This window comes from Streptomyces sp. C36 (genome assembly GCF_040932295.1).
In the GTDB taxonomy this organism is placed as follows: Bacteria; Actinomycetota; Actinomycetes; order Streptomycetales; family Streptomycetaceae; genus Streptomyces; species Streptomyces triculaminicus.
The window spans coordinates 1-55215 of sequence record NZ_JBFQGI010000005.1; the positions used below are offsets into that span (position 1 = coordinate 1).

56 protein-coding genes (1 of these 56 only partly in view) are annotated in these 55215 nt (G+C 72.8%); 29 read left to right on the top strand and 27 right to left on the bottom strand.

All coding sequences use genetic code 11. The annotated features are described in order from the left end of the window. The 11 genes from AB4K12_RS16360 to AB4K12_RS16410 form a co-directional block, all read right to left on the bottom strand. The coding region (locus tag AB4K12_RS16360; protein ID WP_368434898.1) for an ATP-binding cassette domain-containing protein at window positions 1-250 on the bottom strand (250 nt) is incomplete at its 3' end. Then, a complete protein-coding gene (locus AB4K12_RS16365; protein WP_368434900.1) occupies window positions 240-1232 on the bottom strand; it encodes an ABC transporter ATP-binding protein in 993 nt (330 codons plus the stop codon). The genes AB4K12_RS16360 and AB4K12_RS16365, both read right to left, overlap by 11 nt. 12 nt (window positions 1233-1244) lie before the next feature. Next, a complete protein-coding gene (locus AB4K12_RS16370; protein WP_368434901.1) occupies window positions 1245-2216 on the bottom strand; it encodes an ABC transporter permease in 972 nt (323 codons plus the stop codon). After that, window positions 2209-3132, bottom strand: coding sequence for an ABC transporter permease (locus tag AB4K12_RS16375; protein ID WP_086572048.1), 924 nt, complete (start codon window positions 3130-3132; stop codon window positions 2209-2211). The genes AB4K12_RS16370 and AB4K12_RS16375 overlap by 8 nt, the downstream gene beginning before the upstream one ends. Window positions 3133-3177: 45 nt before the next feature. Then, the gene (locus tag AB4K12_RS16380; protein ID WP_368434902.1) at window positions 3178-4821 is read right to left on the bottom strand and encodes an ABC transporter substrate-binding protein; all 1644 of its coding nucleotides are present in this window, start codon (window positions 4819-4821) and stop codon (window positions 3178-3180) included. A 206-nt stretch (window positions 4822-5027) separates the two neighbouring features. Beyond that, window positions 5028-6020: an ABC transporter ATP-binding protein gene (locus AB4K12_RS16385; RefSeq protein ID WP_368434903.1), complete on the bottom strand. Its 993-nt coding sequence runs from the start codon at window positions 6018-6020 to the stop codon at window positions 5028-5030. After that, window positions 6017-7009 carry an ABC transporter ATP-binding protein gene (locus tag AB4K12_RS16390; RefSeq protein ID WP_368434904.1) on the bottom strand — a complete coding sequence of 331 codons (993 nt, stop codon included), beginning with the start codon at window positions 7007-7009 and terminating at the stop codon, window positions 6017-6019. The genes AB4K12_RS16385 and AB4K12_RS16390 overlap by 4 nt, the downstream gene beginning before the upstream one ends. Window positions 7010-7028: 19 nt before the next feature. Next, window positions 7029-8006, bottom strand: coding sequence for an ABC transporter permease (locus AB4K12_RS16395; RefSeq protein WP_368434905.1), 978 nt, complete (start codon window positions 8004-8006; stop codon window positions 7029-7031). 20 nt (window positions 8007-8026) lie between these two features. Continuing rightward, on the bottom strand, window positions 8027-9832 hold the full coding sequence (locus AB4K12_RS16400) for an ABC transporter substrate-binding protein (protein WP_368434906.1): 1806 nt from the start codon (window positions 9830-9832) through the stop codon (window positions 8027-8029). Between the two features lie 75 nt (window positions 9833-9907). Continuing rightward, a complete protein-coding gene (locus tag AB4K12_RS16405) occupies window positions 9908-10879 on the bottom strand; it encodes an ABC transporter permease (RefSeq protein WP_368434907.1) in 972 nt (323 codons plus the stop codon). Between the two features lie 220 nt (window positions 10880-11099). Continuing rightward, window positions 11100-13220: an alpha/beta fold hydrolase gene (locus AB4K12_RS16410; protein ID WP_368434908.1), complete on the bottom strand. Its 2121-nt coding sequence runs from the start codon at window positions 13218-13220 to the stop codon at window positions 11100-11102. Between the two features lie 211 nt (window positions 13221-13431). Here AB4K12_RS16410 and AB4K12_RS16415 point away from each other — a divergent pair, with 211 nt between their 5' ends. The 8 genes from AB4K12_RS16415 to AB4K12_RS16450 all read left to right on the top strand — a co-directional run bounded on the left by AB4K12_RS16415 (window position 13432) and on the right by AB4K12_RS16450 (window position 21541). After that, window positions 13432-13626, top strand: coding sequence for a hypothetical protein (locus AB4K12_RS16415; protein WP_086573151.1), 195 nt, complete (start codon window positions 13432-13434; stop codon window positions 13624-13626). A 98-nt stretch (window positions 13627-13724) separates the two neighbouring features. After that, a complete protein-coding gene (gene mshB, locus AB4K12_RS16420; RefSeq protein ID WP_368434909.1) occupies window positions 13725-14615 on the top strand; it encodes an N-acetyl-1-D-myo-inositol-2-amino-2-deoxy-alpha-D-glucopyranoside deacetylase in 891 nt (296 codons plus the stop codon). A gap of 11 nt (window positions 14616-14626) precedes the next feature. Next, window positions 14627-15004: a DUF6113 family protein gene (locus AB4K12_RS16425; protein ID WP_368435262.1), complete on the top strand. Its 378-nt coding sequence runs from the start codon at window positions 14627-14629 to the stop codon at window positions 15002-15004. Between the two features lie 181 nt (window positions 15005-15185). Then, a complete protein-coding gene (locus AB4K12_RS16430) occupies window positions 15186-17798 on the top strand; it encodes a hypothetical protein (RefSeq protein WP_368434910.1) in 2613 nt (870 codons plus the stop codon). Window positions 17799-17961: 163 nt separating this feature from the next. Further along, window positions 17962-18921, top strand: coding sequence for an ABC transporter ATP-binding protein (locus tag AB4K12_RS16435; RefSeq protein ID WP_368434911.1), 960 nt, complete (start codon window positions 17962-17964; stop codon window positions 18919-18921). Beyond that, window positions 18918-19661 (top strand): ABC transporter permease, encoded by a 744-nt coding sequence (locus tag AB4K12_RS16440; protein ID WP_368434912.1) that lies wholly within the window; start codon window positions 18918-18920, stop codon window positions 19659-19661. Before AB4K12_RS16435 ends, AB4K12_RS16440 begins: the two co-directional genes overlap by 4 nt. Window positions 19662-19704: 43 nt before the next feature. Next, window positions 19705-20889: a sensor histidine kinase gene (locus AB4K12_RS16445; protein ID WP_368434913.1), complete on the top strand. Its 1185-nt coding sequence runs from the start codon at window positions 19705-19707 to the stop codon at window positions 20887-20889. Between the two features lie 79 nt (window positions 20890-20968). Further along, window positions 20969-21541, top strand: coding sequence for a DNA-binding response regulator (locus AB4K12_RS16450; protein ID WP_368435263.1), 573 nt, complete (start codon window positions 20969-20971; stop codon window positions 21539-21541). A 22-nt stretch (window positions 21542-21563) separates the two neighbouring features. On the opposite strand, the gene AB4K12_RS16455 is transcribed toward AB4K12_RS16450, so the two are convergent. Both AB4K12_RS16455 and AB4K12_RS16460 read right to left on the bottom strand, forming a co-directional pair. After that, window positions 21564-22403, bottom strand: a complete 840-nt coding sequence (locus AB4K12_RS16455; protein WP_368435264.1) for a tetratricopeptide repeat protein — start codon at window positions 22401-22403, stop codon at window positions 21564-21566. Between the two features lie 64 nt (window positions 22404-22467). Then, window positions 22468-23481, bottom strand: a complete 1014-nt coding sequence (locus AB4K12_RS16460) for a GNAT family N-acetyltransferase (RefSeq protein ID WP_368434914.1) — start codon at window positions 23479-23481, stop codon at window positions 22468-22470. A 114-nt stretch (window positions 23482-23595) separates the two neighbouring features. Here AB4K12_RS16460 and fdxA point away from each other — a divergent pair, with 114 nt between their 5' ends. Together fdxA and dapC are read left to right on the top strand one after the other, a co-directional pair. After that, window positions 23596-23919, top strand: coding sequence for a ferredoxin (fdxA, locus tag AB4K12_RS16465; protein WP_086571042.1), 324 nt, complete (start codon window positions 23596-23598; stop codon window positions 23917-23919). 108 nt (window positions 23920-24027) lie between these two features. Then, window positions 24028-25125, top strand: coding sequence for a succinyldiaminopimelate transaminase (gene dapC, locus AB4K12_RS16470; protein WP_368434915.1), 1098 nt, complete (start codon window positions 24028-24030; stop codon window positions 25123-25125). Window positions 25126-25213: 88 nt separating this feature from the next. On the opposite strand, the gene AB4K12_RS16475 is transcribed toward dapC, so the two are convergent. Both AB4K12_RS16475 and AB4K12_RS16480 read right to left on the bottom strand, forming a co-directional pair. After that, entirely contained in the window at window positions 25214-25609 is a 396-nt protein-coding gene (locus AB4K12_RS16475) for a hypothetical protein (RefSeq protein WP_086571046.1), read from the bottom strand. A gap of 299 nt (window positions 25610-25908) precedes the next feature. Next, window positions 25909-26829 (bottom strand): hypothetical protein, encoded by a 921-nt coding sequence (locus AB4K12_RS16480; protein ID WP_368434916.1) that lies wholly within the window; start codon window positions 26827-26829, stop codon window positions 25909-25911. 74 nt (window positions 26830-26903) lie between these two features. On the opposite strand from AB4K12_RS16480, the gene dapE reads away from it, so the two are divergent. Both dapE and AB4K12_RS16490 read left to right on the top strand, forming a co-directional pair. After that, complete coding sequence (gene dapE, locus AB4K12_RS16485; RefSeq protein WP_368434917.1) at window positions 26904-27983, top strand: succinyl-diaminopimelate desuccinylase; 1080 nt, start codon at window positions 26904-26906, stop codon at window positions 27981-27983. A 79-nt stretch (window positions 27984-28062) separates the two neighbouring features. Continuing rightward, window positions 28063-28812: a TIGR00730 family Rossman fold protein gene (locus AB4K12_RS16490; RefSeq protein ID WP_368434918.1), complete on the top strand. Its 750-nt coding sequence runs from the start codon at window positions 28063-28065 to the stop codon at window positions 28810-28812. Window positions 28813-28996: 184 nt separating this feature from the next. Here the strand turns inward: AB4K12_RS16490 and folP are convergent, their stop codons facing one another. Next, on the bottom strand, window positions 28997-29857 hold the full coding sequence (folP, locus tag AB4K12_RS16495; protein WP_368434919.1) for a dihydropteroate synthase: 861 nt from the start codon (window positions 29855-29857) through the stop codon (window positions 28997-28999). A 107-nt stretch (window positions 29858-29964) separates the two neighbouring features. Here folP and AB4K12_RS16500 point away from each other — a divergent pair, with 107 nt between their 5' ends. Together AB4K12_RS16500 and AB4K12_RS16505 are read left to right on the top strand one after the other, a co-directional pair. After that, window positions 29965-30402: a cell division protein DivIVA gene (locus tag AB4K12_RS16500; protein WP_368434920.1), complete on the top strand. Its 438-nt coding sequence runs from the start codon at window positions 29965-29967 to the stop codon at window positions 30400-30402. Then, window positions 30395-30982: a DNA-3-methyladenine glycosylase I gene (locus tag AB4K12_RS16505; RefSeq protein ID WP_086571055.1), complete on the top strand. Its 588-nt coding sequence runs from the start codon at window positions 30395-30397 to the stop codon at window positions 30980-30982. Before AB4K12_RS16500 ends, AB4K12_RS16505 begins: the two co-directional genes overlap by 8 nt. A gap of 99 nt (window positions 30983-31081) precedes the next feature. Here AB4K12_RS16505 and AB4K12_RS16510 read toward each other — a convergent pair whose 3' ends face one another. Beyond that, window positions 31082-31882 carry an enoyl-CoA hydratase/isomerase family protein gene (locus AB4K12_RS16510; RefSeq protein WP_368434921.1) on the bottom strand — a complete coding sequence of 267 codons (801 nt, stop codon included), beginning with the start codon at window positions 31880-31882 and terminating at the stop codon, window positions 31082-31084. Between the two features lie 306 nt (window positions 31883-32188). Here AB4K12_RS16510 and AB4K12_RS16515 point away from each other — a divergent pair, with 306 nt between their 5' ends. After that, on the top strand, window positions 32189-32356 hold the full coding sequence (locus AB4K12_RS16515; protein WP_368434922.1) for a DUF3117 domain-containing protein: 168 nt from the start codon (window positions 32189-32191) through the stop codon (window positions 32354-32356). Between the two features lie 140 nt (window positions 32357-32496). Here the strand turns inward: AB4K12_RS16515 and AB4K12_RS16520 are convergent, their stop codons facing one another. Further along, window positions 32497-33162 (bottom strand): O-methyltransferase, encoded by a 666-nt coding sequence (locus tag AB4K12_RS16520; RefSeq protein ID WP_086571058.1) that lies wholly within the window; start codon window positions 33160-33162, stop codon window positions 32497-32499. A 176-nt stretch (window positions 33163-33338) separates the two neighbouring features. Between AB4K12_RS16520 and sigE the strand changes: the two genes are divergently transcribed. The 5 genes from sigE to AB4K12_RS16545 all read left to right on the top strand — a co-directional run bounded on the left by sigE (window position 33339) and on the right by AB4K12_RS16545 (window position 38237). After that, a complete protein-coding gene (gene sigE, locus AB4K12_RS16525; RefSeq protein ID WP_368434923.1) occupies window positions 33339-34148 on the top strand; it encodes an RNA polymerase sigma factor SigE in 810 nt (269 codons plus the stop codon). Continuing rightward, the gene (locus tag AB4K12_RS16530; protein ID WP_368434924.1) at window positions 34145-34885 is read left to right on the top strand and encodes an anti-sigma factor; all 741 of its coding nucleotides are present in this window, start codon (window positions 34145-34147) and stop codon (window positions 34883-34885) included. The genes sigE and AB4K12_RS16530 overlap by 4 nt, the downstream gene beginning before the upstream one ends. A gap of 107 nt (window positions 34886-34992) precedes the next feature. Continuing rightward, window positions 34993-36888: a trypsin-like peptidase domain-containing protein gene (locus AB4K12_RS16535; protein ID WP_368434925.1), complete on the top strand. Its 1896-nt coding sequence runs from the start codon at window positions 34993-34995 to the stop codon at window positions 36886-36888. A gap of 63 nt (window positions 36889-36951) precedes the next feature. Then, complete coding sequence (locus tag AB4K12_RS16540; RefSeq protein WP_368434926.1) at window positions 36952-37431, top strand: sec-independent translocase; 480 nt, start codon at window positions 36952-36954, stop codon at window positions 37429-37431. 116 nt (window positions 37432-37547) lie between these two features. Further along, entirely contained in the window at window positions 37548-38237 is a 690-nt protein-coding gene (locus tag AB4K12_RS16545) for a hypothetical protein (RefSeq protein WP_368434927.1), read from the top strand. A gap of 86 nt (window positions 38238-38323) precedes the next feature. Here AB4K12_RS16545 and AB4K12_RS16550 read toward each other — a convergent pair whose 3' ends face one another. From AB4K12_RS16550 to AB4K12_RS16560, 3 genes are read right to left on the bottom strand one after another with little or no spacing between them, the layout of a single operon-like run. After that, the gene (locus AB4K12_RS16550; protein WP_368434928.1) at window positions 38324-39484 is read right to left on the bottom strand and encodes an Mrp/NBP35 family ATP-binding protein; all 1161 of its coding nucleotides are present in this window, start codon (window positions 39482-39484) and stop codon (window positions 38324-38326) included. Between the two features lie 42 nt (window positions 39485-39526). Continuing rightward, window positions 39527-40147 (bottom strand): DUF1003 domain-containing protein, encoded by a 621-nt coding sequence (locus tag AB4K12_RS16555; RefSeq protein WP_368434929.1) that lies wholly within the window; start codon window positions 40145-40147, stop codon window positions 39527-39529. Then, a complete protein-coding gene (locus AB4K12_RS16560) occupies window positions 40134-41432 on the bottom strand; it encodes a CBS domain-containing protein (RefSeq protein ID WP_368434930.1) in 1299 nt (432 codons plus the stop codon). Before AB4K12_RS16560 ends, AB4K12_RS16555 begins: the two co-directional genes overlap by 14 nt. Window positions 41433-41671: 239 nt before the next feature. On the opposite strand from AB4K12_RS16560, the gene AB4K12_RS16565 reads away from it, so the two are divergent. Continuing rightward, entirely contained in the window at window positions 41672-42463 is a 792-nt protein-coding gene (locus AB4K12_RS16565; RefSeq protein ID WP_368434931.1) for a hypothetical protein, read from the top strand. 18 nt (window positions 42464-42481) lie between these two features. On the opposite strand, the gene AB4K12_RS16570 is transcribed toward AB4K12_RS16565, so the two are convergent. Then, complete coding sequence (locus AB4K12_RS16570; protein ID WP_368434932.1) at window positions 42482-42988, bottom strand: hypothetical protein; 507 nt, start codon at window positions 42986-42988, stop codon at window positions 42482-42484. A 130-nt stretch (window positions 42989-43118) separates the two neighbouring features. Here AB4K12_RS16570 and AB4K12_RS16575 point away from each other — a divergent pair, with 130 nt between their 5' ends. Next, on the top strand, window positions 43119-44000 hold the full coding sequence (locus AB4K12_RS16575; RefSeq protein ID WP_368435265.1) for a DMT family transporter: 882 nt from the start codon (window positions 43119-43121) through the stop codon (window positions 43998-44000). A gap of 24 nt (window positions 44001-44024) precedes the next feature. On the opposite strand, the gene AB4K12_RS16580 is transcribed toward AB4K12_RS16575, so the two are convergent. Beyond that, window positions 44025-45134: a magnesium and cobalt transport protein CorA gene (locus AB4K12_RS16580; RefSeq protein WP_368434933.1), complete on the bottom strand. Its 1110-nt coding sequence runs from the start codon at window positions 45132-45134 to the stop codon at window positions 44025-44027. A gap of 528 nt (window positions 45135-45662) precedes the next feature. Between AB4K12_RS16580 and AB4K12_RS16585 the strand changes: the two genes are divergently transcribed. The 4 genes from AB4K12_RS16585 to AB4K12_RS16600 all read left to right on the top strand — a co-directional run bounded on the left by AB4K12_RS16585 (window position 45663) and on the right by AB4K12_RS16600 (window position 48759). Beyond that, a complete protein-coding gene (locus AB4K12_RS16585; protein ID WP_086569730.1) occupies window positions 45663-46259 on the top strand; it encodes a suppressor of fused domain protein in 597 nt (198 codons plus the stop codon). 111 nt (window positions 46260-46370) lie between these two features. Beyond that, window positions 46371-47012, top strand: a complete 642-nt coding sequence (locus AB4K12_RS16590) for a DUF6758 family protein (RefSeq protein WP_086569728.1) — start codon at window positions 46371-46373, stop codon at window positions 47010-47012. Window positions 47013-47099: 87 nt separating this feature from the next. After that, window positions 47100-47963 (top strand): PHP domain-containing protein, encoded by an 864-nt coding sequence (locus tag AB4K12_RS16595; protein ID WP_362251733.1) that lies wholly within the window; start codon window positions 47100-47102, stop codon window positions 47961-47963. Window positions 47964-48153: 190 nt separating this feature from the next. Next, a complete protein-coding gene (locus AB4K12_RS16600) occupies window positions 48154-48759 on the top strand; it encodes a MarC family protein (protein WP_368434934.1) in 606 nt (201 codons plus the stop codon). 118 nt (window positions 48760-48877) lie between these two features. On the opposite strand, the gene AB4K12_RS16605 is transcribed toward AB4K12_RS16600, so the two are convergent. Further along, a complete protein-coding gene (locus tag AB4K12_RS16605; protein ID WP_086569723.1) occupies window positions 48878-49030 on the bottom strand; it encodes a hypothetical protein in 153 nt (50 codons plus the stop codon). A 138-nt stretch (window positions 49031-49168) separates the two neighbouring features. On the opposite strand from AB4K12_RS16605, the gene AB4K12_RS16610 reads away from it, so the two are divergent. Both AB4K12_RS16610 and AB4K12_RS16615 read left to right on the top strand, forming a co-directional pair. Continuing rightward, window positions 49169-50101: an NYN domain-containing protein gene (locus AB4K12_RS16610; RefSeq protein ID WP_362251730.1), complete on the top strand. Its 933-nt coding sequence runs from the start codon at window positions 49169-49171 to the stop codon at window positions 50099-50101. A gap of 106 nt (window positions 50102-50207) precedes the next feature. Beyond that, window positions 50208-50993 (top strand): VOC family protein, encoded by a 786-nt coding sequence (locus tag AB4K12_RS16615; protein ID WP_368434935.1) that lies wholly within the window; start codon window positions 50208-50210, stop codon window positions 50991-50993. A gap of 67 nt (window positions 50994-51060) precedes the next feature. Here AB4K12_RS16615 and AB4K12_RS16620 read toward each other — a convergent pair whose 3' ends face one another. Next, the gene (locus tag AB4K12_RS16620; RefSeq protein ID WP_368434936.1) at window positions 51061-51726 is read right to left on the bottom strand and encodes a TetR/AcrR family transcriptional regulator; all 666 of its coding nucleotides are present in this window, start codon (window positions 51724-51726) and stop codon (window positions 51061-51063) included. A 189-nt stretch (window positions 51727-51915) separates the two neighbouring features. On the opposite strand from AB4K12_RS16620, the gene AB4K12_RS16625 reads away from it, so the two are divergent. Next, complete coding sequence (locus AB4K12_RS16625) at window positions 51916-52752, top strand: SDR family oxidoreductase (protein WP_368434937.1); 837 nt, start codon at window positions 51916-51918, stop codon at window positions 52750-52752. Between the two features lie 32 nt (window positions 52753-52784). On the opposite strand, the gene AB4K12_RS16630 is transcribed toward AB4K12_RS16625, so the two are convergent. Together AB4K12_RS16630 and AB4K12_RS16635 are read right to left on the bottom strand one after the other, a co-directional pair. Next, the gene (locus AB4K12_RS16630) at window positions 52785-53690 is read right to left on the bottom strand and encodes an alpha/beta fold hydrolase (RefSeq protein WP_368434938.1); all 906 of its coding nucleotides are present in this window, start codon (window positions 53688-53690) and stop codon (window positions 52785-52787) included. A gap of 82 nt (window positions 53691-53772) precedes the next feature. Further along, window positions 53773-55215, bottom strand: partial view of a DEAD/DEAH box helicase gene (locus tag AB4K12_RS16635; RefSeq protein ID WP_368434939.1) — the 3' portion only. It continues 942 nt past the right edge of the window; only the last 1443 of its 2385 coding nucleotides appear in the window; its start codon lies off the right edge, out of view; it ends in the stop codon at window positions 53773-53775.

Here is a 55215-nt window from a genome sequence, read left to right on the forward strand (position 1 = left end):
CGTCCTCGCCCTTGTAGCGGATGTGCCCGGACGTCGGGCGCTCGAGGCTGACGAGCATCTTCGCGACCGTGGACTTGCCGCAGCCGGACTCCCCGACGATGCCGAGGGTCTCGCCGCGCCTGAGGTCGAAGGAGACGCCGTCGACGGCGTGCACGGCGCCGATCTGCTTCCTGATCAGGATGCCCCGGGTCAGCGGATAGTGCTTGACCAGGTCCCGTACCTCCAGGATCGCCTCGCCGTCAGCTCTCATCGAGGGTCTCCTTCCAGAAGTGGCAGGCGCTGGCCCGGCCGGGCTCCACGGCGTACAGCGGCGGCCGGTCCGAACGGCAGATGTCCTGGGCCCTGGGGCAACGGGGGTTGAAGGGGCAGCCGGGCGGGATGGCGGTGAGGCTGGGTGGCAGGCCCTTGATGGCGTAGAGCTCCTGGCCCTTGTGGTCCAGGCGCGGGATCGAGTCGAGCAGGCCGCGGGTGTAGGGGTGCGCGGGCCGCTTGTAGAGCTCGTGCACGGGGGCGGTCTCGACGATCCGGCCCGCGTACATCACCGCGATCTTGTCGGCGACGTCGGCCACCACGCCCAGGTCGTGGGTGATCAGGACGAGGCCCATGTTGTACTCGCGCTGGAGCTCCGCGAGCAGGTCCATCACCTGGGCCTGGACGGTCACGTCCAGGGCCGTGGTCGGCTCGTCCGCGATGATCAGGTCCGGCTCCAGCGCCAGCGCCATCGCGATCATGATGCGCTGCCGCATGCCACCCGAGAACTGGTGTGGATAGTCCCGCACCCTCTCCTTCGCCGCCGGGATGCGCACCCGGTCCATCAGCTGCACGGCCCGCGCGCGGGCGTCCTTGCGGGTCATCCCCTGATGGACCTCGTACATCTCGCCGAGCTGCGCTCCCACCGTCATCACGGGGTTCAGCGACGACAGCGCGTCCTGGAAGATCATGGCGAGCTTCGCGCCGCGCACCCGGCGCCGGTGCTCCTCGCCCATGGTGAGCAGGTTCCTGCCCCGGAAGAGCACCTCGCCGCCGGTGACGAAGCCGGGCGGCGAGTCGAGGATGCCCATCACGGCCTGCGCCGTCACGGACTTGCCGGAGCCCGACTCGCCCAGCACGGCGAGGGTCTCGCCAGCGCTGACGGAGTAGCTGACGCCGTTGACGGCCTTGGCCACCCCGTCCCGGGTGCGGAATTCGACGTGCAGGTCGCGGACGTCCAGAAGCGTCGCCGGCTGCTCCATCTGTCGGGCTCCTCAGCGCAGCTTGGGGTCGAGGGCGTCGCGCACCGCGTCGCCGAGCATGATGAACGCGAGCACTGTGAGACTCAGCGCGCCCGCCGGCCACAGCAGCATGTGCGGGGCGTTGCGGATCTGGTTCGAGGCGTTGGAGATGTCGATCCCCCAGGACACCGTGGGCGGCTTGAGCCCGACGCCCAGGAACGACAGGGTCGCCTCCAGCGCGATGTACGTACCGAGGGCGATGGTCGCCACGACGATCACCGGGGCCACGGCGTTGGGGCCGATGTGCCGCAGCAGCAGCCGGGTGCCGCCGGCACCGAGCGCCCGGGCCGCCTGCACGTAGTCGTGCTGCTTGGCGCCGACGACCGAGCCGCGGGCGATGCGGGAGATCTGCGGCCAGCCCAGCAGCACGATGAAGCCGACCACCGGCCGCACCGATCCGCTGGTGACCATCGACAGGAACACCAGCCCGCCCAGGATGATCGGGATGCCGAAGAAGACGTCGGCCAGCCGGGAGAGCAGCGCGTCCCACCAGCCGCCGAAGAAGCCCGCGAGCCCGCCCAGCACGCCGCCCAGCAGCGCGGCCCCGGCCGTGGCGCAGACGCCGACGGTGATCGAGGCCCGGGCCCCGTAGACCACGCGGGTGTAGACGTCGCAGCCCTGGGTGTCGTAGCCGAAGGGGTGGCCGGGCTGGGAGCCCTCCTGGGCCTTGGCGAGGTCGCACGAGAGCGGGTTGCCGCTCGCGATCAGGGAGGGCCGGATCGCGATGACGACCAGGAAGACGATGACGAGCGCGGAGAGCACGAAGACGGGGCTGCGCAACAGGTCGTGCCAGGCGTCGGACCACAGGCTGCGGGCCTTGCCGCTCTGCGTCCCGCCGGGGATCGGGCCGCCCTCGAGCGTCTCGGCGTCGCTGGTGGCCAGGGTCATCGCCCCGCCGCCCGCCGCTGTGATCGTTTCCTTCTCGAGGGGGTCGGGCTCAGGCATAGCGGATCCTCGGGTCGAGCACGGCGTAGAGGAGGTCGACGATCAGGTTCGCCACCAGGAAGACGATGACCAGGACGGTCACGAAGCCGACGACGGTCGGCGAGTTCTGCCGCAGGATGCCCTGGTAGAGCTGGTAGCCGACGCCGTGGATGTTGAAGATCCGCTCGGTGACGATGGCCCCGCCCATCAGCGCCCCGATGTCGGTGCCGATGAAGGTGACGACCGGGATGAGGGAGTTGCGCAGCAGGTGCCGGGTGACGACGCGGTGCCGGGGCAGGCCCTTGGCGACGGCGGTGCGGAGGTAGTCGGCGCGGGAGTTCTCGGCGATGGACGTACGGGTCAGCCGGGTGACGTAGGCCAGCGAGGTCAGGGCCAGCACCGCGCCCGGCAGCAGCAGCTGGTCGAAGGGCGCGGCGGGGGACACGGACGGGGAGACCACCGCCCACTTCACCCCGAAGAGGTACTGCAGCACATAGCCGCTGACGAAGGTCGGGATGGAGACGACGACCAGGGTGGCCAGCAGGACGGAGGTGTCCACCGAGCGGCCGCGGCGCAGTCCGCTGAGGAGGCCGAGGGTGATGCCGATGACGATCTCGAACAGGATCGCCACGATCGTCAGGCGCAGCGTCACCGGGAAGGCGTCGGCCATCAGCTCGAGGACGTCCTGGCCGTTGAAGGCGGTGCCGAAGTTCCCGGTGAGGATCTGCGCCATGTAGTGCAGGTACTGCTTCCACAGCGGCGCGTCGAGGTAGAGCTCCTGGCGGATGCGCGCGGCGGTCGCCGGGTCGGGGGCCTTGTCGCCGAAGAGGGCGGCGACCGGGTCGCCCAGGGCGTAGACCATGAAGAAGATCAGGAACGTGCTGCCGATGAACACGGGGATCATCTGGAGCAGTCGCCGGATCACATACCGTCCCATGACGACCAGGGCCTTTCCGGTGCGTACGCGCGTACCTGACGGGTCCTACTTGACGGTGATCCGTTCGTAGACGGGGACGCTGAAGGGGTTGAGCTCGACGTCCGCGATGTTCTCGGAGTAGCCGGCGCTGCCGTTCTGGTACCAGAGCGGGATGGCCGGCATCTGCTCGGCGAGGATCTTCTCCGCCTCCTGGAACGTGGCGACCGCCTTCGCCGTGTCCGACTCGGCGTTGGCCTCGTCGACGAGCTTGTCGAACTGCGCGTCGCTGAACTTCCCGAAGTTCGACGAGGCGCCGGTGTAGTAGAGCGGCTGCAGGAAGTTCTGCACCAGCGGGTAGTCCATCTGCCAGCCGGAGCGGAACATGCTGGTCATGCGCTGCTCGGTGACCTGGTTGCGGAAGTCGGCGAAGGTGCCGACCGGGTTGACCGTGCACGCCTTGTCGTCGCCCAGCGCGTTGTTGATGCTGTTGCAGACGGCGTCCATCCACACCCGGTGCGATCCGGTGTCGACGTTCGAGGTGATGGTGACCCTGCCGCCGGGCAGCCCGCCGCCCTCCTGGATCAGCCGCTTGGCCTCGCCCGGGTCGTACGTGCAGACGGCGCCGCACAGCCCGGCCTTGTAGCCGCCCTTCTCGCCGAGCACCGGGGACGTCCAGTCGGTGGCCGGGGTGCGGGTCCTGCGGTAGATCTGTTCGGTGATCTGGTCGCGGTTGATGGCCATGGACAGCCCCCGCCGGACCTTCTCCATCCCGGCCTTGGACCAGGTCGCGTCGTACATGGGGAAGACGACGGTCTGGATGATCCCGGCGGGCTGGTTGATGTAGCGGTCACCGAGGTCGGCCTTGACGTTCTTCAGCTGGGCGCTGGGAATGTCGTCGACGAGGTCGAGGTTCCCGGCCTGCAGGTCGGTGTAGGCGGTGTTGTTGTCGGTGTAGACCCGCAGCTCGACGCCGCTGTTGCGCGCCTTGTCCTCGCCCGGGTAGTCGTTCCACTTCGACAGCAGCATCTGCGAGCCCTTGGTGTACGAGTCGACCAGGTACGGACCGTTGCCGACCGGCCGCTTCAGCCAGGCCGCGTGGTCGTCGAAGAACGCCCTCGGCAGCGGCGCGAACGCGGCGTAGCCGAGGGTGTCCGGCCAGGTGGAGAACTTGGTGCGCAGCTTGACGGTGAAGGTGTTCTCGTCCTTCACGACCAGTCCGGAGAGGGTCTTGGCGGTGGGGGAGCCGCTCGTGGGGTGGACCTTGCCGTAGCCGTCGATGTCCTGGAAGAAGGGGGCGTTCTTCTGCTTGTTGTCGCTCAGCGCGGCGTAGTTCCAGGCGTCGACGAACGACTTCGCGGTCACCTCCTCGCCGTTGCTGAACGTCCAGCCGTCCTTGACGGTGATGGTGAAGTTCTGCTGATCGGGGCTCTCGATCTTCTCCGCGAGCATGTTCCGGGCCTCGCCGGTCTTCGGGTCGTAGTGCTTGAGCCCCCGGAAGATCATGGCGAGGACCTTGCCGCCCTGCACCTCGTTGGTGTTGGCGGGCTCGAGCGGGCTCTGCGGGTCCCCCCAGGAGGACCGCACGGTGCCGCTTCCGGTGGCCGAACCCCCTCCACCGCAGCCGGCGGCGGCCAGCAGCACGCCCCCGACGGCCAGGCCGGCCCTGACCCGCGATCGGGTGCGGGCGCGCGTGCGCGTGCCTCCACGCATGGGGTGCCCTCCTCGGCGCCTGGACCTGCCTAGGCCCAAATAACACCCTATGAAGCGTTATGAGACCGCGTTCCAGCACGTATGAGCCGAAGAAACCGCCCATATGCGCGAGTGATGTCCGGCGGGCGATCCGTGAGGCAGGGGAGATCGTCCGCGCCGCACACCGCGAGGTCGAGAGTGGCTGAGCCGGCCGCCCCCGGAGCCCCTCAGGCCGCACCCTCCGGGAAGTGGCACGCCGACAGGTGCCCCTCGTCGCTGCCTTCCGCCCGTACCAGCGGGGGTTCCTCCGTCGCGCAGCGGTCCCGCGCCTTCCAGCAGCGGGTGCGGAAGCGGCAGCCGGTCGGGGGGTTGACGGGGGAGGGGACGTCGCCGGTGAGGCGGATGCGTTCGCGGGGGGTGGTGGCGGCGTCGGCCGGTTCGGGGACGGCTGAGAGGAGGGCGTGGGTGTAGGGGTGGCGGGGGTGGTCGTAGATGTCCTCGCGGGTGCCCACCTCCACGATCCTGCCGAGGTACATCACCGCCACCCGCTGGGAGAAGTGCCGGACCACCGCCAGGTCGTGGGCGATGAAGAGGAAGGCGATGCCCAGCTCGCGCTGGAGGCGTTGCAGGAGGTTGACGACCTGGGCCTGGATGGAGACGTCCAGGGCGGAGACCGGCTCGTCGGCCACGATGACCTTGGGTTCCAGGGCCAGGGCGCGGGCCACGCCGATGCGCTGGCGCTGGCCGCCGGAGAACTCGTGCGGGAAGCGGTTGTAGTGCTCGGGGCTGAGGCCGACGGTCTCGAGGAGCTCGCGGACGCGGGCCTCGCGGCCGCCGGGCGGGGTGATGCCGTTGATCTCCATGGGGCCGGAGATGATCGTGCCGACGGTGTGCCGGGGGTTCAGGGACGAGTACGGGTCCTGGAAGATCATCTGGATCTGGGAGCGGATGGGGGCGAGCCGCTTGCGGCCCGCGTGGGTGATGTCCTCGCCCTGGTAGAGGACGCGCCCGGCGGTCGGTTCCAGCAGGCGGGTCAGCAGCCGGCCCGTCGTGGACTTGCCGCAGCCGGACTCGCCGACCAGGCCGAAGGCCTCGCCCGCCCGTACGGTCAGGTCGAGGCCGTCCACGGCCCGTACGGCGCCGACCCTCCGCTTGACGGGGAAGCCGCCCATGACGGGGAAGTGCTTGGTCAGGCCCTCGGCCACGAGGATGTCGTTCATCGGGTACGTCCCTTCCCGGCCCCGTCCGGCAGATGGCAGGCCGCTCCCCGGCCCTCCGGCGGCTCCGGTCGCTCGGTGCGGCACCGGTCGCCCCCGACCCGGTCGGTATACGCGCAGCGCGGGTGGAACGGGCACCCCGGCGGCGGGTCCAGCAGGCTCGGCGGGCTGCCCGGGATCGGGGTGAGCGGCTCGTCGACGGGCGAGGTCAGGCGGGGCATCGAGCCCAGCAGGCCCCAGGTGTAGGGGTGCCGGGGGGAGCGCAGGACCTCCCGGGCGGTGCCGCGTTCGACGGCCCGGCCGGCGTACATCACCAGGACGTCGTCGGCGGTGCCGGCCACGACCCCCAGGTCGTGGGTGATCAGCACGATCGCCGAACCCGTCTGCTGCTGGAGGTCCTTGAGCAGGTCGAGGATCTGGGCCTGCACGGTGACGTCCAGCGCGGTCGTCGGCTCGTCGGCGATCAGCAGCTCGGGGTCGCAGACCAGCGCCATCGCGATCATCGCGCGCTGGCGCATGCCGCCGGAGAACTGGTGCGGGTAGTCGTCCACGCGCAGCGCCGGGTTGGGGATGCCGACCTTCCGCAGCATCTCGATCGCCCGCAGCCGGGCCTCGCGCCGCGAGGCGCCGGTGTGCTTGCGGAAGGGCTCGGCGATCTGGCGGCCGACGGTGTAATACGGCGAGAGCGCGGTGAGGGAGTCCTGGAAGATCATCGCCATGCGGTTGCCGCGCAGCTTCTCGAGCACGGACTCGGGGGCCGTGGTCAGGTCCTGGCCGTCGAGGAGGATGCGGCCCTCGATCTCCGTCGTACGCGGGTCGTGCAGCCCGAGCACGCTGAGGTTGGTGACGGACTTGCCGGAGCCGGACTCGCCGACGATGCCCAGCGTCCGCCCGCGCTCGACGTCGAAGGAGAGGCCGTCGACGGCCCGTACGACGCCGTCCTCGGTGGCGAAGCGCACGGACAGGTCCCGTACGGAGAGGAAAGCTGTCACTGTCGTCGTCTCCTGACGTTCAGGCGAGCCGTACGCGCGGGTCGATGAGGGCGTACGCGGCGTCGACGACGATGTTGGCGAGGACGATCGCCGTGCAGCCGACGAGCATCACGGCCATCAGCATCGGGAGGTCCGTCCCCGTCACCGAGGAGACGGCCAGCCGCCCCAGCCCGTGCAGGCTGAAGGTGAACTCGGTGATGATCGCCCCGCTGAAGAGCGAGCCGAGGTCGATGCCGAAGATGGTCACGATGGGCGCCAGCGCGCCCCGCCAGGCGTAGCGGAAGAAGACCGCGGACCGCCCGAGCCCCTTGGCCCGCGCGGTGCGCACATGGTCCTCGGAGAGCTGCTCGATCATCAGGGAGCGGGTCATGCGGCTGTAGCTCGCGATGAAGATGACGGAGAGCACCAGCCAGGGGATGAGCATGCCGGTGAACCACTTCACCGGGTTCTCGGTGATCGGGTGGTAGGCGGGGTTGTCCATCCAGTGCAGCCCGCTGACGAGGACGGCCAGGGCGAGGACGCCGACGAAGTAGATCTGCAGGGCGTTGCCCAGCAGCGAGAGCGAGCTGAAGAGCTTGTCGATCCAGGTGCCCCGGAAGGCGGCGGCGAGCATGCCGACGCCGACCCCGACGACGAGGAACACCACCGCCCCGCCCAGGGCGATGGACAGCGTCGTCGGGAAGCGGTCGACGATGGTGTCCCACACCGGCTGCTGGTTGGCGAAGGAGTAGCCGAAGCAGGGCGCCGGGCAGTGGCCCGCGGAGAACTCGCGGCCGGTGAAGATGCCCGCCATGTAGTGCCAGTACTGCACGGGTACGGGCCGGTCGAGGCCCAGGTTCTTGTTGATGACCGCGAGGGAGTCCGCCGTGCAGTTCTTGCCGCAGGACATCAGCGCGGGCTCGGAGGGCAGCGCGAAGAAGAGGAAGAACGTGATCGCGCTGATCAGCAGGATGATGACGAGGGCGCCGAGGGTGCGGCGGGCGAGGAATCTCAGCATGGCTCTTCCGTGGCCAGGTGCTACTTCACGAACACGCCGGTCGGGTCCACGCTGCCGTAGACCGGGTGGTACTTGACCCCGCCGAGGCCCGAGCCCCACAGCGAGAACTGCCGGTTGTAGAAGACGGGCACGCCCGGCACGTCGTCGGTCAGGACGCGGTCGGCGAGCTTCTGCCACTCGGGGGCGGCCTGTTTGACGTCGGGGATGGCGTTGATGCGGTCGATGTCCGCGTTGACCCGGGCGTTGTTGAGGTGCCCGTAGTTCTGGGCGCCGTCGGCGATCTGCCGGCCGTCGTAGAGCGGCGGGACGACGGTCGAGGAGACCGGCCAGTCCGCGCCCCAGGAGGTGCGGTAGATGTCGAACTTGTTCTTGACGTCCGCGATCGCCGTCCGCCAGGTGTTGGAGTCGACCTCCTTCTTCTGGACCGTGAAGCCCGCCCGCTCCAGGGCCTGGGCCACCACGACCGAGACCTTCTGCTGGACGTCGGTGTTGGCGTAGGCGTAGACGATCTCCTGGCCGAGCTTTCCGGCCTCCTTCAGCAGTGCCTTGGCCTTCTCGGGGTCGCCGGCGGGCTTGGCCTTCTTGTCGAACGGGTCACTGGGCCGGTAGCCGTCCATGGCGGGGGAGAGGAAGTTGGTGGCGATCACGCCGGCGGTCGCCCCGCCGTTCTGCTGCAGGATCTGTCCGTTGGGGATGGCGTAGGCGAGGGCCTTGCGGACCCTGACGTCCTTGAGGCGGTCGGTGTTGAAGCTGATGTAGTCGACGTAGGGCTGCACCTCGAGCAGCCGGCGCCCCTTGGTGTCGGGCTGGTTCAGGACCTTCTCGGTCATCTCGGGGGCGACGGCGTTGCTGAACGACAGGGTGGTCTTGTCGGAGCCCTGGTCGGCGAGGAAGCGGCGGGTGGAGTCGGCGTACTGGTGGCCGAAGCTGATGTCGAACCTGTCCGCGTACTGATGCCGGACGGGGTCCGTCCTCGGGTCCCAGTGCTCGTTGCGCACGAGGGTGAGGGACTTGCCGACCTTGTAGTCGCCGACCTTGTACGGGCCGGAGGAGAAGGGGGCGTTGTCGTACTTCTGCTTGGTGTCCTTCTCGGCCTTGACCGGCGCGACGTTGGGCATGGCGGTGGCGAAGGGGGCGTCGGCGTGCGGCTGCCGGAAGTGGAAGACGATCGTCTTGTCGTCCGGGGTGTCCAGCACGGACGAGGGCAGGTGCTTGCCGTCGTACGGGCCGTCCGGCAGCGCCTTGCGGAAGTCGTTGCCGTCGCCGGAGAGCCACTGCGGGATGTAGAGCGGGCCGTCGGACTGGTACGAGGCGTAGAGCCGCTCGATGCCCCACCGGACGTCCCGGGAGGTGATCGGCGAGCCGTCCTCGAACTTCAGCCCGTCCTTGAGCGTGAACGTCCAGGTCTTCCCGCCGTCGGAGGCCGTTCCGGCGTCGGTGGCCAGGTCGCCGACGACCTTGCCCCTGCCCTTGTCGTCGAACTTGTACGCGGTCAGGGTGCGGTTGTAGAGGAGCTGATTGGTCAGGACGTCGATGTAGTAGATCTGCCCCGGGTCCAGGTGGTTGAAGGCGTCGCGCTGCAGGACGCCGACCGTGCCGCCCTTCTTCGCGCCCGGGACCTCGGGGGCGGGGCCGGCGGAGTCGGCCTTGGTGCCGATGGAGTAGTTCGCGGACGTCGTCTTGTCCTCGCCCGGCCCCTGGCTCTTGCCGCCGCCCCCGCCGCCACCTCCCCCGCCGCTGCACGCGGAGAGCGCGAGCGCTCCCGCCGTCAGGGCGACGGCGGTGAGACGGGCTCTGTCCTTGCGGAACCTCGACGTGGGGGTCATGGTCGATGCACCTGCCTGTCGGTCGTCAGCGGGCAGTCGTAGGGGTCTTCGGGGCCTGCGCCGGCTTCACCGGCGTCACCGTCCGGTCCTGGGGTCGAACGCGTCCCGGACCGAGTCCCCGAGCAGGTTGAACGCGACCACGAAAATGATCATCGCGAGCCCGGGGAAGAAGATGTAGGTGATGTCGCTCTCGTAGTACCCGGCGCCGGCGGCGAACATCCGGCCCCAGTCCGGGGTGGGCTCCAGGATCCCCACGCCGATGAAGGACAGCCCCGCCTCCGTCGTCACCAGCGTGGGCAGCATCAGGGTCGACTGGACCAGGATCGGCGTCCAGAGGTTGGGCAGCAGCTCCTTGGTGATGATCCGCCAGGGGGAGGCGCCGGTCACCTTGGCCGCCTCCACGAACTCCCGCTCCCGCAGGCTCAGCACCTGCCCGCGCAGCAGCCGGGCCAGCCCCATCCAGCCCAGCGCCCACAGCACCAGGATCAGGGTGAGCACGCGCAGCGAGGTCGGGGTCTCCTTCTCGGGGCTGACGAAGAGGGAGTAGACGATCGGGGTGAAGGCGATGAACGACAGCTGCGCGGGAAAGGCCAGCAGCAGGTCGATGAACCGCCCGAGGAGATAGTCGGTCCTCCCGCCCAGATAGCCGGCCGTCACCCCGACGAGGACGCCCGTCAGCACGCACAGCACCGTGGCGGCCGCGGCGATCAGCAGGGAGGTCCGGATGCCGTAGACGAGCTGGGTCAGGACGTCCCGGCCCATCGTCGGCTCGAGGCCGAACCAGAAGCGGCCGGAGACGCCGCCGTTGGGCGCGACCGGATAGCCGAACTCGTTGAGCAGACCCGCCTCGTCCAGCCCGTAGGTGGCGGTGGGGCTCTTGCCGTAGACCGCCGAGATCAGCGGCGCGGCGAGCGCGACGACGAAGAAGAAGGCGACGACGTACGCCGAGACGACCCCCGAACGGTCGCGCTTGAAGCGCCGCCACATCAGCTGTCCGGGCGACCGGCCCACGAGCTCACGGGGCTGGGTCTGGGAAGGAATCGGCATCGCGTGGATCCCCCGCACTGTCGTCTCGTCGGCCCTGCGCGGATATGGCGAACGCGGTTGGGTTGAGCGGACTTTCGCAATGGATGAACAGTGCAGTCAAGGGGGCTGCGGTGGACGGCGCGGCCTTTCCCCGCTTCTTGGGCGAAGGTTGTGCGGATCGAGGTGACGGCGTGCTTGACAGCGAGGTCGGGCACGCCGCCCCGAGACCACCCTCACGGGCTCAGACGACGCCCAAGGAGCGCTTGAGGAAGTCCACCTGAAGCAGCAGCAGATTCTCGGCGACCTGCTCCTGCGGGGTCATGTGGGTCACCCCGGACAGCGGCAGCACCTCGTGCGGGCGGCCCGCGGCGAGCAGCGCCGAGGACAGGCGCAGGGTGTGGGCGGCGACCACGTTGTCGTCCGCGAGGCCGTGGACGATCATCAGCGGACGGGTTTGGTCCGCCGGCGACGACAGACCGTCGTCGGTGACGAGGGAGTTACGGGCGTACACCTCCGGACGCTCCTGGGGCACCCCCAGATAGCGCTCGGTGTAGTGGGTGTCGTACAGCCGCCAGTCGGTGACGGGGGCGCCCGCGACGGCCGCGTGGAAGACGTCGGGGCGGCGCAGTACGGCCAGGGCCGCGAGGTAGCCGCCGTAGGACCAGCCGCGGATGCCCACCCGGCCGAGGTCGAGCGGGTAGCGGCCGGCCAGCGCGCGCAGCGCCTCGGCCTGGTCCTCGAGGGTGGCGTCGGCGAAGTCCTCGTGGATCGCCTTCTCCCACGTGGGGGAGGTGTGCGGGGTGCCCCGGCCGTCGGCGACGACCACGGCGAAGCCCTGGTCGGCGAACCACTGCGAGGTCAGGTGGGCGTTGTGGGCGGCCACCACGCGCTGCCCGTGCGGGCCGCCGTAGGGGTCCATGAGGACCGGCAGTGGCCCGTCGCCCTCCCGGTAGGTGGCGGGCAGCAGGACGGCGGCGGGGATGCCGCGTTCGCCCGCCCGCTCGAGCCGCGGCCGGGCGGTCAGCACGGGCCGCTCGGCGTACGAGAGGACGGTGACGGCCTGCTCGCCGTCGCGCAGGATCCGTACGGTGGAGCCGGGGCGGTCGAGGGCCGACGACGCCAGCACGGTGACCGCACCCGAACGCACGGCCGAGTGCCAGCCCGGCTCGCGCGAAACCCGCTCGGCCCCTCGCTCGTTGACGCGGTAGACGTGCGCCTCGCCGGTCTCGGGCTCACCGGCCTCCGGGCCGGCCGACGCGGTGATCAGCACGTCCTCCGGGCCGACGTTCAGCACGGCCCGTACGTGCAGCCGGGCGTCGGTCAGCGTCCGCTCGCCGACGGCCAGCACACGGACGCCGGCCTCGTCGGCGATCCGGACGAGCCTGCCGTCGGGGGTCCAGGCGGGCACTCCTGCGAAAAGTTCCAGCCACTTCGGATCCTCGTCCGTGTGCAGTACACGCGTCGCGCCCGTCCCGGTGTCCACCGCCAGGTACGCCTGGTGGCGCTGGTCGCGGGTCTGGACGAGCAGCAGCGGCGGGCCGCCGGCGGACCAGTGGACCCGGGCGAGGTAGGGGTGGCGCTCCCGGTCCCACACGATGTCCGTGCGTGTGCCGTCCAGGCCCAGCAGCGCGAGGGACACCTCGGCGTTGGGCGTGCCGGCCGCCGGGTAGGCCACCTCGGCGGGCGCGCTCGCGGGGTTGGCCGGGTCGGCGATCCACCAGCGCCGCACGGGCGCGTCGTCCACCCGGGCGGCCAGCAGCGCGTCGCTGCCGGGCGACCACCAGAAGCCGCGCGAGCGGTCCATCTCCTCGGCGGCGATGAACTCCGCCAGGCCCCAGGTCGTTCCGGCGCCCTCCGGCCCGGCCAGGGCCCGGTCGCCGGTGCCGTCGGCGGCCGCGACACGCAGGGCGCCGCCGGCGACGTAGGCCACATGGCGGCCGTCCGGCGACGGCCGCGGGTCGGCCACCGGCCCGGGCGCCTCGAGCTCGCGGGCCGTGCCGCCGCGCAGCTCGGCGACGTACAACCGCCCCGACAGCGCGAACGCCGCCAACTCCACGGCGCCGTCCACCGCGTATCCCACGACGCCCGCCGAGCCCTCGCGGCTGCGCTCGCGGCGCGCCCGCTCCTCGGCCGACAACTCCTCCTCGGCCCCGCCCAGCAGGGCTTTGGGGTCGGCGGCCGGGTACTCCCTGCCCTCGTCGAGGTCCAGCACCCACAGCACGTTCGCCCGATCGGTGCCCGAACGGGAGCGCAGGAAGACGACACGCGAGCCGTCCGGCGACACGCTGAACGCGCGCGGCGCGCCGAGCGAGAAACGTTGGGTACGGGCGTGCTGACGGGGAAACGAGAGCTGTCCGGTCATGCCTGGGAGCCTAGAGGCCCTATCACCGGGTTCACCCAAGACGGCGAGAACTCGCCGTGCGCCCCGTGTTTGCTCCCGTGCACCGAGTCATGCGCACGCACGGAAAGTTATGATCGCTCGCGCATAGTGGATATGACTCCCCTGGCGTCGTATGCCACCCGGGCATTCGTATGCCGTCCGTCCGACCGCGCGTACCTGGAGGTGAGCCGCTGTGGCACTTTCGATTTCGGCGGTGGTGCTGCTGGCGATCATCGTCTTCCTTTTGGTCCGGAAGTCCGGGCTGAAGGCGGGCCACGCCGCGATCTGCGTGCTGCTGGGCTTCTACCTCGCCAGCTCGTCCATCGCCCCCACGCTGAACCAGCTGACCACCAGCGTCACGGGGATGATCAGCAACATCAAGTTCTGACGGCCCGCGCGCGAGCGAGGGGCGTACGGGCGGTGGGTGCGGGGTGCGGCCCGACGGGTGGCGCCCCGGCGGGCCGGTGCGGCTCGTAGGCTGGAGCCATGACCGACCTTCCCGGCCGCCGGCTGCTCCTGGTGCACGCGCACCCGGACGACGAATCGATCAACAACGGCGCGACCATGGCCAAGTACGCCGCCGAGGGTGCCCTTGTCACGCTCGTGACCTGCACGCTCGGCGAGGAGGGCGAGGTGATCCCGCCCGGACTGGCGCATCTCGCCGCGGACCGGGACAACACCCTGGGCGCCCATCGCATGGGCGAACTCGCCGCCGCGATGAAGGAGCTGGGCGTCACCGACCACCGCTTCCTCGGCGGCCCCGGGCGGTACCGCGACTCCGGCATGATGGGCGCCCCGCAGAACGCCGACCCCGCCTCCTTCTGGCAGGCGGACCTCGACGAGGCGGCCGCGTCGCTCGTAGAGGTGATCCGCGAGGTGCGCCCGCAGGTGCTCGTCACCTATGACCCCGACGGCGGTTACGGCCATCCCGACCACATCAAGGCGCACCGTGTCGCGACGCGCGCGGCGGAACTCGCCGCCGAACCGGCGTTCCGCCGGGACTTGGGCGATCCGTACGACATCGCGAAAATCTACTGGAATTGTGTGCCGATGTCCGTTGTGGAGGCGGGCTTCGCCCGGCTGCGCGCGGCGGGCCGCGACAAGGAGCTCTTCCCCGGCATCGCCTCGCCCGAGGACGTCCCCGGCGTGGTGCCCGACGACGAGGTGACGGCCGCGGTCGACACCGCCGCCCACGCGCCGCGCAAGGCGGCCGCGATGCGTGCCCACGCCACGCAGATCGCCGTGGACGGCCCCTTCTTCGCGCTCTCCAACGACCTGGGGCAGCCGCTCTTCCCCACCGAGTACTACAAGCTCGTCAAGGGCCGGGCAGGCGCGGCCGGGCGCGAGGACGACCTCTTCGCCGGAGTGGACGCGTGAACGACGGCCTGATGAGACTCCCCGGCGCCAAACGCCTGTTCGCCTATCTGGGGCTGGCGCTGCTCGGCCTGCTGGTCGGGGCGGGCGGGGCGCTGGTGCAAGGGGGTTGGTTCCCCGCCGGGTTGCTGCTGGCCCTGCTCGGCGTGGCCGGGCTGTGCTACGGCGGCGCGACGGCGATGCGCAGCAGGGCCGGCGGCGCCGTGCCGGGCGCCGGGTGGCTGGTCGCGGTGCTGTTCCTGGCCGCCAACCGGCCGGAGGGCGACTTCGTCTTCGGCGCCGGACTGGGTTCGTACGTCTTCCTGCTGGGCGGGATGATCGTCGCTGTGATGTGCGCCACGGTCGCGAAATCGCCGCAACCGGAACGGCCTCCGGCCCGACTTGGCAAGTGACGTGGGGATTTTTACCCGTCCGGCACCCGACCGGCCGGGGGACCGAACCAGCGGTCGTCCATGACGAGCCCGTGGTGGCCAGTATGGTTGTGCGCGCCGCCGAGCCTCCCCTGGCCTCCGGCGATGGGCGACCCAAAGCGAGGTCAACGAGGGCGGCAAAGAGTATCCGGGAGAACCTGCTTTGAGCCGTGCATCTGACAGTTCGTCCTCCGGGCCCCAGGGGCGCGGTGGCGCCGCCTACCCGTCGGGCACCCCGCCGTACGGGACCGGTCCCGACGCGGATCCGGCCGCGGCCGCTGCCGCCAGGCCCGGTGAGCCGAAGACCGAAACCACGCTGACGACGCGGATCCGCATCAACATCCCCGGCTCGCGCCCGATTCCGCCGGTCGTCATGCGTACGCCCCTGGGCGACGAGGCCCCGGCCGCCGAGGCGGCTCCCGCGGACGCGCCGGCCCCGGCGCCCGCGGGCGAGCGCAAGGAGGGCCTGCCCACGCGGCCCAAGCGCCCCAAGAACGCGCCCACCGCGGCCGCCGCGGCGGCCGCCGCCTCCGACGCGGGCGCGGGAGCCAGCGACTGGTTCGCGCCCCGCAAGGGCGGCGGTGCGCCGCCGCCGGCAGCCGCCGCACGTCGTCAGCAGGCCCCGGCCGGTGGCGCCAAGCAGCCGCCGCTGCCGCGCCGTGGCGGTGGCCAGAACCCGCCCGCGGGCGGTGGCGCGGGCATGGCCGCCGGTGCCGGCACGGGCGGCAACGCCGGTGCGGGCGGCGGCGTCTGGCAGGACGCGCCCCGGGCCGACCAGCTGCCGCAGCCGCCCGCTCCGCCCGTCTCCGGCGGCGCCCCCGCCGGTGGTGGCGCCCCGTGGCCGAACGACCCCTCGACGACCGCCGCGATGCCGCAGCCGCCCCTCCCGGGCGCCGGCGCCATGCAGGGCGGCGCGCCCATGAACGGTGGTGCCCCTGTTCCGGGTGGCGCCCCGGCGGCCGGCGTCGACGACTGGCCGGGCGCCTCCGGTACGCCGGGCAACGCCTGGCCGAACGACCCGTCGACCACGGGCGCCATGCCGCAGCCCCCGCTGCCCGGCGACCCGTCGACCACGGGCGCCACGCCCTGGCCCAACGACCCCTCCACCACCGCTGCCACCCCGTGGCCGAACGACCCCTCGACGACGGCTTCGATGCCGCAGCCGCCCGTCCCGGGCGGCGCCGCGGCGCCCGTCGACGACTGGCCGGTCACCCCGTCCGCGGGCGGCGGCCAGGCGGCCGGCGCGTCCGCTCCCGGTGGCGCGCCGTGGCCCGGCGACGCCCCCGCGCCCGCGCCCGCCCCCACCAAGCGCCGCCGCGGCGGCGACGACTGGCCCGGCGGTGCCCCCGCCGCAGGTGGTGCCGCTGCTCCGGGCGGCGACTCGGCGCAGGCGAACGCCCGTGCCGCGGCCGCCCAGCAGTTCCCGCCGCCCACCATCGGCGGCATGCCCGCCGGCGGCGCGGCCTTCGCGCCCGGCCGTACGGACACTCCGCGCGAGGGCACCCCCGTCGTCCAGAGCGGTGGCCAGCCCCAGGGCGGCGGCCAGCCCGGCGCCAAGGGCAAGAAGAAGCGCGGCGCCAAGGCGCCCGCGCCCGCCGGCTCCCCGCAGGCGCCCGGCGAGCGGCTGGTCAGCGGCGTACCGCCGGTGCCGTCGGCCGCCGGCCAGGTCCCCAAGGCGGGAGCGGACGGCGGCGCGCCGCGCGTGCCCGTGCCCAAGCCGAAGCCGGGCCCGGCGGTTCCCAAGCCTCCTGCGGTCCCCAAGCCTCCGGCGGCGGCCACGGCTCCCAAGGCCCCTGCGAAGGGTGCCAAGGCCGCGAAGAGCGCCCCCAAGAAGAAGGGCCGCAACAAGCTGGTGCTCCTGGGCGGCGGCCTCGTCGCCCTGGTCGGTGTCGCGTACGCGGCCGGGCTGCTGCTCGACCACGCGGACGTGCCCAACGGCACCACCGTGCTCGGCGTCGACATCGGCGGCAAGTCCAAGGAAGCGGCCGTCCAGAAGCTCGACTCCGCCCTCGGCAACCGGGCGACCGCCCCGCTGAAGGTCTCCATCGGCGGCAAGACGGCCGACCTCAAGCCGTCCGTGGCGGGCCTGTCCATCGACACCCAGGCCACGGTGCGCGCGGCGGCGGTGAAGGACTACAACCCCGTCACCGTCCTCGGCTCGCTCGTCGGCGGCACGCGGACGGCCGAGCCGACCGTGACCGTGGACGAGGAGAAGGTGGCCGCCGCCCTCAAGACGCTGTCCGGCGAGAGCGGCGGGGCCAAGGAGGGGACGATCAAGTTCCAGCCGGGCAAGGCCGTGGCCGTGTACGGGCAGCCGTACGAGGGCATCGACGTCGACGGCTCGGTCAAGACGATCTCCAAGGCCTACCGCGACCGCGCGGCCACCGGCCAGGACAAGGCCGTCACGCTGGCGACCTCCTCCCAGCAGCCGAAGATCTCCAAGGCGGAGGTCGACCGGAAGATGAAGGAGTTCGCGGAGCCCGCCATGTCCGACCGGGTGACGGTGCAGACCGACCCGGCGCACAAGATCCAGTTCGGTCCCGCCCTCTCCCTGCCGAAGATCCTCTCCGTCAAGGAGGTCAACGGCCAGCTCGTGGAGAACTACGACCTGGAAGCGATCAAGGAGCTCTCCGGCACCACCTTCAACGGCGTGCTCATCCAGCGCGGCAGCGGCGAGAAGAAGCCGGTCATGCCGCAGGACATCGCCAACGCCCTCAACAAGGCGCTGCGCGGCAAGACGCCGGCCGAGCGGGTCGGGGTCATCCCGCTGAGCTGAGCCGGGCTGTCCTTCCCCGTGTGAGCCCCCGTGTCCCTCGTGGCGCGGGGGCTCCCGCGCACCCGGGGGCCGCACGGCCGCCGGCCCACCCATGACATCTGTCATGGCGGGCTCACGACGGCTGACACTGCCGCCCGCGCCGCGTTCTCGCGATGATTTCCCCATGACCACAACCGCTACCGCGATCACGGGGGACGGGCGGCATCGGACCGGCTCACCCGTGGTCAGCTTCGAGAACGTCAGCAAGAGCTACGGCACCGTGCGGGCCGTCTCCGACCTGAACCTGGACCTGTACCCCGGCGAGACCGTCGCCCTGCTCGGCCCGAACGGCGCCGGCAAGTCCTCCACCCTCGACCTGCTCCTGGGCCTGCGCAACCCCGACGCGGGCCGCGTCGAGGTCTTCGGCACCACGCCGCAGCAGGCCATCGAGCAGGGCAGGGTCGGCGCGATGCTGCAGTCCGGCGGGCTGATGGAGGACGTGAAGGTCCGCGAGCTGGTGAAGCTGGCCTGCGACCTCCACCGCAACGCGTACCCGCTCGAGCGCGTCATGGAGCAGGCGGGCATCACCGAGATCGCCGACCGCATGGTCAACAAGCTCTCCGGCGGCCAGGAGCAGCGGGTGCGGTTCGCCATGGCCACGGCGGGGGCCAACGACCTGATCGTGCTGGACGAGCCGACGACCGGCATGGACGTCACGGCCCGCCAGGCGTTCTGGGGCGTGATGCGGCAGCAGGCGAACGAGGGCCGCGCGGTCCTGTTCGCCACCCACTACCTGGAGGAGGCCGACGCGATCGCGGACCGCGTGATCGTGCTGCACCGCGGCCGCGTGCTCGCGGACGGCTCCGCCGCCGAGATCAAGGCGAAGGCCGGCGCCCGCCGCATCGTCTTCGACCTCGAGGGGCACATCGGCGAGGCCGCCCTGCGCGAGCTGCCGTTCCTGGCCTCCCTGGAGATTTCGGGCCGCACGGTCCGCATCCAGTCCCACGACGCCGACGCCACCGTGCACGCCCTGTACGGGCTCGGCCTCTACCCCCGCAACCTCGAGGTCGCGGGCCTGGGCCTGGAGCAGGCCTTCATCGCCATCACCGACGCCGCGGCCGCCGAGGAGGCGGTTTCCCGATGAACACCCTGATCAAGCTGGAAATCACGCGCACCCTGCGCAACAAGAAGTTCATGTTCTTCTCGGTGATCTATCCGGCGGCGCTCTATCTGATGATCGCGGGTGGCGCGAGCGCCACGGAGAAGGTCGGGGACACCGGCCTCACCCTGCCCCTGATCATGATGGTGTCGATGGCCTCCTTCGGCGCGATCACCGCCGTCCTGGTCGGCAACAGCGAGAAGATAGCCAAGGAGCGGGAGAAGGGCTGGGTGCGCCAGCTGCGCCTCACCTCGCTGCCCGGGCGCGGCTACGTCATGGCGAAGGTCGCCTCGGCCGCCGTGGTCTCGCTCCCGTCGATCCTGGCCGTGTTCGCCGTCGCCGCGATCGTCAAGGACGTGCGCTTCGACGCGGCGTGGCAGTGGCTCGCGCTCACGGCCGTGATCTGGGCCGGCAGCATCGTCTTCGCCGCGCTCGGCGTGGCCGTCGGCTACCTGGCCACGGGCGACGCCGTACGCCCCATCACCTTCATCATCTACTTCGGCCTGTCGATGCTGGGCGGCCTGTGGATGCCGACGACCGTCTTCCCGCAGTGGCTGCAGGACATCGCCGAGTGGGTGCCCACCCACGCCTACGCCGCGCTCGGCCAGGCCATCGAGCAGGGCGGCGCACCGCACCTGAAGGACGTGGCCATCATGGTCGCCTACCTCGCCCTGTTCGGCGGCGCGGCCGCGTGGCTGTACCGCAAGGACACCCACAAGGCGTGACGCCATGTCATGGCCGCTGCCGGGTCCGGGGGAGACTACGAGGGTGAACGAACACGGGGACCAGCCGGTGGTGGGCGGCTTCATCCAGGTCGGCAGGGCGCCGGAGGACTGGCGGCAGATGATCGCCAAGGGCTGCTGGACCTTCCTCTACATGTCCTACCTCTACTACGCGGTGGAGGACCTGACCGAGGACCGGCACACGGCCGCGGTGACGGCCGTGGGGTGGGTCGCGCTGGTCTCCTTCGTCCTCGGCTACTTCTTCCTGGTCCTCGGCCCGCGCCCGGATCGCCTCGTCCCCTGGCGGAACCGCCTGCTGGGCGGGCTGTACGTGCTGGCGGTCACGCTGACGCTGACCCTCGGGCCGTCGTGGACGGTGCTCCTGGTCTACGTGTCCATCTCCAGCGGCGTCCAGCTGCCGCTGAAGTGGGGGCTGCGGGTCGTCCCGGCCATCGCGCTGACGGTGGCCGCGCTCGGCGTGCTGAACGGGTTCGGCACGGCCGAGATGCTGCTGCTGGTCCTGCCCACGCTGCTGGGCGGCGGGGCGATGATGGCCGTCGTCCAGATGGGCCGCACGATGCGGGAGCTGCGCGAGGCCCGGGCCACGGTGGCGCACCTCGCCGCGAACGAGGAGCGGCTGCGGCTCGCCAGGGACCTGCACGACCTGCTGGGGCACTCGCTCTCGCTCATCACGCTCAAGAGCGAGCTGGCCGGGCGGATGCTGCCGGACAAGCCCGAGGCGGCGGCCCAGCAGGTCGCCGACATCGAGCGGGTGAGCCGGCAGGCGCTGGTGGACGTCCGGGAGGCGGTGAGCGGCTTCCGCCGCCCCACGCTGGACGCCGAGCTGGCCGGGGCGCGGACCGCCCTGGCCGCCGCCGGCATCGCCGCCGACCTGACCCGCGTCTCCGTCGGCCACGACGACTCCGGCCACGCCGACCTCCCTCCGGACGAGGAGGGGGCGCTGGCGTGGGCGCTGCGGGAGGCGGTGACCAACGTGGTGCGGCACAGCGGGGCGCGCCGCTGCGAGATCGCGGTCGAGGAGACGGGGGACGAGCTGTGCCTGACCGTCACCGACGACGGCCGGGGGCCGGGGGGCGCCCACGGCAACGGCCTGACCGGCCTCACCGAGCGCCTCGCCCTGGCCGACGGCCGGCTGGAGACCGGGCCCGGGCCGCGCGGCGGGTTCCGCCTGCGGGCGTACGTACCGCTCTCGCGACGGGTCGCGGCCTGACCTCTACGCTGTCGGCGTGACCTCAGCACCGCCGCCCGCAGATGCCGCCGTTCGTGTCCTCCTCGCCGAGGACCAGTCCATGGTCAGAGAGGCGCTGGCCGCGCTGCTGGGGCTGGAGGGCGACATCGACGTCGTCGCCCAGGTGGCCCGGGGCGACGAGGTGCTGGCCGCCGCCCGCGCCACCCCCGTCGACGTGGCCCTGCTGGACATCGAGATGCCGGGAATGACCGGCCTGGACGCGGCGGCCCTGCTGCGCCGGGAGCTGCCGGGCCTCAAGGTCGTGATCCTCACGACCTTCGGCCGGCCCGGCTATCTGCGCCGGGCCATGGAGTCCGGCGCGGACGCGTTCCTGGTCAAGGACGCCCCGGCGGCCCAGCTGGCCGACGCGGTGCGCCGCGTGCTGCGCGGCGAACGCGTCATCGACCCCACGCTCGCGGCCGCCGCGCTGGCCGAGGGCGCCAACCCCCTCACCGACCGCGAGCGCGCGGTCCTCGCGGCCTCCGCCGACGGTTCCACCAACGCCGAGCTGGCCGCCTCGCTGCACCTCTCGCACGGCACCGTGCGCAACTACCTCTCCACGGCGATCCAGAAGACGGGCGCCCGCAACCGCGCGGAGGCCGTACGGATCGCCCGGGACAAGGGCTGGCTCTGAGCCGCCCCGGCCCGGGCGGCCCTCAGTTGAGCATGGCCCGCGCGGCGAGCGCCTGCTGGCGGACGGACTCGGCCGCCGCCGGCTCCACGGGGTCGATGACGGCCGCGTACTCCTCCAGCTCGCGGGCGCCGCGGACGAAGTCGCCGCGCTCGACGAGGAGCTCGGCGCGTTCGTAGCGCAGCCGGGCCGGGTGGGTGGGGAGCAGCAGGGACAGCTCGACGGCCCACAGCTGGACGTCGCTGCGCTCGGGGCGGGCGGCGGCCCAGGCGCGGATGTTGTTCAGGACGCGCAGGACGATCTCCAGGGGCTCGGCCGGGGAGAACATCGACGGCGCCAGCGGTGCGCCCGTCGCGCCCGCGACGAGCAGGCCCGCCTCCTCCTCGGACAGCGTCCGGCCGCCGTCGAAGGGGTCGGCCAGGACGTGCCGGCCGGCCGGGTCGCCGAAGCCGACGACGAAGTGGCCCGGCAGCGCGACCCCGTACACGGGCGCGCCGGCCCGCCGGGCCACCTCCATCCACACCACCGACAGCAGGATCGGCAGGCCGCGCCGCCGCCTGAGGACCTCGGGGAGCAGCGAGGACTCCAGCCTGCGGTAGTCGGCCGGCGAGCCGTGGAAGCCGCAGCGCTCGCCGAGCAGCCCGGCGACGGCCTCGGCCCAGCGCCGCGGCTCGGCGTGCCGCCCCAGCGCGGGCAGCAGCCCGGCCAGCCGGTCCAGCTCGATCTGGGCCGCGTCGATGTCCTCCTCGGGCAGCCCCGCGCCGGCCTCCGCGGCGACCATGAGGCACAGCAGCGCGAGGTCGGGCCGGTCCTCCCGGGCCGCCTCGGTGAAGTCCCGCCGTCGTCCGGTGATGTCGTCGTACATGGGTGCCTCGTACCCGCTCGGGGCGGTGGCGCAGCCACCGCCGGTCTCCATGGTGCGACCGCGCTCACGGCCGGCGCAGCGGCTCGCGACGGTAGTGGTAGCCGTGGTGGGTGGTGAAGCCGAGCTCGTCGTAGAGGGCGGCCGCCGGGCCGTTGTCCGTCTCCACCTGCAGATACGCGGCCGAGGCGCCCTCGCTCAGGGCCTGCTCGGCCAGCCGGGCCATCACGAGCGTGCCCAGCCCCTCCCGCCGCCGTTCGGGGCGCACGTCCAGGGCCGCGAAGCCCGCCCAGCGCCCGTCGACGACACAGCGCGCTATGGCCGCCGGGCGCTCCTCGCCGGCCTCGCCGGGCACGGTCGCGAACCACACCGACGGCCCGCCCGTCAGCACCGCCGTCGCGTCCTCGCTCGCCGCGCCCGTACGCCCGTAGGCGGCCAGCCAGGCCTCGTCCGGCTCGCGGGTCAACCGCACCCGCCCGGTGTCGGCACCCGTATCGGCGATCGGGGCCAGCGCGGCGGTGAGCATCAGGGCGTGCCGCTCGGCGGCCCAGCCGCGGCGCTCCAGCTCGGCGTCCAGCAGCGCGTCCCGGTCCGGGTCACCCGTGGTGACCTGCACACACGCGCTCAGCCCGCGCTCGGCGTACCAGGCGGTCACCCGGTCCAGCGCCGCCGGCAGCGGCAGCCCGGGGTCGCCCAGGGGCAGCACCGAGTTGGCCCGGGCGGTGAAGCCGCCGGCCGCCCGCAGCGTCCAGTCGCCGAGCCGCTCGCTCTCGCGCGGCGGCCAGCCGCGGGAGGCGGTCTCCTGGAGCTCACGGAGCGTGGCGGCGGGGCCGCGCCGCCGGGCCGGCGTCATCGGCACGACCTTGCCGGCGACCAGCGTGGACTCCGGGATCTCGACGGTTTCGCCGTTCCGGCGTGTGATCCGCAGCACACCGTCCTCCCAGGAGTCGAGCATGCCGACGGCGTCGGTGAAGCGTTCCGGCGACGTTCCGGAGGCGTTCAAGTGCCGTACGGAGACACGCTTGCCCACGTCCGCGGCGTTGATCCGGACTTCCAGCCTTCCGCCCGTGGTGAATTCCACAGCTCTGCCAGCCCCTCTTGTTCGTCATGTGCCCGGGGAGGGAGATACTAGGTGTGGGCATCGACGACGCCGCGCTCCCGCGCGAAATGAGCCCTACCGAGGAGGAACGACAGCGTGACCTACGTCATCGCGCAGCCTTGTGTCGACGTGAAGGACAAGGCGTGCATCGAGGAGTGCCCCGTCGACTGCATCTACGAGGGCTCCCGGTCCTTGTACATCCACCCGGACGAATGCGTCGACTGCGGTGCCTGTGAGCCGGTCTGCCCGGTCGAGGCCATCTTCTACGAGGACGACACTCCCGAGGAGTGGAAGGACTACTACAAGGCGAACGTCGAGTTCTTCGACGAGCTCGGCTCGCCCGGTGGTGCCTCGAAGCTGGGCCTGATCGAGCGCGACCACCCCTTCATCGCCGAGCTGCCGCCCCAGTCCGAAGGCTGAGCGGCACCGCCGCGGCCCCGTACGGCCCTGAGCCGTACGGGGCCGCGGCGTTTCCCCACGCACCACGCACCACCCCTCCCTCACGCAAGAGAGCGAGCAGCGAGCACCGTGAGCGCAGTCTCTTCCCGCCTCCCCGTCTTCCCCTGGGACCGGCTCGAGCCGTACAAGGCCACGGCCGCCGCCCACCCCGACGGCATCGTGGACCTGTCGGTGGGCACCCCCGTCGACCCGGTGCCGGCGGTGATCCGGCAGGCCCTGACCGACGCCGCCGACAGCCCGGGCTATCCCACGGTCTGGGGCACGGCCGCGCTGCGGGACGCGCTCACCGGGTGGGCCGAGCGCCGCCTGGGCGCCGAGGGGCTGACCCACGCGAACGTGCTGCCTGTGGTCGGCTCCAAGGAGCTGGTGGCCTGGCTGCCGACCCAGCTCGGCCTCGGCGCCGGGGACAAGGTCGCCTACCCGCGCCTGGCCTACCCCACCTACGAGGTGGGCGCGCGCCTGGCCGGTGCCGAGCCCGTCGTCTACGACGACCCCACGGAGCTCGACCCCACGGGCGTGCGGCTGCTCTGGCTGAACTCGCCCTCCAACCCCACCGGCCGGGTGCTCTCCAAGGACGAGCTGCGCGCCGCGGTGGCCTGGGCGCGCGAGCACGACGTGCTGGTCTTCAGCGACGAGTGCTACCTGGAGCTGGGCTGGGAGACCGAGCCGGTCTCCGTGCTGCACCCGGAGGTGTGCGGCGGCTCGTACGAGGGTCTCGTCGCCGTCCACTCCCTCTCCAAGCGCTCCAACCTGGCCGGCTACCGCTCGGCGTTCCTCGCCGGCGACGCGGCCGTCCTCGGCGAGCTGCTGCAGATCCGCAAGCACGGCGGAATGATGATCCCCGCGCCCGTCCAGGCCGCCACCGTCGCGGCGCTGGGCGACAGCGCCCACGTCGCCGAGCAGCGCGCTCGCTACGCGGCCCGCCGGGCCGCGCTGCGCGCCGCGTTCGAGGGCGCCGGCTTCCGGATCGAGCACAGCGAGGCCTCGCTGTACCTGTGGGCGACGCGGGACGAGCCGTGCTGGGAGACGGTGGGGAGCCTCGCCGAGCGCGGCGTCCTCGTCGCGCCGGGCGAGTTCTACGGCGTGGCGGGCGAGCGCTTCGTACGCGTCGCGTTCACCGCGACCGATGAGCGTGTGGAGGCGGCGGTCCGCCGTCTGGCCCAGTAGCCGCTACGCACGACGCCTACGCGAAGGGGGCCCGGGAGATGTACTCCCGGGCCCCCTCGGTGCTTCTCGGTGCCGTGTGCCGGTCCGGTCAGCCGCCCAGCGGAACCTGGGGCAGGCCGCCCTTGGTCGCGCCCTGGACGGTGCCGCCGAGGGCCTGGGCGCCGCTGCCGACGACCTTGCCCGCCTGCTTGTTGACGGCCGGGAGGGTCTCGCTGCCGGCCTTCTGCACCGCGCCGGTGGCGGCCGGTACGGCGGTGTGGACGGCCTTGCTCCCGACGCCCGACGCGACGGATCCGGCCTGCTCGGAGGCAGCGCCGACGGTCTTGCTCGCGGTGGTGGTGTCCAGCGCGCTGACCGGCGCGAGGTCCGTGGCCTGGGGCAGCGCCGCCGCGCTGGCGGAGCCGGCCGCGCCGACGACGGGAGCGGCACCCGCCGCGACGAGCAGGGCCACGCGGGCGATCCGGCGCGTGAGGGGGAGGGACATGTTGCTCCTTTGACGGAGTGGGAGGTCGGTTGCAGTCCGGCGAGCGGACGCTGTGACTACCGCGTGAGCCCCTCGAAGGTTGCGGTGGGCCAAGGTAAAGAGTAAGTAATGCGTCGCATAATCAGCTCTACCGAAACCCCGTCAAACCGGTCAGGTTGTCAATCGATCGGTAAGGCCGAAAAGCCTTTGATCACAAGGTCGACGGGGGTCCGTCGGGCAAGCGTGCGGATGGCGGGAGGCGGCGCGGGGCGCGGCAACTCCCGTATGCGGCACTTACCTCCGGAGAGGGGACGATCGCACTAACGAACGGTCGTGATGCGAACGGTCCCGGCGGCGTCCCCGGCCGCCTCACGGCCGGACGCCCGCCAGCCGTCCGCGGAATCCTCCGCCGTCCACGCCCGGCCGCCGAAGGAAACGCGCTCGATGCGCAGTTCCGCCGCATGGGCCACCGCCCAGGACGCCAGCTCCCAGCCGCGCCGGGCCGGCTCGTCCGGCGCCGCCTCCCGGTCCGCACGCACCGGCACCACCACCGTGCGCGACGCGGCCGCCCCGGCGCGGCCCGTGTCGGCCATCGTCGCGGGCGGCACCCCGGAGCCGAACTCGCGGACCAGCTTCGCCCGCACCGCCACCGGATCGCCCGCCTTGCCGTCGTCCGGGCTCTTCGTGCAGCTGAACGCGCCCGCCGCGCGGCCCGTCAGACCCGAGGCCAGCAGCGAGGCGTCCGGCTCGTGCTTGGCGTACGCCTGCGGGAAGCCGCTGCGCTGCACCTTCTGCGCGGCCACCGTCAGCGGCAGCCGCGAATAGCCCGGCACCCGCACCAGGTGGTCGTAGAACCTCCCGGCCGCGTAGACCGGATCCGTGATCTGCCGCGCGGTGCCCCAGCCCTGGGTGGGCCGCTGCTGGAACAGGCCCAGCGAATCGCGGTCGCCGTGATGGATGTTGCGCAGCCCCGACTCCTGCATCGCGGTCGCCAGCGCGATCGTCACCGCCCGCTCCGGAAGTCCGCGGGCGGACCCCACGGCCGAGATCGTCGCCGCGTTCACGGCCTGCTCGGGGGAGAGGGAGTACGACTCGCCGTTCGCCCGCACCACACAGCGCGGAGCCCCCGGACCGCCGGTCACCAGCTGCGCCACCACGTACCCGACCAGCGCCAGCAGCACGGCGCAGGCGGCCACGGTGCGCAGCAGTCGGCCACGGCGGGTGACGATGATCCGGGACATGCGGGCCACGTTACTTCAGAGACCGGTCCCGGACCGCTCCGGACCGTACCGGCGGTCGCGTTAGGCTCGCCGGCATGGATCACACCGCACTGGACCTGTCCCTCGACGCCGTCGCCCTCACCGCAGCGCTCGTCGACTTCCGTTCCGAGAGCGGTGACGAGAAGGCCCTCGCCGACGCCATCGAGCGCGAACTGCGCGCCCTGCCGCACCTGACCGTCGACCGCCACGGCAACAACGTGGTCGCCCGCACCCACCTCGGGCGCGCCGAGCGCGTCGTCCTGGCCGGGCACATCGACACCGTCCCCATCGCGGACAACGTCCCCTCCCGGCTGGACGAAGACGGCGTCCTGTGGGGCTGCGGCACCAGCGACATGAAGTCCGGCGTCGCCGTCCAGCTGCGCGTCGCGAAGACCGTCACCACGCCCAACCGCGACCTGACCTTCGTCTTCTACGACAACGAGGAGGTCGCCGCCCACCTCAACGGCCTCGGCCACGTCGCCGAGGCGCACCCGGACTGGCTGGCGGGCGACTTCGCCATCCTCCTCGAGCCCTCCGACGGAGAGGTCGAGGGCGGCTGCCAGGGGACGCTGCGGGTGATCCTCAGGACCGAGGGCGAGCGCGCCCACTCGGCGCGCGCCTGGATGGGCTCCAACGCCGTCCACGCCGCGGCCCCGGTCCTCGCCCGCCTCGCCGCGTACGAGCCGCGCCGGCCCCTCGTCGACGGCCTGGAGTACCACGAGGGCCTCAACGCCGTACGGATCGAGGGCGGCGTCGCCAACAACGTCATCCCCGACGCCTGTGCCGTGACGGTGAACTTCCGCTACGCCCCGGACCGCACCGAGGAGGAGGCGCTCGCCTACGTGCGCGAGTTCTTCGACGGCTGCGGCGTGACGGAGTTCGTCGTCGACGACCACTCGCCCGCCGCCCGGCCGGGGCTCACCCACCCGGCGGCCGTGGCCTTCATGGAGGCCGTCGGCGGCGCGGCCCGGCCCAAGTTCGGCTGGACCGACGTGGCCCGCTTCAGCGCGCTCGGCGTCCCCGCCGTCAACTACGGCCCGGGCGACCCGCTCTACGCCCACAAGCGGAACGAGCACGTGGTGGCCGAGCGGATCACGCAGTGCGAGGAGCGGCTGCGGGCCTGGCTGACGAGCTGACGAGCTGACGGTACGGCCCCTTCGCGGGCCTACCCTGAAGCGCATCGAATCCGACGACATGCAGCGGAGGGAGCTCGGTATGGTCCATTCCGAGGGGGCGCGCGTCCCGCGGGAGCAGCGCCGGGGGCCGGTCGTACGGCGGCAGAGCCAGATGCAGGCGGGCACCACCGACCAGCATCTGCTGGACACCCGGGGGGCGGCCGACTGGGTGCACGAGGACCCGTTCAGGGTCCTGCGCATCCAGTCCGAGTTCGTCGAGGGCTTCGGCGCGCTGGCCGAACTGCCCCCGGCGATCAGTGTGTTCGGCTCGGCCCGGACGAAGCCGGGCTCGCCGGAGTACGAGGCCGGCGAGGCCATCGGGCGCGGCCTGGTGGAGGCCGGCTTCGCGGTCATCACCGGCGGCGGGCCCGGCGCGATGGAGGCCGCGAACAAGGGCGCGATGGAGGCCGGCGGCGTCTCCGTCGGCCTCGGCATCGAGCTGCCCTTCGAACAGGGGATCAACCCCTATGTGAACCTGGGCGTCGACTTCCGGTACTTCTTCGTCCGCAAGACGATGTTCGTGAAGTACGCGAGCGGGTTCGTGGTGCTGCCGGGCGGCCTCGGCACGCTGGACGAGCTCTTCGAGGCGCTCACGCTCGTCCAGACGAAGAAGGTCACCCGCTTCCCGATCGTGCTCTTCGGCACCGCCTACTGGCAGGGCCTGGTGGACTGGCTCACCCACACCCTCGTCGCCCAGGGCAAGGCCGGACCGCAGGACCTGCAGCTGTTCCACATCACCGACGACGTGGAGGAGGCCATCGGCGTCGTCACGAAGGAGGCGGGCGCCTAGGGGGTGTCCGACGGGTCGGCACAAGCCCTGCGGCGCCCGGCACAGCACCTCGCCGCGTTGTCGCATCAGCCAAGGACGCCCAGTCCGAGGCAGATACTCCGCCTTGCGATGCACCGCACCGGACACCACAGGGCCCGCACCGACCCATCGGACACCCCCTGGCCGGCCGTCCGCCGCCGGGCCGTCAGGCCAGCCCTCGCCGGGCCACCGCGGGCGCGCGGTGGCCGGCGATGGAGGCCACCATGTCCAGCACCTGCTTGGTCTCCGCCACCTCGTGGACGCGGTAGACCTGAGCACCCAGCCACGCCGAGACGGCCGTCGTGGCGAGCGTGCCCAGGACGCGCTCCTTGACCGGCTTGTCGAGGGTCTCGCCGACGAAGTCCTTGTTGGACAGCGAGACCAGCACCGGCCAGCCCGTCCGCGTCATCTCCTCCAGGCGCCGGGTGGCCTCCAGCGAGTGCCGGGTGTTCTTCCCGAAGTCGTGCCCCGGGTCGATCATGATGGCGTCGCGCCGCACCCCGAGCTCCACGGCCCGCTCGGCCAGCCCGACCGTGACCCGCAGGATGTCCTCCATCACGTCGTCGTAGGCGATCCGGTGCGGCCGGGTGCGCGGGGCGACGCCGCCCGCGTGCGTGCACACCAGCCCCGCCCCGTAACGGGCCGCGACCTCGGCCAGCTTGGGGTCCACCCCGCCCCACGCGTCGTTGAGCACGTCCGCGCCCGCCTCGCAGACCGCCTCGCCGACCTCGTGCCGCCAGGTGTCGACGCTGATGACCACGTCCGGGTGACGCCGGCGCACCTCGGCCACGAAGCCGACCGTCCGCCGGGCTTCCTCCTCGGCGTTCACCTCGGCGCCGGGGCCCGCCTTCACCCCGCCGATGTCGATGATGGCGGCGCCCTCGGCCACGGCCTGCTCCACCCGGGCCAGGGCGGGCTCGTCGGCGAAGGTGGCCCCCTGGTCGTAGAACGAGTCGGGGGTCCGGTTGACGATCGCCATGATCACCGGCTCGTGCGTGTCGAACTCGCGTCGTCCCAGGCGCAGCATCTTCGGTACTCCCTCTCCAAGGTCCGCCAGCGACCTTAACTGTCAGTGCGGCATGGCACGATCGGGGTGGACGGTTTGGCTGACGGAGGACATACGGGGAGACAGCCGTGTTCTGGTTCTTGCTCATCGCGCTGGTCGTGGTGGTCGCCGCGGTGACGCTCGCCGTCGCCGGGGGCGGCAGCGGCGGTGTGCTGCCCGAGGCCGGGCAGGACCGGATGGCCTGGCCGCTGCCGGCCGGCCGGCAGCTGGGCCGTGCCGACGTGGAGTCGCTGCGGCTGCCGCTGGCGCTGCGCGGCTACCGCATGACGGAGACCGACGACGCCCTGGACCGGCTCGGCGCCGAGCTCGCCGAGCGCGACGCGCGCATCGCCGAGCTGGAGGCCGCGCTGGCCGGGGCGCAGGCGGCGGCGATAGGCGGCCTCGGTCTGATGACGCGTGGGACGAACGTTGCCGACGCTGCCGACGCGGCCACTGCCGACGCGGCCGGTGCGCAGGACGCGCCGCGGGCCGGGAAGGCCGTGGAGGAGGGGGAGAAGGATGAGTGACGGCGGAGCGGTCATCGGGCCGGACGGGCTGGCGCGCTGCCCGTGGGGCCTGGAGGCGGAGTCCCGCGCGGACTACCGCGCGTACCACGACACCGAGTGGGGCCGGCCGGTGCACGGCGACGACGCCCTCTACGAGCGGATATGCCTGGAGTCCTTCCAGTCCGGGCTGTCGTGGCTGACGATCCTCCGCCGCCGGGAGGGGTTCCGCGCCGCCTTCGCGGACTTCTCCATTCCCAAGGTGGCGGCCTTCACCGCGGCGGACGAGGAGCGACTGCTGGCCGACCCGGGCATCATCCGCAATCGCGCGAAGATCGCGGCGGCGCTGGCGAACGCCCGGGCGGCGGCCGAGCTGGCGCCGGGTGAGCTCGACGGGATCGTCTGGTCGTACGCCCCGCCCGCCGGGCGGCCCGCGCCGCGGACGTTCGCCGACGTGCCCGCGATCACACCGGAGTCGACGGCGCTGGCCAAGGACCTCAAGAAGCGGGGGTTCCGCTTCATCGGTCCGACGACGGCCTACGCCCTGATGCAGGCCTGCGGACTGGTGAACGACCACCTCGCGGACTGCCACGTACGAGGCTGAGGTCCCGGGCCCGGTCCGGGCCCGGGGCGCCTGTGGCCCCGGACGCGGCTCCGGTCGGGGCCCCGGGCCGTCGGGACCGTCGGGTCGGCGGCCGCCGGGTCAGCGGCCGACGAAGCGCGGCTTCTCCTTGCCGAGGAAGGCCGCGACGGCGATGCCATGGTCCTCCGACGCGCCCGCCCTCTCCTGCAGCTCGTCCTCCTTGGCCAGGGTCTCCTCCAGCGAGTGGTCCGACCCGTACGCCAGCGACTCCTTGATCGCCGCGTAGGCGGCCGTCGGGCCCTGGGCCAGGCGCCGGGCCACGGCCTCGGCCTCGGCGGCGAGGTCCGCCGCCGGGACGACCTTGTTGGCGATGCCCAGCTCCCGGGCCTCCTCCGCGGTGACGTTGCGGGGGAAGAGCAGCAGATCGCTGGCGCGGCTGTGGCCGATGAGGCGGGGGAGGGTCCAGGAGACTCCCGAGTCGGCGGTGAGGGCCACCCCGGCGAACGAGGTGTTGAACGAGGCGGAGTCCGCGACGACGCGGTAGTCGGCCGCGAAGGCGAAGCCCGCGCCGGCGCCCGCCGCGACGCCGTTCACCCCGGCGACGACCGGCTTGGGCATCCGGGTGATCGCCGTGACGATGGGGTTGTAGTGATCCCTGACGGTGTCCATGGTCACGCGCGTGCCGTTCTCACGGTCGGCCGCCAGGGAGGCCACGTGCTCCTTGAGGTCCTGCCCGACGCAGAAGGCACGGCCGGTGGCGGTGAGCAGCACCGCCCGTACCGCCGGGTCGTCGGCGGCCTGCCGCAGGACGTCGCGCAGGGCGACCTTGGTCTCGGTGTTCAGCGCGTTCATGGCATCGGGACGATTCAGCGTGATCGTCGCCAGCCCGTCGGTCACCTCGTACAGCACGGCGTCCGCCATGTGCGGTCCCTCCCTGAGTCGGCTGCGGATGGGCTCAGCATGCCGGAGATCATCGGGCCTCGATATGTGACCTGCGTCAAAGAATCGAGGGACATAGTGCCCTCCGGGGGGATGGACGAGGGGCGTCCGATCCCCGAATTGAGTGGTTTTGCGGCAGCGCGTTGCCGAAGGGTTGCCGACTGATGTTGGTCATTGGGTCGCGCGATGCGGGATAATGGCCTGGAAGCAATGTGTTCGATGCCGGTGACGCGTGCCCTTCCAGAGGGCCGTCGGCACGATGAGCTGGTTTCAGGAAGGGGAACGAGCATGGCGGCCATGAAGCCGCGGACGGGCGATGGCCCGCTCGAGGTGACCAAGGAGGGGCGGGGCATCGTCATGCGGGTTCCGCTCGAGGGCGGCGGTCGTCTCGTCGTCGAGCTGACCCCGGACGAGGCCAAGGCTCTCGGCGAGGCCCTGAAGGGGGTCACCGGCTGACGCCTGGTGGAATCTACGATTCTCCCGCACCGCCCCGGCCACCGGCTCACCCCGGTTCCGGGGCGGCGGTGTGTCCGCGCCCGCCCTCCCGGCCGTTACCGTCGTACGCCGCCCCCGGCCGCACACCGCCCCCACCCGCCTCAGCCGCGCCGGACCGCGCACAGCAGCCCGTCGCCCACCGGCAGCAGGGACGGCACCAGCGCGGTGGACTCCCGCACGGCCCGCAGAAGTTCGCGCACCCGCTGCACCTCGGCGGGCGGCAGGGCGGAGTCGACGGTACGGCCGTCGGCGAAGACCCCCTCGAAACAGACCAGTCCGCCCGGGCGCAGCAGGCGCAACGATTCGGCTAGGTAGTCGAGGCACTCCAGCCGGTCACCGTCGCAGAAGACCAGGTCGTAGCCCCCGTCGGCCAGCCGCGGCAGAACCTCCAGGGCGCGGCCGGGGATGAAGCGCGCGCGGTTGCCGGCGAAGCCGGCGGCGCGGAACGCCTGCCGGGCGAACTGCTGGCACTCCGGGTCGCTGTCGACGGTCGTCAGCACTCCGTCCGGGCGCATGCCGTGCAGGAGGTGGATGCCGGAGACCCCGGTGCCGGTGCCGATCTCGGCGACGGCCTTGGCGTCCACAGCGGCGGCGAGCAGGCGCAGCGCCCCGCCGGTGCCGTTCGACACCGAGCGGAGACCTGCCTCGTAGGCCCGGTCCCGGGCCCAGCGCAGCGCCTCGTCCTCGGCGACGAACACATCGGCGAACGCCCAGCTCGTCTGCTGGTTGCCGGTAATGGCCCTCTCCTGTCCCCGTAGTCGACGCAACCGTGACTGTATCCGCTGACCACGGGAACTCGCAGATGGGACCGGGCGTTGGAAGGGCTGAGGGGGACGTGCAAGGGCGGGAACCGGAAGCTCCGGCCGCTCGTCGGTGATCATGGCGGGATGAGAACAAAAACCGGGTCAAAAATGCTTATCCGGAGCTAACGGGCGAGGTGGATATGGTAGGGGCTCCACTGGACACCACCAGAGCCGACAGGGGAGGTGCGGCTGCGGGCCGCGACCGCCGGGGAGTGCTGAGGCGCTTCCGAAGGTCCGCTCCCGAGCCGAAATCCGTGACCTACACCGCTGACCGCCCCCATAGCCTTAAGGGCATGGGAGGGACCCCCATCCACGCCACCAGCTCCGCAACCACCGCGACCTTCGCCACCGATGCGGACCCGTCGGCGTGGACCCCTCCCACCTGGGAGGAGATCGTCAGCACGCACAGCGCCCGGGTCTACCGCCTCGCCTACCGCCTCACGGGCAACCAGCACGACGCCGAGGACCTCACGCAGGAGGTCTTCGTCCGCGTCTTCCGCTCGCTGTCCACGTACACCCCGGGAACGTTCGAGGGGTGGCTGCACCGCATCACCACCAACCTCTTCCTGGACATGGTCCGCCGGCGCCAGCGCATCCGCTTCGACGCGCTCGCCGAGGACGCGGCCGAGCGGCTGCCCAGCCGTGAGCCCTCCCCCCAGCAGCACTTCAACGACACCCACTTCGACGCCGACGTCCAGCAGGCGCTGGACACGCTCGCCCCGGAGTTCCGCGCGGCCGTCGTCCTGTGCGACATCGAGGGGCTGTCCTACGAGGAGATCGCCGCGACGCTCGGCGTGAAGCTCGGCACCGTCCGCAGCCGCATCCACCGCGGCCGCTCCCACCTGCGCAAGGCGCTCCAGCACCGCTCGCCCGCCGCCCGGGCCGAGCAGCGTGCCGTGGCCGTCGCGGCGCCCGGCCTGTCGTTGGGTGGGGAGGTAGGGATCGCGTGAGCGGTTCAGGCGGTCAGTCCCCCGCCGAGATCCATCTCGGCGACCGCCTCGCGGCCCTGGTCGACGGGGAGTTGGGACACGACTCGCGGGAGCGGGTGCTCGCGCACCTCGCCACCTGCTGGAAATGCAAAGCGGAAGCCGACGCGCAGCGTCGGCTCAAAAGCGCGTTCGCACAGGCCGCGCCACCGCCGCTGTCCGATTCCCTGCTGGCCCGGCTGCAGGGCCTGCCGGCCGGCGGGACCGGCGACGACCGCGGCGGCCGGGACCGCGACGACGACGCGGGAAGAGCGGGAAGAGCGGGAAGAGGGGGCCTCGGCTCCCGGGCCGAGGAGTTCGCGCTGCTGCCGGCGGCCGTCGGCGCGCCCCGTGACCGCGGCTTCCGCGTCCACCCCGTCCCCCGGGGCGGTCAGGACGCCCGCGGCGGCGGTACGCGCGGGCGCCGGTTCGCCTTCGCGGCGGCCGGAGCGGTCTCGCTGGCGGCGTTCGCGCTGGTCGGCGCCCAGCCGCTGGAGACGGCCGTGGAGACGCCCCGGGCCCGGGGCGGCGGCCCCAGCGCGGCGACGACCTCCCTCGCCATGACGCCGGGTCACCATCTGGAGCGCGACGCCGTCCACACGGCGACCACGCTCGGGGCGCCCCCCTCCCTCGGGGTCTCCCTGCTGCGTCCCTCCGACGCCCCGGTGCTCCCGCCGCTCGTCCGCAGCTACCGGGCCCTGTCGGAGGCCCCGGCCCGCTGACCCATCCCCACCTCCCCCTCCGCACACCCGTCAGGACCTGGTGTAATCGTCGTTGGGGCGCGCGTGCTTTCGGTATGCGCGCCTCCGGACGAACGGTGGGGAGAGGGATGGACGAGGGGAAGGCGCGGTCCTCCGCGCCCAAGCCGCAGTGGTGGCAACGACGACGCCCCCGCACCGGCGAGCAGCCGGAAGCGGATCAGTGGCTCCTGCCGGAGGCGGCGCCGGCCGCGTCGGCCGTGCCCGGCCCCGAGGCGACCGGCGGCGCGCCCGTGCCCCTGCACGCGCCCGACCCGTACGGCACCCCTCCCTACGGCCGCCCCGGCCCCTGGGCCCCCGCCCCGCCCGTCCAGCGCCCCACGGTCACGCCACCCCACGGCACGGCTGTTCCGGCCGCGCCGGCGTATCCGCAGCCGGGTCCGACCCCGTCCCAGGGCACGCCGGTGCCGGCCGCGTCGCCGCATCCGCAGCCGGGCCACACCCTGCCGCAGGACGCCGCCCCCGCCCCGGCGTACGGGCAGCCGGCCGCTTCCGCGGCGGCCGAGGAGCCGGCGGACTTCCCGCTGCCCGCTCCGGCCGCCCCGGCCGCCGGTGTCCCGGCCGCGGCGGGAGACGCCGGTCATCCGCCGCACGCGCCGGCGGATGACCGGCCCCACCCCGGCGTCACCCCGCCGCAGGGCACGGCCGTACCGCCCGTACCGGCCCAGCCGCAGGCGAACCCGCAGGCCGGCCCCCAGGGCCACCCCGGCCCGACCCCCGCCGACGGCACGGTCACGCCCGCGCCGCAGGCGCAGGCGTACCCTCACCTCACGCCCGGCCCGGAGGGCCCCTGGCAGTACGACCCCTGGGCGGCGTCCGCGGCCGCCGCCGCGGTCGCGGCCGGTGCGCCGGCGTCGGCGAAGGTGCCGTCCAAGGGGCGGATCCTGGCCGGGGCGGCCGTCGTCGCGGTGGTCGCCGGGGCGATCGGCGGAGGCCTCGGGGCGTGGCTGGAGCGGGACGGCGGGATGGGGCACAGCGTGACGCTGCCCCAGGCGTCCGCCGAGGCGGGCGACAGGCCGGCCGGGAGCATCGCCGGGATCGCCGCCCGGGCGCTGCCGGGCGTGGTCACCATCCACGTCAGCGGCAGCGGCGAACAGGGCACCGGCACCGGCTTCGTCCTGGACGACAAGGGCCACATCCTCACCAACAACCACGTGGTGCAGCCCGCCGGCTCCAGCGGCTCCATATCCGTGACCTTCAACGGCGGCCAGACCGCCAAGGCGACCCTCGTCGGCCGGGACGGCGGCTACGACCTGGCCGTCATCAAGGTCTCCGGGGTCTCCAACCTCACCCCGCTGGCCCTCGGCAACTCCGACTCGGTACGCGTCGGCGACTCCGTCGTCGCCATCGGCGCCCCCTTCGACCTCGCCGGCACGGTCACCACCGGGATCATCAGCGCCAAGGAGCGCCCGATCACCGCCGGGGGCAAGAAGCAGGACGGCAGCGACGTCAGCTACGTCGACGCCCTGCAGACCGACGCCCCCATCAACCCGGGCAACTCCGGCGGTCCCCTCATGGACTCCAGGGCCCGCGTCATCGGCGTCAACAGCGCCATCCGCTCAGCGGGCGAGTCGGAGTCCGGCGGCCAGGGCGGCAGCATCGGGCTGGGCTTCGCCATACCGATCAACCAGGCCAAGCGGGTCGCCGAGGAGCTGATCAACACCGGCCGGGCCACCCATCCGGTCATCGGGGTCTCCCTCGACAACGCCTATACGGGCGACGGCGCCCGGGTGAACTCCGACGGCGGCGACACCAAGGGCGTCACCCCCGGCGGCCCCGCCGACAAGGCGGGCGTCCGCCCCCGGGACGTGATCAAGAAGGTGGACGGGGTGTCCGTGCACAGCGGCAGGGAGCTGATCATCAAGATCCGCAGCCACCGTCCGGGCGACGCCATGACCCTGACCGTCGAGCGGGACGGCAGGGAACAGGACCTGCGGCTGACCCTCGGGTCGGCGAGTGCTCGCTGAGCCTCGGCCCGTTTTGGGCCGAGGTGTCTCCCACCTGGCCCCGTGGGCCAGGTACCGTGATAGATGGCCTGGACCCTCGGCCACCGACGCCACAAGGAGCTGTGCAACGTGCTCGACATAGGACCCCTCGAGCTGGTCGCGCTCGTCGTCCTCGCGGTGCTCATCTTCGGGCCCGACAAGCTGCCGAAGCTGATCCAGGACGTGTCGAGCACGCTGCGCAGGATCCGGCAGTTCTCCGACAGCGCCAAGGAGGACATCCGCTCCGAGCTCGGCCCCGAGTTCAAGGACTTCGAGTTCGAGGACCTCAACCCCAAGACGTTCGTCCGCAAGCATGTGCTGGAGAAGGACGAGCTGGGGCTGAAGGAGATCCGCAACGGCTTCGACTTCTCGTCCGAGATGGCCGACGTCACCGACGCGGTGCACGGTCGCACCTCCGAGCCGCAGTCCCCGGCCGCCCCCTCGGCGGGCACGGGGGACCTGCTCAAGAAGCGTGAGAAGGTCCAGGACGGCGAGCGTCCGCCGTTCGACGCCGACGCCACCTGAGCCCGTGTTGGCCGCGCCCCATTGACGGGGGTGGCTATCCTCCCTTTGTTCGGGGTGCCGTCGCGCGCGATGGGCCGGTGCCCACGACGCAGGGGCTACGAGGAGGCGCCGCGCAGATGGAGACGACGAGTCGGGTGGGGGCGCAGGGGGCCGACGCGTCCGCCGGTCAGGCGCAGGGAGTGTCGCAGGGCGGGTCCGGTGACCGGCGCTCGGTCGACGGCTACCTCCTGGCGTCGTTCCCGTGGTACGGCCTGGACGAGGCGTACACCGGACCACGCTGGCTGATGCAGGTCGGCGCCGCCGCCGACGGCACCGTGGAACACGGCGCCACCGGACACGGCACCGAACCCACCCTGCGGCTGGAGCGGGCCGACCCGGGCGCCGCCAAACAGCGCTTCGCGGTCGTGGTGACCGTGGCCGGCCGCCCGGTGCGGCGCAGCGCCGACGGCACGGGCGTGCTGGAGGCCACCTCCGTCTCCTCCGCGGCCTGGCTGGCCGGCTCCGGCCTGCTGGCGTGCACCTGGCCGGCCGCGATGGAGCGGGCGCTGCGCCAGGACTGGCTGGACCAGCAGACGGCCCTGGCCTGGGAGCTGGCCGACCAGCTGGACGAGGGCCCGTGGTCCTCGCTGTCGCTGCCGGTGGACGGCGTGCCGACCGACTTCCGCTACCGCGAGTCCGAGTACGGCTGGGTGCTGGCCGGCTCGCCCGAGGAGGGCGGGGTGCACCTGGGCGCGTACGGGCGGGGGATGAGCGCGTACGGCATGGGCTTCTCGGTGATCAAGGACATCGCCACCTACCGGGACTGAGCCCGGGACGGCGTACGCGTAAGGGGCGGCCTCCATGGAGGCCGCCCCTTACGCGCGTGCGTGCTCCGGTGCGCCCGGAGCCTCGCTCAGAACTTGTTGCGCGGCGTGATGCCCAGCGACATGCCGGACAGGCCGCGCTGGCGGCCGCCGAGCTTGCCCGCGATGGCCCGCAGGGCGCTGCCCGCCGGGGACTCGGGGTCGGTCAGCACGACCGGCTTGCCCTCGTCGCCGCCCTCGCGCAGGCGGACGTCGATCGGGATGGAGCCGAGCACCGGGACGGTGGCGCCCGTGGTCCGGGTCAGGCCGTCGGCGACCTTCTGGCCGCCGCCCGTGCCGAAGACGTCGACCATCTCGTCGCAGTGCGGGCAGGGCAGCCCGGACATGTTCTCCACGACGCCGACGATCTTCTGGTGGGTCTGCACGGCGATCGAGCCGGCGCGCTCGGCGACCTCGGCCGCGGCCTGCTGCGGGGTCGTCACCACCAGGATCTCGGCGTTCGGCACCAGCTGGGCGACCGAGATGGCGATGTCGCCCGTGCCCGGCGGCAGGTCCAGCAGCAGCACGTCGAGGTCGCCCCAGTAGACGTCCGCGAGGAACTGCTGGAGCGCGCGGTGCAGCATCGGGCCGCGCCAGACGACGGGGGCGTTGCCCGGGGTGAACATGCCGATCGAGATGACCTTCACGCCGTTCGCCGACGGCGGCATGATCATGTTCTCGACCTGGGTGGGGCGGCCGTCCGCGCCCAGCATGCGCGGGACGCTGTGGCCGTAGATGTCGGCGTCCACGACGCCGACCTTCAGGCCGTCGGCGGCCATGGCCGCCGCGAGGTTGACCGTGACGGAGGACTTGCCGACGCCGCCCTTGCCGGAGGCGACGGCGTAGACGCGGGTGAGCGAGCCGGGCTTGGCGAAGGGCACCTCGCGCTCGGTCTGGCCGCCGCGCAGGGAGGACGCCAGCTCGCGCCGCTGCTCGTCGCTCATCACGTCCAGCTCGACGCCGACGCCCGTCACGCCCTCGACGCGGGCGACGGCCTCGCTCACCAGCGAGGTGATCTTGTCCCGCATGGGGCAGCCGGCGACCGTCAGGTAGACCGCCACCGCGACCGAACCGTCCGCCGCGATCTCCACCGATTTGACCATGCCCAGGTCGGTGATGGGTCGCTGGATCTCGGGGTCGTTGACCGTCGCGAGAGCGGCGCGGATCGCGTCCTCACTCGGGGCGGCGGTTCCGTACGTGTCGGTAGCCATGGGTCGATGGTACGGCCCGGCGGGGGCGGGGAGGAAAGGCTCTCAGCGGTCGCCTTCCTCACTCTCGCGCGGGAATACCCGGCGCTCGTCCAGCTCCCTGACCAGGTCCTCGAACTCCGAGCGGATCCAGTCCCGGGTGGCCACCTCGCCGAGGCCCATGCGCAGCGAGGCGATCTCCCGCGTCAGGTACTCGGTGTCGGCGATGGAGCGTTCGTTCTGCTTGCGGTCCTGCTCGAGGTTGACGCGGTCGCGGTCGTCCTGGCGGTTCTGCGCCAGCAGGATCAGGGGCGCGGCGTAGGAGGCCTGCAGCGACAGCATCAGGGTCAGGAAGATGAACGGGTACTGGTCGAACCGCAGGTGGTGGGGTGCGGAGCTGTTCCACACCACCCACAGGATGATGACGACCGTCATCCAGACGATGAACCGCCCGGTGCCCAGGAAGCGGGCGATCCGCTCGGAGCTCCGGCCGAAGGCCTCCGGGTCGTACTCCGGCAGCCAGGCCCGCCGCTTGACCCGGGGCAGGTCCAGGCGCACCCGCGGGCGCGGGTGGCCGTGCGGGTGGGCCGCCTCCGCCTGCGCCCTCGCCCGCTCGCCCCGGTCGACGCGCTCGGCGCGCTCGGCGCGGCCCGGCCCGGACTCCCGCCCCCGCTCATCGCCCGCCATCGACGCCCTCCGGCAGCTCGTCCATGCCCGGCGCGCCGTGGTACAGCTCGGTCTCCCGCCAGTCCTCGGGCAGCAGGTGGTCCAGGACGTCGTCGACGGTCACCGCGCCCAGCAGCGAGCCGCTCTCGTCCACGACGGGGGCGGCGACCATGTTGTACGTCGCCAGGTAGCTGGTGACGGCCGGCAGCGGGGTGTCCGGGGGCAGGGGGCGCAGGTCGGTGTCGGTGATCGAGCCGACGAGTGCGAAGGGCGGGTCGCGCAGCAGCCGCTGGAAGTGCACGGTGCCCAGGTACTTGCCGGTCGGGGTCTCGTCCGGCGGGCGGCAGACGTAGACCTGGGCGGCGAGGGCGGGGGACAGGTCGGGGTTGCGGACGCGCGCGAGGGCGTCGGCGACGGTGGCGTCCGGGCGCAGCACGACCGGCTCGGTGGTCATCAGGCCGCCGGCCGTCCGCTCCTCGTAGGCCATCAGCCGCCGGACGTCGGCGGCCTCGTCCGGCCGCATCAGGGTCAGCAGCCGCTCCATGTCGTCCTCCGGCAGCTCGGAGAGGAGGTCGGCGGCGTCGTCGGGGTCCATCGCCTCCAGCACGTCGGCGGCGCGTTCCTCCTTCAGCTTGCCGAGGATCTCGATCTGGTCGTCGTCCGGCAGCTCCTCCAGCACGTCGGCGAGCCGGTCGTCGTCCAGGGCGGCGGCGACCTCCGCGCGCCGCTTGGGGGAGAGGTGGTGCAGGACGTTGGCGAGGTCGGCGGGGCGCAGCCGCTCGAAGGTCGCCAGGAGGTTCTCGGCGCCCTGCCCGTGCTCCTCCAGGGAGAAGCCGGTGACGGCCGACCACTCGACGGTCAGCGTCTCGCCCTTGCGGCGCAGGGCGCCGCCCTTGCCGCGGCGGACGAAGACCTTGTCGATCTCCCAGTCACGGCGGGCGGGCAACTGGGTGATGGACACGTCGAGGACCGTCACCTCCTCGCCGCCGTCGACCAGCCGCACCCGCCGGTCGAGCAGCTCGCCCAGGACCAGCGTCTCGGTCGGGCGCTGCTCGAAGCGCCGCATGTTCACCACGCCGGTGGTGATGACCTGGCCCGACTCCACTCCGGTGACGCGGGTCATCGGAATGAAGATCCGGCGGCGGCTGACGACCTCCACGACGAGCCCGAGCACGCGGGGCGGGCGGCCGCCGACGCGCAGCATCGCCACCACGTCGCGGACGCGGCCCACCTGGTCGCCGTGGGGGTCGAAGACGGCCACGCCCGAGAGGTGCGAGACGAACACCCGGTAGGCGCCTGCTGCCATGGCCGCGTGCCTCCTGCCTGGCCGGGATCCCGTACGGGGATCCGCCGACGGATCCGCCGGCGGGGCCCGCCGACGGGATCGGATGTCCGATTCAGGCTAACGTGACCCGCTTCGCCCCGCCGGGGGGCGAGGGCCGTACGGAATCCTTGCGCTCCCGGCACGGACTCCCGGCTTCCGCCGTCGGGCGGCCCGGGTACGCTGCGGCCGTATCCCAGCGGTAACAGGAGGCATGAGCAGACGTGCGTACCCGTAACGCGGCTCTCGTGGGGGCCCTGTGCGTCGGCCTGTCCGCGGCGCTCACGGCCTGCGGCGGCGCCGCCGCCGAGGACCCCGACGCGGGGACCAACGGCGTCGGCAAGCTCGAGGCCCCCGCCATCCAGGACAAGGCCCGCGCGGCCGCGCGCGGAGCGGAGGCCGTCCACCTGTCGGGCAACGTCGTCAGCCAGGGCCGTACGTACCGCATCGACATGCGCCTGAAGAAGAACGGCGGCATGGGCCGGGTCTCGTCCTCCTCCGACGCCAGCGCGTTCGAGCTGCTGCGGGTGGGGGACGAGCTGTACCTGAAGGCCCCGGCCGGCTTCTGGGCGAAGGGGGCCTCGCCCTCGGCGTCCGCGGCGCCCGCCCCCAAGGCCTCCGCCTCCAAGTCGGGAGACGCCGCGGCGGCGGCCGGCAAGCTCGACGACAAGTACGTCAAGGTGCCCTCGGACGACCCCTCCTACCAGCAGTTCAAGGGCTTCACCGACAAGGACGTGCTGCTGGACGGCCTCCTCGGCCTGCACGGCGAGCTCGCCCGGGGCGAGCGCGGGTCGGTGGGCGGCGTCCGCACCGTCCGGGTCACCGGCGCCAAGGGCGGCGGCGGCACGCTGGACGTCTCCCTCGTCGGCACGCCCTATCCGCTGCGGGTGCAGCGCGCGGGCGGGGCCGGGCAGCTGGAGCTCGACGGCTGGGGCAAGGACTTCGCGCTCGCCGTCCCCGCGAAGTCGCAGACCGTCGACTACGGCAAGCAGCTGAGGATCCCCAGCGGCGGCTGACGCGGCCCTCCAGCGGTTCTAGCGGTTCTTGCGCCCCCGCCGCAGCAGGCGCGGCAGCGCCGCGGGCATCGGGTGGCGGGTCGTCGCCGGGGTCGGCAGGGGAGTGGCGGCCAGGGAGCCGTCCGGAAGGTCGCCGGAGGCGCCCGTGGGCGCCAGGCGCAGCACGCGGCAGGTCGTGGCCCACCGCTCCTCCAGCCGCTCCGCGTCCGGCGCGTTCAGGCGCTTGCCCTTGAGCTCGGCCACCGCGGCCGTCCACTCCTCGCCGCGCGGCGCGAGCTCGCCGACGGACGCGGTCCAGGCGACGATGCGGCCGCCCTTGTCCTTGCTGCGCACGGTGACCGTGGCCGTCGCGCCGTCGTCCAGGCCGAGCCCGTCCACCGGCTGCTCGCCGGGGCCGCCCACCAGGTGCGCGGCGCCCTCGTGCCAGACGTGCCACAGGGCACGGCTGGGCCCGGAGGGGCCCTGCACCCAGATGAGGCCGGACTTCTTGGTGGCCTCTTCGATAAGCGCCTGCGTCATGGTCATGCGCCCTACCTTAGGGCGGACACGCCCTCGGCGCGGCCCCTACGCTGGTGACGTGAGTGCCGCCCCCACCCGAAGCGACGCGAAGCCGGGCCGGACCGCCGCCCCGGCGGCCTCCCCCACCTCCGTCCGCGTGGAACTGCTCCTGCTGGCGGTCGCCATCGCGGGCGTCTCCCTGTCCGCGCCGCTGATCGCGGCCACCGCCGCCCCCGCGCTGGCCATCGCCTTCTGGCGCAACGCCATGGCCGTCGGCGCGCTCACCCCGTTCGCCCTGTGGCGGCACCGCGCCGAGCTGCGCGGCGTCGGCCGCCGCACGGCGCTGCTGGCGGTCGCCGCGGGCGCGCTGCTGGCCGTGCACTTCGGCGTCTGGCTGCCGAGCCTGCGGATGACCTCGGTGGCCTCCTCGACCGCCCTGGTCACCACCACCCCCATCTGGACGACGCTGCTGCTGCGCCTGCGCGGCCACCGCCCGCCCGCGCTGGTGTGGGCGGGCACGGCGCTCGCCTTCCTGGGCGTCCTCATGCTGACGGGCGTGGACCTCTCGCTCTCGCCGCGCGCCCTGGCCGGCGACGCGCTCGCGCTGGCGGGCGGCATGGCGGGGGCCGGGTACGTCCTGCTGGGCGCGGAGGTGCGCCGCACGGTGAGCACGGTGACGTACACCTTCCTCTGCTACGCGACCACGACCGTGCTGCTGCTGGCCGCGTGCCTGATCGGCGGCGTCCGGCTCGGCGGCTACAGCGGGGAGACCTGGCTGAAGCTGGTCCTGCTCACCGTCGCCGCGCAGCTGCTGGGCCACTCGCTGATGAACCGGGTGGTCAAGGGGCTCGGCCCGTCGGTCACCTCCACCGCGATCCTGCTGGAGACCCCGGGAGCGGCGCTGATCGCCGCGCTGTGGCTGGGCCAGCGGCCGCCCGCGGTGGCCTACCCGGCCCTCGCCGTGATCATGGGGGGCCTGGCGCTGGTCATCCTGGGGGACCGGAAGCGGAAGACCGTGACCCCCGAGACCGGGGTGTAGCGGCGGCCGGGGCGGCCCGGGGGCCTACAGCCAGCCGTTCCGCTTGAACCCGCGGTGGATCGTCACGCAGATCGCGACCGTGACGACCATGACCGCCGGATAGCCGTACTTCCAGTGCAGCTCCGGCATGTGGTCGAAGTTCATGCCGTAGATCCCGGCGATCATCGTGGGCACGGCGAAGATCGCCGCCCATGAGGTGATCTTGCGCATGTCCTCGTTCTGCGCCACGGACGCCTGCGCGAGGTTGGCCTGGAGGATGGAGTTCAGCAGGTCGTCGAAGGAGACCACCTGCTCGTGCACGCGCGCCAGGTGGTCGGCGACGTCGCGGAAGTACTTCTGGATGTCGGGGTCGACCAGCCGCATCGGGCGCTCGCTCAGCAGCTGCATCGGCCGGATCAGCGGGGTGACGGCCCGCTTGAACTCCAGCACCTCGCGCTTGAGCTGGTAGATGCGGCCCGCGTCGCCGCCCCGGCGGGATCCCTTGCCGGGGTCGGAGAAGACGTCGATCTCCACCTCGTCGATGTCGTCCTGCACGGCGTCGGCGACGGCTATGTAGCCGTCCACCACCTGGTCGGCGATGGCGTGCAGGACGGCCGAGGGGCCCTTGGCGAGCAGCTGGGGGTCGTCCTGCAGCCGGTGGCGCAGCGCGCGGAGCGAGCCCTGGCCGCCGTGCCGGACGGTGATGATGAAGTCCGGGCCGGTGAAGCACATCACCTCGCCGGTCTCCACCACCTCGCTGGTGGCGGTCAGTTCGGCGTGCTCCACGTAGTGGATGGTCTTGAAGACGGTGAAGAGCGTGTCGTCGTAGCGCTCGAGCTTGGGCCGCTGGTGGGCGTGGACCGCGTCCTCGACGGCCAGTGGGTGCAGCCCGAACTCGCGGGCGATCCCGGCGAACTCGTGCTCCGCCGGCTCGTGCAGCCCGATCCAGGCGAAGCCGCCCTCGGTGCGCACCCGGCGCATGGCCTCGGCGGGGCTGATGTGGTCGCCGACGCGCTTGCCGTCGCGGTAGACGGCGCAGTCCACGACCGCGCTGTTGGTGGCGGGGTCGCGGGTGGCGTCGTAGGCGCCGCCCTGGCTGGGTACCCGGCGCAGGGCGGGACGGACGGCGGCGCGCAGGTCGCGGATCATCGACATCGGCTGGCTCCTTCACGGGCCGGCCGTCAGCGCGGGGCGCGGTGCGCAAGCGCTGCCTGAAAACGTGGACGTGGTGTTCCGTGGGGGTACGTCCGCAATTCGGGCGGCGCTTCGGGCGATGCGCGGGGCTGACGGCAGTTCGCGGAGAACGTCGGTAAGAAAACGGGACAAAGCGGGAGAGGCGCTCTTCCGTCAACTGCCGCGGGCGTGAAGGGGCTTCCGCGAGGCGGTGCCGGCGCGGGGGCCGGGCGCGGAAGGCTTCAGATCACGTGGAGACTCACGCGGTGACCCACCGGGTGGCTCACTCGGTGACGTGCGTCCGGAGCGGTGAAGACGGGAGAACTGTCGGTACTGCACGGTCGACTAGGATCCACCGCAGCCCCACCTCCTCCGGCCGGTCCCCGCTGGGGGACGAACGTAGCGCGCTGACCAAAGGTCAAGGCGGGTTCCAGGCTAGCAGCCGCTCGGCGCGTCAAGCCCCCCTGAGGCCCGCCTTTGCCCGTTCGATACGCGTTCTATGCTCACGGCATGTCAGACGTTCTCGCATTGGTCGAGGCCCGGCTGCTCATGGCCCTCGGCACGCCGGACGCGCGTGCCGCGGTGACCTTCCTGGGCGCGGACCGGATCGAAGTCCTTCGCTTCACCGGCGCCGACGAGGGCGGGGACATCGTCCGCTACGTCACCCTCGGCATGTCGGCCCAGCCCATGACCGACCCCACGGCCACCGTCGTCGATCACCTGCGCGGCCCCCGCGCGGAGCTGGTCCTCTCCGTCCGCAGGGGCCGCGCCGACACGGACAAGGTGCTCCGCCCGCTGGCGGTGCTCGCCGCCTCCCCGCAGGTGGAGGGCGTCGTCGTGGCGCCCGGCGCCTCGCTGGACACCGGCGAGCCGCTGTGGCCGGGCGCGTCGTTCACCTCCGTGCTCGTCGGCGAGTCCGGCGGGCTGGTGGAGGACCTGGAGCTGGACGAGCCGATGGACCCGGTCCGCTTCCTCCCCCTGCTTCCCATGACCCCCAACGAGGCCGCGTGGAAGCGCGTGCAGGGCGCCGCGGCCCTGGAGGAACGGTGGCTGCGGCACGGCACGGACCTGCGCGACCCGCTGCGGTCCGGGGTTCCGCTGGGCTGAGCGGGCCCGTGGGGCGGCAGGGGCGGGACGGCCAAAAGCGTCGGACGGCCTCGACTCCGGACGGGTGATCGTCCTTGACGCGGGGGCGGCCTGGTAGGACCGTTGGAGGCTATGAGGGGCGAACCCAGTTGCCCGAAGTGCGGTGGCCGGGTGCGCGCGCCCGGTCTCTTCGCCGACTCCTGGCAGTGCAGCGTGCACGGCACGGTCCACCCCCTGCAGCCGGTCGTCCCGCCGAGCGTCGAGGCGCTGGCCGTCGTGGTCAACCGGGCACAGGTCCCCGTGTGGATGCCGTGGCCGCTGCCCGTGGGCTGGCTCTTCACCGGCGTGGGCAGCGCGGGCGACGACCGCAGCGGCGGCCGGGCCACGGCCGTCGCCTGCACGGGGCCGAGCCCGCTGGGCGGCCCCGGTGAGCTGCTGCTCGTCGCCGAGGAGCTGGGCGTGGGGCTCGGCGCCCGCTACGCCGGCGTCGACGGCCCCGACCCCGGCCCGTACCTGGCCGTGGACCGCTCCCCGCACGCCAAGGTCCACGCGGCGGGCCGCCCCACCCCCCTGTGGCACGTCGACAAGGCACCCGGCGACCGGGCCGTCTTCGCGGGCGAGGCGCTCGGGCTGTGGCTGTGGGCGATCGTGTGGCCGGAGAGCTCGGGACTGCTGATGTACGACGAGCTGGTGCTGACGGACCTGCGCGACGCGGGGGCCGAGGTGGACCTGCTGCCCTGCGGGGCGCTGTCGCCGCGCATCCTGTCGCCCTGAGCGGCCGCTGAGCGGCCGGATCATGTTCGAACGGCGGTTATCCTGAACCGGTCCAGTTACGTTCCACCCGCCGTTGGGAGCAGTGTCGTGCGCATCGATCTGCACACCCACTCCACGGCGTCGGACGGTACGGACACCCCCGCCGAGCTGGTCCGCAACGCGGCCGCCGCCGGGCTGGACGTCGTCGCCCTGACCGACCACGACGGAGTCGGCGGCCACGCCGAGGCCATCGCCGCCCTGCCCGAGGGGCTCACCCTCGTCACGGGCGCCGAGCTCTCCTGCCGCCGGAACGGCCCGAACGGCTTCAGCGTCCACATGCTGGCCTACCTCTTCGACCCGCTGGAGCCCGAGCTGGCGCGCGAGCGGGAGCTCGTCCGCGACGACCGCGTGCCCCGCGCGCGGGCCATGGTCGCCCGGCTCAACGAGCTCGGCGTGCCGGTCACCTGGGAGCGCGTCGCCGAGATCGCCGGGGACGGCGCCGTCGGCCGCCCGCACGTGGCCACCGCCATGGTCGAGCTGGGTGTCGTGGACAGCGTCTCCGACGCCTTCACCTCCGAGTGGCTCGGCGGTCACGGCCGTGCCTTCGTCGAGAAGCACGAACTCGACCCCTTCGAGGCGATCCGGCTGGTCAAGGCCGCCGGCGGCGTCACCGTCCTCGCGCACCCGCTGGCTCTCCAGCGCGGCAACTGCGTCTCCGAGGGCGCGATAGCCGAGCTGGCCTCGGCCGGACTCGACGGCGTCGAGGTGGACCACATGGACCACGACGCCGCCACGCGTGCCCGGCTGCGCGGCCTCGCCGCCGAGCTCGGCCTGCTGACCACCGGTTCCAGTGACTACCACGGCAGCCGCAAGACCTGTCGGCTCGGCGAGTTCACGACCGACCCGGAGATCTACGGCGAGATCACGCGCCGCGCGACGGGCGCCTTCCCCGTCCCGGGCGCCGGCGGCTGACCACCCCACGCGTCGGACCCGTACGCCGCGCCCCGGCGTCCCGGTGCCCGTGCCCCACGGTCCGTCGCCCGGACTCCGTACACCCGGATCCGCCGCACTCCCGCACCCGTCCTACGACGGCGTTCGCGACCGTGCTCCTCACTTCTTCCTCCCCGCTCTCTGCTCGCACCACTCCCGCAAGGCCCTCACTGTGTTCGACATCGCTGTCTTCGGATCCCTCTTTCTCACCCTTTTTGTGATCATGGACCCGCCCGGGGTCACGCCGATCTTCCTCGCGCTGACCGCGGGCCGCCCCGTCAAGACGCAGAAGCGCATGGCGTGGCAGGCGGCCACGGTCGCCTTCGGCGTGATCACCATCTTCGGCATCTGCGGCCAGCAGATCCTGGACTACCTGCACATCACCACCCCGGCGCTGATGATCGCGGGCGGGCTGCTCCTGCTGCTGATCGCGCTGGACCTGCTGACCGGCAAGTCCGAGGAGCCGACCCAGACCAAGGACGTCAACGTCGCGCTCGTGCCGCTGGGCATGCCGCTGCTGGCCGGGCCCGGCGCGATCGTCTCCGTGATCCTCGCCGTGCAGCACGCCGACTCCTTCAAGGGCCAGGTCTCGGTGTGGTGCGCGATCGCCGCCATCCACGTGGTGCTGTGGGTGGTGATGCGCAACTCGCTGCTGATCATCCGCGTGATCAAGGACGGCGGCGTGGTGCTGGTGACACGGCTCGCCGGCATGATGCTCTCCGCGCTGGCCGTGCAGCAGATCATCAACGGCGTCACGCAGGTGATCGCCGCTCACTGAGGCGTTCCACTGAGGCGCTTCCGCCGCGTCCGTACGCGACCCGGCGGCCCCGCGTACAGAACACCCCCGTACGGTCCTTTCCGTACGGGGGTGTTCTGTACGCGCTGCGCGGGAAGCGTTACCGGACCGCGGTGTCGGCCGGGCGGATGTAGATGCGCTGGCCTATGGAGGCGGCCTGCTGCACGATCCGGTTGACGGAGGCGGCGTCCACGACGGTGCTGTCGACGGCGGTTCCGTCGACGTCGTCCAGGCGCATGATTTCGAAGCGCAAAGCACTTCTCCCTTCGTCTGATCCTCCTGAGGAGAACTTTTATGAACAGTGACGCGCGCGGCGACGCTGCGGCGCGTTTCATACGTGTCCAACGAGGAGACCCGAGCAAACATTCCCTACGCTAAAGAAATTATTGATATGTCTAACTACTCGCCCGGCGAGCTGGCCGAGATCGCCGCGGGCATCGAGCGCACCAACGAGCTGCTCACCCGCGTCCTGGCCGAGGTCGCGACCACACCCTCCACCCACGCGGTCTTCGTGGACGCCGGCTATGTCTACGCCGCCGCCGGCCGGCTCGTCGCCGGCACCGAGGACCGGCGGACCTTCGAGCTCGACGCCGAGGGGATCATCGAGGCCTTCATCGACAAGGCCCGCTCGATCTTTCCCGACAGCCGGCTGCTGCGCGTCTACTGGTACGACGGGGCCCGCCGCCGCATCCACACCGCCGAACAACAGGGCATCGCCGAGCTTCCCGACGTCAAGGTCCGTCTCGGCAACCTCAACGCCAACAACCAGCAGAAGGGCGTCGACTCCCTCATCCGCACCGACCTGGAGTCCCTCGCCCGGCACCGCGCGATCAGCGACGCCGTGCTCATCGGCGGCGACGAGGACCTCGTCTCGGCCGTCGAGGCCGCCCAGGGCTACGGCGCCCGCGTCCACCTGTGGGGCATCGAGGCCCTCGGAGGGCGCAACCAGGCCGAGCCGCTGCTGTGGGAGGTCGACAGCCAGCGCACCTTCGACCTCGAGTTCTGCAAGCCGTACGTGACCCGGCGCACCCTCCACGAGCAGCCCTTCGGCCTCGCCGACGACGCGGGCCGGACCGGCGGCCCCGTGCCCTCCCGCGACGACGTCCGCTTCGTCGGCGCCCGGGTGGCGGCCCAGTGGCTCGGACAGCGCGGCCGCGTCCCGCTCGCCGAGCTGCTGCCCGGCCACCCCTACCTCCCCGGCACCGTCGACCAGGAGCTGCTCGTCGAGGCCGAGGCGCTGCTGGGCCTGTCCCTGCGCGGCCACGCCGACCTGCGCCGGGCCCTGCGGGACGGGTTCTGGGACCACCTGCGCACGCAGTTCTGAACGAACCGCCCCGCGCCGCGCGCGCCGGAATGCGCGGGGAGGAGGTGAGTGGAACCCTGACAGGGAGCACCGGTGCGGCACCGACACAGAGACGAGGCGATCGGCCATGGCGGCCACTGACCGCGTGGTGGGGCTCGGCCAGCCCTGCTGGGTGAGCCTGATGACCGCCGACCTTCCCGCGGCGCAGAACTTCTACGGCGCGGTGCTGGGCTGGGCCTTCCGCGCCGCCTCCTTCGGCGAGGGCTTCTCCGTGGCGCTCGCCGACGGCAAACCCGTCGCCGGCCTCACCGACATCGCCCGCCGCATCGGCATGGCCGTCTCCTGGACCAGCTACTTCGCCGTCGGCGACGCCGACGTGGTCTCGGCGCGGGTGCGCGAGCGCGGGGGCACCGTCGCCGTGGGCCCGCTCGCCGTCGGCAGCGGCCGGGTGGTCCTGGCCGCCGACCCGGCGGGGGCCGTCTTCGGCTTCTGGGAGGGCCGCAACGTCCCCGACTGGGGCATCGGCAAGGGCGCCGCCCCCGCCTGGCTCGAGCTGCGCACCCGGGACGCCTTCGCTGCCGCCATGTTCTACGGCGAGGTCTTCGACTGGGCCGTCGACCGGCCGGACCGCTGCGAGGTCCGCTACGAGGACGAGATGGTGACCGTACGGGCCGGCGGGCACACCGTGGCCTGCCTGCGCGGCGGGGCCATCGAGGCCGATCCCGACCCGCGCATCAGGCCGCGCTGGCACGTCTACTTCCGCGTCGACGACGTGGAGAAGGCCGTGGAATCGGCCCTCGCGGCCGGCGGGTCCGTCGTCGACGAGCCCGGCGGCCCCGGGGCGGGCCGGGAGGCGACGCTGCGCGACCCCGAGGGGGCCATGTTCACGGTCACCTCGAAGGCGAGCTGCTGAGACGCCTGCCGCGCTCCTGAGGCGCCCCTCTTGAGACACCTCACGCGCGCTCGCTTCCGGCGCGGGCTCAGACGGCCGGCGTGCCCAGGATCCCGTTGAGCAGGACCCGTAGGGCCCAGGCCTCGCGGTCGCCGCCGGACAGGAGGGCCTCCCGCATGGAGGTGATCATCGGGTAGCGGTCGGCCGGCAGGGACGCGTAGTGCCGGTCGATGTCGGCGATGTGGTCCTCCTGGACCATGTCCTTCGCGTTGTAGGCGCTCTGCTCGGCCGCCGACGCGGTGATGTGGAGGTGGAGCAGGTCGACGGCCCAGGCGGCGGTGGTGTCGTCGAGGCCGCCCTGCTTGAGCAGGGCCAGCACGCGGTCGAGGACGAGCAGGGCGTTGGCCCCCTGGGGGATGCCCCCGAGCGCGGTGAGCGCGAGCCCCTCGTGGCGGCCCATCGCCTCGACGGCGGCGGCGACGAGCGCGCGGAGCTGCTCCCGCCAGTCGCCCTCCGAGGTCAGGGGCACCTGCCCCAGGGCCTCGTCGAGCATCGCCGCCATCAGGTCGTCGCGGTTCTTGACGTAGACGTAGAGCGAGGCCGGGCCGGTGTCCAGTTCCTGGGCGACACGGCGCATGGTCAGCGCGTCCAGGCCGTCGCGGTCCAGTACCCGCAGCCCCGTCCGCACGATCACGTCACGACTCAGCGGGGCTTTGGCGGGCCGCGCGCGGCGACTCATCGGCTGGGTGCTCATGGCGCGAGCCTACCTCTCGACGAACGCTGTTTGGGACGAACGGCGTTTGGAACGAACGATGTTTGACGCGAACAGCGTTCGTTGCCTACGGTGATAACCCGCGACGAACGGCGTTCGCCACGATCGACGTTCGCGCCCGCCGTCTCTCCGGAGTCCCCCCACCAACCCACTCAGCGAAAGCGGAACGACATGATCCTGATCACCGGAGGCCGCGGCGCGGTCGCCACCCACCTGCTCACCCTGCTGCGCGAGCACGGCGCGCCCGTCCGCGTCGCCTCCTCCGCCCCTGCCGAGCTCGACCTGCCCGAGGGTGTCCCGTCGGTCGCGCTCGACCTCACCGACCCGGCGACCTTCCCCGCGGCCCTGGCCGGCGTCACCTCGGTCTTCCTCTACGCCACCGCCGACCACGTCACCGAGTTCGCCGACCGGGCCGCCGAGGCCGGAGTCGACCACATCGTGCTGCTCTCGTCCTCCTCGGTGCTCGGCCCCCACCCCGAGGACGACCTGCTCGCCGCGTCCCATCTCGACGTGGAGAAGGCGCTGCTGGCCTCGCCGGTCGCCACCACGATCCTGCGACCGGGCGCCTTCGCCGGCAACGCCGGCGGCTGGGCGTGGTCCATCGCGTCCGGCGTCCCCGTGAGCCTGCCGTTCCCCGGCGCCTACGCCGAGCCCGTTCACGAGAAGGACGTGGCCGAGGCCGCCTTCGCCGCCCTCACCGACCCCCGGCACCGCGGCGGCCGGTTCACCCTGACCGGACCCGCCACGATGACCTTCAGCGAGCAGATCGACCAGCTCGCCGCGGTCATAGGCCGGCCGATCGCGACCAAGCGCGTCGCCCCGGAGGAGTGGAAGAGCGAGATGTCCGCGTACATCCCCGGCCCCTACGCCGACGCCCTCCTGAACTGGTGGGAGTCCAACGACGGCAAGCCCGGCGAGCCCACCGGCGTCGTCGAGGGCCTCACCGGCCATCCCGCCCGCGCCTTCGCCACCTGGGTCGCCGACCACGCCGCCGACTTCACGCGCTGAACCCGTTCTCCGCTCCTCCGGCCCCGGGCCCTCTACGCCTCGGCTCGCCCCGCTCCGGGCTCCGGATCGGTCGTGCGCCAGAAGCCGACGAGGGCCTCGGCCGTTTCGGCGGGCCGCTCCGCGTTGGGGGAGTGCCCCGCGCCCGACACGATGGTGCGGTGCGCCGAGAGCTCCTTGGCCATCTCGGTGATCCTCGGCACCGGCCAGGCGTAGTCCAGTACGCCGGAGATGACGTGCTTGGGCAGCGGCACCGCCGCCAGTTCCGCGGTACGGTCCGGCTCCTCGATCAACTGGCGGCCCGTCGCCATCAGTTGCTCGGGAACGGTCGTCGTCCAGCGCCGGTGCAGGAAGTCCGCCAGCCCCGGCCCCCCGCCGTCCGCCGCCGCGTTCTCGGCGTCCCGGCGCTGCATCTCCCGCCAGACGCTCTCCATGTCGAGGATCGCCAGGGCCTGGATCAGCTCGCGGGTCCGGGCCTGCTGCGTCGCGGAGATCGACCCGGCGCCGCTGCTCATGACGGTCAGCGAGCGGAACGGGGACGCGTCCGCGAGGACGGCGGCGCGGGTGATGAGACCGCCGAGGGAGTGCCCGAGGAGATGGACGCCGGGCCGGCCGTCCCCGGCCGTGAGGGCCGCGGCCTGGGCCAGGACGTCGCGGGCCAACTCGTCCTGGGCGTAGGCGGCTTCGTCGCGGGGCCCGGGCGTCTCGTGCTGCCCGCGCCCGTCCACGGCGACGGCGCGGTAGCCGGCGGCGGCCAGGGGCTCGAGGAGGGCGATGAAGTCCTCCTTGCTGCCGGTGAAGCCCGGTACGAGGAGGACGGTGCCGCGCCGTGGCGACGCGGGGCCCGGGCGCGCGTCGTGGACGGCGAACTCGCCGCGTGCGGTGGCGAGACGGTACGCGCTGGCGCACGCGGGCAGGGTGAGGAACGGGGGCCGGCTCATGCCCCGAGGCTAACGCCGGGGGCTCACGCGCCGCCGGACGGGCTGCGGTTCGCAGCCCGTCCGGCGGTAGGCGTCATGACCGTCAGGCCGAGGCGGCCTTCGGGGCGGCCGTCTTCTTGGCGGTCCGCGTGCGCTTCGGCTTGGCCTCGGCGTCGGCCTCGACCGCCGGGGCGGCGGCCTTCTTGGCGGCCGTGCGCGTGCGCTTCGGCTTCTCCTCCGTCGCCTCGACGACGGCGGCGACGGCCTTCTTGGCCGTACGGGTGCGCTTCGGCTTCTCCGCCACGGTCTCGGCGGCCTCGGCCGTCTCGACGACGGCGGCGGCCTTCTTGGCGACGCGCGTGCGCTTGGGCTTCTCCACGACCGTCTCGACCGCCTCGGCGGTGTCGACGGCGGCGACGGCCTTCTTCGCGGCGGCGCGGGTGCGCTTCGGCTTCTCCACGACGGCCTCGGCGGCCTCGGCCGTCTCGACGGCGGCGGCGGCCTTCTTGGTCGTGCGGGTGCGCTTCGGCTTCTCCGCCACGGTCTCGGCGGCCTCAACCGTCTCGACCGGGGCGACCGCCTTCTTGGCGACACGGGTCCGCTTGGGCTTCTCCACGACCGTCTCGACCGCCTCGGCGGTCTCGACCACGGCGACGGCCTTCTTCGCGGCTGCGCGGGTGCGCTTCGGCTTCTCCGCCACCACCTCGACGGCCTCGGCCGTCTCGACGGGGGCGGTGGCCTTCTTGGCGACGCGCGTGCGCTTGGGCTTCTCCACGACCGTCTCGACCGCCTCGGCGGTCTCGACCACGGCGACGGCCTTCTTGGCCGTACGGGTCCGCTTCGGCTTCTCCGCGGCGGCCACGACCGCCTCGGCGGCCTCGACGACGGCGACGGCCTCGGCCGTCTCCACCGCGGCGACGGCCTTCTTCGCCGTGCGGGTGCGCTTCGGCCTGGCCGGAGCCTCCACCGCCACGGCGGGCTCGGCGACCGGCGCCGGGGCCTCCGCCACCACGGGGGTGACCGGGGCGGCGGCGGTGACCGGAGCCGAGGACGCGCCATTGCGCGTGCGGCGACGGCGGCGCGGGCGCGCCGGGGTCTCGGGAGCGCCGGAGAGCTCCTCGGCCACCGGGGCGGCCACCGGAGCGGCCGCGGCGGCGGGCGCCGCGGCGGACGTCACGGACGAGCCGCCGCGCGTGCGGCGACGCTGGCGCGGAGTGCGGGTGCGCTCCGGGCGCTCCGTACGCTCCTCGGCCTTGGGGCCGCGACCGCGGTCACGGTCGCCACGGCCACGGCCGCCCGGCTCGCCGAGGTCCTCGATCTCCTCGGCCGCGAGCCCGGCCAGCGTCCGCTCGGAACGCGGCAGGATGCCCTTCGTGCCGGCGGGGATGCCGAGCAGCTCGTACAGGTGCGGGGACGTGGAGTACGTCTCCTCCGGCTCGTCGAACGACAGCTCGAGCGCCTTGTTGATGAGCTTCCAGCGCGGGATGTCGTCCCAGTCGACCAGCGTGACGGCCGTACCCGACTTGCCCGCGCGGCCGGTGCGGCC

What these genes read in the sequence shown, in the direction of transcription:
- AB4K12_RS16365 (WP_368434900.1), bottom strand. Translation starts at nt 1,232, where the DNA reads ATGGAGCAGCCGGCGACGCTTCTGGACGTCCGCGACCTGCACGTCGAA.
- AB4K12_RS16370 (WP_368434901.1), bottom strand. Translation starts at nt 2,216, where the DNA reads ATGCCTGAGCCCGACCCCCTCGAGAAGGAAACGATCACAGCGGCGGGC.
- AB4K12_RS16375 (WP_086572048.1), bottom strand. Translation starts at nt 3,132, where the DNA reads ATGGGACGGTATGTGATCCGGCGACTGCTCCAGATGATCCCCGTGTTC.
- AB4K12_RS16380 (WP_368434902.1), bottom strand. Translation starts at nt 4,821, where the DNA reads ATGCGTGGAGGCACGCGCACGCGCGCCCGCACCCGATCGCGGGTCAGG.
- AB4K12_RS16385 (WP_368434903.1), bottom strand. Translation starts at nt 6,020, where the DNA reads ATGAACGACATCCTCGTGGCCGAGGGCCTGACCAAGCACTTCCCCGTC.
- AB4K12_RS16395 (WP_368434905.1), bottom strand. Translation starts at nt 8,006, where the DNA reads ATGCTGAGATTCCTCGCCCGCCGCACCCTCGGCGCCCTCGTCATCATC.
- AB4K12_RS16400 (WP_368434906.1), bottom strand. Translation starts at nt 9,832, where the DNA reads ATGACCCCCACGTCGAGGTTCCGCAAGGACAGAGCCCGTCTCACCGCC.
- AB4K12_RS16405 (WP_368434907.1), bottom strand. Translation starts at nt 10,879, where the DNA reads ATGCCGATTCCTTCCCAGACCCAGCCCCGTGAGCTCGTGGGCCGGTCG.
- AB4K12_RS16410 (WP_368434908.1), bottom strand. Translation starts at nt 13,220, where the DNA reads ATGACCGGACAGCTCTCGTTTCCCCGTCAGCACGCCCGTACCCAACGT.
- mshB (WP_368434909.1), top strand. Translation starts at nt 13,725, where the DNA reads ATGACCGACCTTCCCGGCCGCCGGCTGCTCCTGGTGCACGCGCACCCG.
- AB4K12_RS16425 (WP_368435262.1), top strand. Translation starts at nt 14,627, where the DNA reads ATGAGACTCCCCGGCGCCAAACGCCTGTTCGCCTATCTGGGGCTGGCG.
- AB4K12_RS16435 (WP_368434911.1), top strand. Translation starts at nt 17,962, where the DNA reads ATGACCACAACCGCTACCGCGATCACGGGGGACGGGCGGCATCGGACC.
- AB4K12_RS16440 (WP_368434912.1), top strand. Translation starts at nt 18,918, where the DNA reads ATGAACACCCTGATCAAGCTGGAAATCACGCGCACCCTGCGCAACAAG.
- AB4K12_RS16450 (WP_368435263.1), top strand. Translation starts at nt 20,969, where the DNA reads ATGGTCAGAGAGGCGCTGGCCGCGCTGCTGGGGCTGGAGGGCGACATC.
- AB4K12_RS16455 (WP_368435264.1), bottom strand. Translation starts at nt 22,403, where the DNA reads ATGTACGACGACATCACCGGACGACGGCGGGACTTCACCGAGGCGGCC.
- AB4K12_RS16475 (WP_086571046.1), bottom strand. Translation starts at nt 25,609, where the DNA reads ATGTCCCTCCCCCTCACGCGCCGGATCGCCCGCGTGGCCCTGCTCGTC.
- AB4K12_RS16480 (WP_368434916.1), bottom strand. Translation starts at nt 26,829, where the DNA reads ATGTCCCGGATCATCGTCACCCGCCGTGGCCGACTGCTGCGCACCGTG.
- dapE (WP_368434917.1), top strand. Translation starts at nt 26,904, where the DNA reads ATGGATCACACCGCACTGGACCTGTCCCTCGACGCCGTCGCCCTCACC.
- AB4K12_RS16490 (WP_368434918.1), top strand. Translation starts at nt 28,063, where the DNA reads ATGGTCCATTCCGAGGGGGCGCGCGTCCCGCGGGAGCAGCGCCGGGGG.
- folP (WP_368434919.1), bottom strand. Translation starts at nt 29,857, where the DNA reads ATGCTGCGCCTGGGACGACGCGAGTTCGACACGCACGAGCCGGTGATC.
- AB4K12_RS16505 (WP_086571055.1), top strand. Translation starts at nt 30,395, where the DNA reads ATGAGTGACGGCGGAGCGGTCATCGGGCCGGACGGGCTGGCGCGCTGC.
- AB4K12_RS16510 (WP_368434921.1), bottom strand. Translation starts at nt 31,882, where the DNA reads ATGGCGGACGCCGTGCTGTACGAGGTGACCGACGGGCTGGCGACGATC.
- AB4K12_RS16515 (WP_368434922.1), top strand. Translation starts at nt 32,189, where the DNA reads ATGGCGGCCATGAAGCCGCGGACGGGCGATGGCCCGCTCGAGGTGACC.
- sigE (WP_368434923.1), top strand. Translation starts at nt 33,339, where the DNA reads ATGGTAGGGGCTCCACTGGACACCACCAGAGCCGACAGGGGAGGTGCG.
- AB4K12_RS16535 (WP_368434925.1), top strand. Translation starts at nt 34,993, where the DNA reads ATGGACGAGGGGAAGGCGCGGTCCTCCGCGCCCAAGCCGCAGTGGTGG.
- AB4K12_RS16540 (WP_368434926.1), top strand. Translation starts at nt 36,952, where the DNA reads ATGGCCTGGACCCTCGGCCACCGACGCCACAAGGAGCTGTGCAACGTG.
- AB4K12_RS16545 (WP_368434927.1), top strand. Translation starts at nt 37,548, where the DNA reads ATGGAGACGACGAGTCGGGTGGGGGCGCAGGGGGCCGACGCGTCCGCC.
- AB4K12_RS16550 (WP_368434928.1), bottom strand. Translation starts at nt 39,484, where the DNA reads ATGGCTACCGACACGTACGGAACCGCCGCCCCGAGTGAGGACGCGATC.
- AB4K12_RS16555 (WP_368434929.1), bottom strand. Translation starts at nt 40,147, where the DNA reads ATGGCGGGCGATGAGCGGGGGCGGGAGTCCGGGCCGGGCCGCGCCGAG.
- AB4K12_RS16560 (WP_368434930.1), bottom strand. Translation starts at nt 41,432, where the DNA reads ATGGCAGCAGGCGCCTACCGGGTGTTCGTCTCGCACCTCTCGGGCGTG.
- AB4K12_RS16570 (WP_368434932.1), bottom strand. Translation starts at nt 42,988, where the DNA reads ATGACCATGACGCAGGCGCTTATCGAAGAGGCCACCAAGAAGTCCGGC.
- AB4K12_RS16580 (WP_368434933.1), bottom strand. Translation starts at nt 45,134, where the DNA reads ATGTCGATGATCCGCGACCTGCGCGCCGCCGTCCGTCCCGCCCTGCGC.
- AB4K12_RS16585 (WP_086569730.1), top strand. Translation starts at nt 45,663, where the DNA reads ATGTCAGACGTTCTCGCATTGGTCGAGGCCCGGCTGCTCATGGCCCTC.
- AB4K12_RS16590 (WP_086569728.1), top strand. Translation starts at nt 46,371, where the DNA reads ATGAGGGGCGAACCCAGTTGCCCGAAGTGCGGTGGCCGGGTGCGCGCG.
- AB4K12_RS16610 (WP_362251730.1), top strand. Translation starts at nt 49,169, where the DNA reads ATGTCTAACTACTCGCCCGGCGAGCTGGCCGAGATCGCCGCGGGCATC.
- AB4K12_RS16615 (WP_368434935.1), top strand. Translation starts at nt 50,208, where the DNA reads ATGGCGGCCACTGACCGCGTGGTGGGGCTCGGCCAGCCCTGCTGGGTG.
- AB4K12_RS16620 (WP_368434936.1), bottom strand. Translation starts at nt 51,726, where the DNA reads ATGAGCACCCAGCCGATGAGTCGCCGCGCGCGGCCCGCCAAAGCCCCG.
- AB4K12_RS16625 (WP_368434937.1), top strand. Translation starts at nt 51,916, where the DNA reads ATGATCCTGATCACCGGAGGCCGCGGCGCGGTCGCCACCCACCTGCTC.
- AB4K12_RS16630 (WP_368434938.1), bottom strand. Translation starts at nt 53,690, where the DNA reads ATGAGCCGGCCCCCGTTCCTCACCCTGCCCGCGTGCGCCAGCGCGTAC.